This is a genomic window from Peribacillus psychrosaccharolyticus ATCC 23296 (assembly GCF_000305495.1).
Lineage (GTDB): Bacteria > Bacillota > Bacilli > Bacillales > DSM-1321 > Peribacillus > Peribacillus psychrosaccharolyticus.
In genome coordinates this window covers 1-57,671 of sequence record NZ_AJTN02000204.1, presented here as the reverse complement: position 1 = coordinate 57,671, position 57,671 = coordinate 1, and the positions used below count along the sequence as shown (strand labels likewise).

Below are 57,671 nucleotides of genomic sequence, written 5' to 3'. Positions count from 1 at the left end.
CTGACTTTCCTGAACGCGCGGTGAGGATAAGGGAACTGAATAGAAGTAAGTAATTAAAAACCCGGCCGAAGTTTGGCCGGGTCTTTGTCGTAAAGAGAAAATGGTTATTGTTTTTTTCTATGGATTGGCTAAAACGGGACTGGACTTTATTTTTTTACGGTCACGATGAAGTACGAATCCGGCAATAAAACCAATGCCGCCAATCATTAAAATGAGTCCCACGAGAAATTGCAGCCAGAGAAAGGGGTAAGGGGCAAGCTTTATACCAAATACCATATCTCTCATTATTTTGATTCCATATGCCGCAAACGCTCCGGGAATGAAGAGGATTAAAAATGCCATCAGCCGTCTCATATTTGTTTCCCTTCTGAAAAAGAATTCCTTCTCAAAATGATAAGGTATATTAAAAATTTGTCAAGCTGTCTATAGTTGTTTAAGATGAAGAGAAATAAGAAATTTTTTGCATATTATCCGGGATGTTTAACACGGCAGGGAGGAAGTTGATTGCAGAAAGTCATGATTATTGGTGCTGGAAAAAGGGGAAGTGCCATTTTAAATCTCTTGCTTGAAAGCGGCAAATTCACTGTTTCTTGGGTCATTGATTCGCAAATTACGGCAGAAGGGATCCAACTAGCCGAAAAATTAGGAATACCTACAAAAATGGACTGGCAAGGCATAGACCCATCATCCGTAGATGTGATCATTGAGGCGACAAAAAATAAAGTGGTTTTTAAAGAGATTGTGAAGGTTTTCAGTGGAAAGGCGCTCATCATACCAGGTAGTCTTGCTTATCTTATTGCACAGTTATTTAATGAAAAGAGAGCATTAATACATAGGCTTGAAAATGAAGCAACGAAGCACGAATTAATTTTTAATACGACAAATGATGGTATGATTGTTATAGATCGACAGGGAAATATTATTCTTTTCAATGGCAGTGCGGAACGAATGACAGGCGAGAGAAGAATCGAAGTCCTGGGTAAACCGATTCAGACGATTATTCCTGATACCAGGCTTCCTGTAGTTTTACAATCAAAGCGCAGGGAAATCAATCAAGAGCATCTGTTAAAAAACGGCATGAAAATTATTACCACAAGAATTCCCTTGCTTGATGAGTCGAATGAGGCAATCGGGGCAATTGCGGTTTTTAAAGATATTACGGAGGTTGTTGATTTAGCGGAACAGATTACTGACTTGAAGGAAATCCAAACGATGCTTGAAGCGATTATTCAATCAAGTGATGATGCCATTTCAGTCGTGGACGAGCAAGGACGAGGGATGCTGATTAATCGGGCATATACGAGGCTGACGGGGCTGACGAGTGAAGAAGTGATTGGGAAACCTGCTGATGCAGATATTTATCAAGGGGATAGTATGCATATGCAAGTTCTCCAAACAAGAAGAGCAGTACGGGGAACGAATATGAAAATCGGCCAAAAACGTAAAGAAGTGATTGTAAACGTTGCACCAATCATTGTTGATGGACAAGTCAAAGGCAGTGTGGGAGTCATTCATGATGTTTCTGAAATTCGTCAATTGAATCAGGAATTAAATCGGGCTCGGCAGATTATTCGAACGCTTGAAGCGAAATATACCTTCGAAGATATCATTGGTCAATCTGAAGAAATGCAGCTGCCGATTGAACAGGCAAAGCTAAGTGCACGAACACCTGTAACGGTTTTGCTCCGGGGCGAGTCAGGAACAGGTAAAGAATTATTTGCTCACGCCATACACAATGCCAGTGAGCGGAAATTTAATAAATTTGTCCGAGTGAATTGTGCTGCTATATCCGAATCCTTACTTGAAAGTGAATTATTTGGTTACGATGAGGGGGCCTTTTCTGGAGCTAAGCGCGGAGGGAAAAAAGGGCTTTTTGAAGAAGCGGATAATGGCAGTATCTTCCTTGATGAAATTGGGGAATTGACGCCTTCTCTACAAGCAAAGCTGTTAAGAGTACTCCAAGAATCAGAAATTGTCCGGGTTGGCGGCACGAAACCTATATCGATCAATGTTCGTGTCATCGCAGCAACGAACAGTAATCTAGAAAAAGCGATAGCAAGCGGCGGATTTCGTGAAGACTTATATTTTCGCTTAAATCGCATGCCAATCTATATTGCTCCTCTTCGAAAACGGAAGGTAGATATTAAAGAATTGGCGATGCACCTTATCCAAAAAATCAATTTGGAATATGGACGGAATATTGAAGGGATTACAGAAGGTGCTCTTTCTCGATTAAAACATTCTGAATGGCCGGGCAATGTGCGGGAGCTTGAGAATATATTAGGTCGGGCGATTATTTTTATGAAACAAAGCGAAGTAATAATGGATGAGAAGTACATACCAGACTTCTTAGACTCATCGGATCCCATAAATGAGGATGATTTTGAAATAAGGAAGACAAGCGCCCCATTAGTTTCTAAGTTGGAGCGTTATGAATGCGGGCTAATTAAAGAGGCGCTGCAGAAAAATAAGCAAAATAAAACGAAAACGGCTGAATTTCTGGGAATTTCAATTCGAAACCTGTATTATAAAATGGAAAAATATAATCTTGAAAAAACTGGCATGCAATAAATTGCACAGTATGCTAATTGTTGCATGCCAACATGTGGTTTACATCCACTAAAAGGAGAAAAGTATGCTGGCATGGTATTTGCATACTATATTTAGCACGCGAAAAGCCATAAAACAGGCATGACCCTGCTATTAGTGGTCATACCACTAATAGGTGGTTTTATCTAATCACAATTAATTGTCATGACATTAGAGGAGGATTTATCAATGGAGATTTTCACTTATATGGAGAAATATGATTACGAACAACTTTTATTCTGTCAGGATAAACAATCAGGCTTAAAGGCGATTGTCGCCATTCACGATACAACACTTGGACCAGCTCTTGGGGGAACAAGAATGTGGACCTACGAATCAGAGGATGCAGCGATTGAGGATGCTCTTCGTCTTGCAAAAGGTATGACATATAAAAATGCTGCAGCAGGCTTGAATTTAGGCGGCGGTAAGACGGTTATTATCGGTGACCCCCGTAAGGATAAAAATGAAGAAATGTTCCGTGCTTTTGGACGGTATATCCAAGGTTTAAATGGCAGATATATTACGGCTGAAGATGTTGGGACAACTGTTGCAGATATGGATCTTATTCATGAAGAAACTGACTTTGTAACGGGTATATCACCAGCATTCGGTTCTTCAGGTAATCCTTCACCAGTCACTGCTTATGGGGTTTATAGAGGAATGAAGGCAGCCGCTAAAGCTGCGTTTGGTACAGATTCTCTTGAAGGCAAGACAGTAGCCGTTCAAGGAGTAGGCAATGTTGCTTATAATTTATTGCGTCACCTGCATGAAGAAGGAGCTAAGCTTGTTGTGACAGACATTAACAAGGAAGCCGTTCAACGAGCAGTTGATGAGTTTGGTGCAAAGGCTGTGGATCCAAATGATATCTATGATGTTGATTGTGATATCTATGCTCCTTGTGCGCTTGGCGCAGTGATTAATGACCAAACGATTTCTAGAATTAAAGCGAAGGTTATTGCAGGAGCAGCAAATAATCAGCTGAAGGATCCTATCCATGGTGATCAAATTCATGAAATGGGCATTGTGTATGCACCGGATTACGTGATTAACGCGGGCGGCGTCATTAATGTAGCCGATGAATTATACGGTTATAATCGTGAGCGTGCACTTAAAAAGGTTGAAGGGGTATATGCAAGTATTGAAAAGGTAATTAATATTGCTAAACGTGACGGAATTCCAACGTACAAAGCAGCGGACCGAATGGTCGAAGAACGCATTGAACGGATGAGAAACTCGCGCAGTCAATTTTTACAAAATGAAAAGCATATTCTGAATCGCCGTAAATAAGGACTCTTTGATTAAAAGAAAAAATCGTCTTTAATGGACACGTTAGTAAATGTAGGAGGTTCTATCATGGCTGAAGAATATGATTTAGTGATACTTGGGGGCGGAACGGGTGGTTATGTAGCTGCTATCCGTGCGTCACAGCTTGGATTAAAAACGGCAATTGTTGAAAAAGGAAAACTTGGCGGCACTTGCTTACATAAGGGCTGTATCCCATCAAAGGCGTTGTTACGCAGCGCTGAAGTTTATCATACATCAATGAAAAGTGAAGAATATGGCGTCATTCTTGGTGACGTGAAACTTGATTTCCCTAAAGTTCAACAGCGGAAAGAAAAAATTGTCACCCAGCTTTATACCGGTGTACAGCATTTAATGAAGCAGGGGAAAATTGATATTTTCGAGGGGATAGGCAGAATTCTTGGACCCTCCATTTTTTCTCCACTGCCAGGTACCATATCAGTTGAAATGAATAACGGAAATGAAAACGAAATGCTGATTCCTAAAAACGTCATTATTGCTACTGGATCCAGACCGCGAACACTTGAGGGGCTTGAAATCGACGGAGTTTCTGTTGTAACCTCCGAGGAAGCGTTAGAGTTTGCTGCACTGCCAAAGTCGATTATCATTGTCGGCGGGGGTGTAATTGGAATTGAGTGGGCTTCTATGCTTAGTGATTTTGGAGCAGAGGTTACGGTGCTGGAATATGCTGACCGCATTATTCCAACGGAGGATCATGAGGTTTCAAAAGAAATGGAAAAACTTCTTAAGAAAAAAGGCATTACCATTCATACGAATGCGAAAGTTTTATCTGAAACTCTTCAACATCATGGTGAACATGTCTCGATTTCCGCAGAGATTAATCATACGAATGAAGAATTCACAGCGGACAAGATTCTTGTTTCTGTGGGCAGGCAAGCAAATGTTGAGGGAATTGGCTTAACCAACACTGAGGCAGTAGTAGAAAAAGGATTTATCTCAGTCAATGATTATTACCAAACAAAAGAATCACATATATACGCAATAGGAGATTGTATTGGCGGATTGCAGCTAGCTCACGCGGCGAGTCATGAAGGTATTACCGCTGTCGAGCACATTGCCGGATTAAAGCCGCATGCTATTGATTATTCACTCGTTTCAAAATGTATTTATTCGAGCCCAGAAGCGGCCAGCGTCGGATATACCGAAATGGAAGCCAAAGAAAAAGGCTTCGAACTGAAGATTGGGAAGTTTCCTTTCAAGGCTGTAGGAAAGGCGCTTGTGTATGGAGAATCAGATGGTTTTGTTAAAATAATAGCTGATGCTAAAACAAATGATATTTTAGGTGTTCATATGATCGGACCACATGTAACGGACATGATCTCGGAGGCAGGCCTAGCAAGAGTACTCGATGCTACGCCATGGGAGATTTCACAGACCATTCATCCTCATCCAAGCCTTTCAGAAGCGATCGGTGAAGCAGCACTGGCTGTTGATGGCCTAGCCATTCATATGTAAACATATTTATTTAACTCAAGGAGGGATAGCTATGGTTAAAAATCGACATGAGGATTTAGGACTTAGTAACGAGAAAGTGATTGAGATATATAAAACCATGTTAATGGCACGAAGAATTGATGAGCGGATGTGGCTGTTAAATCGTTCCGGCAAAATTCCCTTTGTGATTTCCTGCCAAGGTCAAGAAGCTGCACAGGTTGGTGCTGCCTTCGCATTAGACAATACTAAAGATTATGTTCTTCCGTATTATCGGGATGTAGGTGTAGTGTTGACGTTTGGAATGACGGCCAAGGATTTGATGCTTTCAGGATTTGCAAAAGCAGAGGATCCAAACTCTGCAGGCAGACAAATGCCAGGGCATTTTGGACAGAGAAGCAACCGTATTGTAACAGGTTCTTCACCTGTCACCACACAGGTACCACATGCTGTTGGGATAGCGTTAGCTGGGAAAATGAATCAGGAAGATCTTGTTGCTTTTGTGACCTTTGGAGAAGGATCTTCTAATCAGGGTGATTTTCATGAAGGCGCAAACTTTGCAGGTGTCCACAAGCTGCCAGTAATTTTTATGTGTGAAAATAATAAATATGCGATTTCGGTTCCAATTGAAAAACAGTTAGCTTGTGAAAATGTGTCAGACCGTGCAATAGGTTATGGGATGCCGGGTGTGACTGTGGATGGAAATGACCCGCTAGCCGTCTATCAAGCAGTGAAAGAAGCTGCAGACCGGGGTCGTCGCGGTGAAGGACCAACGTTGGTAGAAACGATTTCTTATCGACTTACACCGCATTCGAGCGATGATGATGATCGCAGCTATAGAGCACCTTCAGAGGTGGCAGAAGCAAAGACTCAAGATCCAATTATAACGTTTGGTGCGTATCTAAAGGAAACAGGCGTTATGGATGATGCTCTCGAGAAAGAGCTGAATGATCAGGTTATGGCCATTGTAAATGAAGCGACTGATTATGCAGAGAGCGCTCCATATGCTGATGCAGAAAGTGCACTGCAGTATGTTTATGCAGAGAAATAAGGGGGAATAGCAATGCCAGTAATTTCTTATATAGATGCAGTGACGATGGCTATACGGGAGGAAATGGAACGAGATTCCCAGGTCTTTGTCCTAGGAGAGGATGTTGGCAAAAAGGGCGGTGTATTTAAAGCGACACATGGTTTATATGACCAATTTGGCGAACACCGTGTGATTGATACACCGCTTGCTGAATCAGCGATTGCAGGCGTCGGCGTTGGAGCAGCCATGTATGGAATGCGGCCCATTGCAGAAATGCAGTTCGCTGACTTTATCATGCCGGCAATCAATCAAATCATTTCTGAAGCTGCAAAAGTCAGGTATCGTTCGAATAATGATTGGAGCTGTCCGATGGTCATCCGAGCTCCTTATGGCGGCGGTGTGCATGGAGCTCTGTATCATTCACAATCCGTAGAAGCGATATTCGCTAATCAGCCAGGCTTGAAAATTGTGATGCCTTCAACGCCTTATGATGTAAAGGGCTTGCTGAAGGCAGCCATCCGGGATGATGATCCTGTGTTGTTCTTTGAACATAAGCGGGCATATCGTCTAATTAAAGGGGAAGTTCCAGCTGATGATTATGTTCTGCCAATCGGAAAAGCAGATGTAAAACGTCAAGGTGAAGATATTACGGTGATTACATATGGTTTATGTGTCCATTTCGCCCTTCAAGCTGCAGAAAAATTAGCGAGTGATGGTATTTCTGCTCATGTATTAGACTTACGAACTGTCTATCCATTAGATAAAGAGGCAATTGTGGAAGCAGCATCGAAGACAGGAAAAGTATTACTGATTACAGAGGATACAAAGGAAGGCAGTATTATTGGGGAAGTAGCAGCGATTATAGCAGAAAACTGCTTGTTTGATCTCGATGCGCCGATAATGAGACTCGCAGGTCCTGACATCCCAGCTATGCCGTATGCACCAACGATGGAGAAATATTTCATGGTTAATCCAGATAAAGTTGAAAAAGCAATGCGGGAGCTGGCTGAGTACTAATAGGGAAACAGGGGTGTTTAAATGACAATCGAACAGATGAAAATGCCGCAGCTTGGTGAAAGCGTCACGGAAGGAACAATCAGCAGCTGGCTGGTTAAACCAGGCGATGTGGTTAATAAATACGATTCAATTGCTGAGGTCATGACAGACAAAGTAAATGCTGAAGTACCTTCTTCTTTTTCCGGCACTATTAAGGAATTAAAAGCAGAAGAGGGCGAAACACTGGCTGTTGGTGAAGTGATTTGTGTGATTGAAACAGAAACTGGCTCAAGCACAACTATAGAAAATGAAGATCTTCGTGGGGATGAACCTGAGCAGGCAATAGAAGATGCGTATAATGCTTCAGAAGGAAATTCCATGAAGAGCCGGTATTCTCCAGCCGTATTAAAACTCTCACAGGAGAATGGTATTGATTTAACTACCATTCAGGGTACTGGACGCGAGGGGAGAATTACTCGTAAAGATCTTTTGAAGCAGATTGAAATGAAAGACCTTCCTCAAGAGACAGCACAACCAAAAGTGAAAACCGAAGAGCAAACTCAACCAAAACCAAAAGTCGAGCAAACATCTCCAATAGGAACTGCTCCCGTTCATAAAGGAGATATTGAAGTACCTGTAAGTGGTGTTCGTAAGGCGATTGCAGCTAATATGCTTCGCAGTAAACAGGAAGTGCCGCATGCTTGGACCATGGTTGAAGTAGATGCAACAAACCTGGTTAACTATCGGGATTCGCTTAAAGGGGAATTTAAACAAAAGGAAGGGTATAACCTAACCTATTTCGCCTTTTTTGTGAAAGCAATTGCTCAGAGCTTGAAAGAGTTCCCAGAGGTGAATTCGATGTGGGCAGGAGATAAAATTATCCAAAAGAAGGATATTAATATCTCGATTGCGGTAGCAACGGATAAAGCGCTCTACGTTCCCGTAATCAAACATGCAGATGAAAAAACCATTAAAGGCATTGCCCGTGAAATTACTGAACTTGCAGACAAGGTGAGAACAGGTAAAATTAAATCAGATGAAATGCAGGGTGGAACATTTACCGTTAATAATACTGGGTCATTTGGTTCCATTCAATCTATGGGCATCATTAACTATCCGCAGGCAGCAATTCTGCAAGTAGAATCGATTGTTAAACGTCCTGTTATTGTGAATGATATGATTGCAGTACGCAGCATGGTTAATCTTTGTCTATCGTTGGATCATCGGGTACTTGATGGTCTAGTTTGCGGAAAATTTCTTGCCAGAGTGAAAGAAATAATTGAAGATATGTCGAAGGAAAATACACCGATTTATTAATAAAGAATGTCTCGAAATTTCGTTTTAACGACTTTTCGAGGCATTTTTATTTTTGCCTTAAGGAAACTTTTTGTCATTACCACATAATATAAAAAGAAAGGAGCAAAGAACATGAATACCTCAAAACGAATTCAGAAGAAAATTATTCATTTTTCCTATATCAGCAAACTAGTCGGGATTCTTAGTGAGAAGGAATACCAAACGATAATGGAGAAATTTCTTTCGGATACAGAGAAAATGTCTGATAGGTACATGAATGAGTAAATAATGAACGTGAACTAGAAAAAGTTGAATCGACTTTTAAAATGGTCTGGTTTAGATATCCAAAGAGGAAGGGAGAAATGGGAAAACCGATAATAGTAGCTTTCTATTTAGAATTTAGATATGTTAGAATGTTACTATAATTCAAAAAAGTGTGAAGGGGGACAGCTTTCTTATTCGTACTGACTGAGCGTTCGCTCTACAGCGCTTTATCAGGTTTCTCCATATAGAAATAAGAAAGCGATTACATGAATATTGATAACGTTAAAGACCTTTCCTTTCCTAAATCTGATTATGATCAATGGCGTTCAGCTGCTGAGGCTGCTTTACGGGAGAAAACCATAGATAAACTTAAAACACCTACTTATGAAGGGATTACACTAAATCCGCTTTATACGGACGATAACGTCTCCCTTACTGACACAGAAAACCCCGGTGAGTTTCCCTATACGAGAGGGATCTATACCAATGGCTATCATGACGAGCCGTGGGCAGTCTGCCAACCTGTTGGAGGTACTGATTGCAAAGAAGCCAATCGCAAAATGAAATCAGCTCTCTTACGTGGTCAAAATGCAATTGTTTTCCCTGCGGACTTACTTGTAAACGGTGACCTTACAGAATTACTTGATGGGCTGCCGCTTAATCAGCTGCCATTGTATATCGATGCCAGAGGATTACAAAAAAACTTGCTGCCGCAGTTAGGAAAGCTGACCAGTTCGCTTACTGGCGTATTAGCAGAAGATCCAGTTGCTGAATGGTGTGTGGATGGACAGATTCCTAGAGAACCAGAATCCTTTTTTGAAAGCTGGTTTCATACATTGAGAGAGATGGACAGCCATGCTCCGCAAGTTAAAAGTATCCTAATAAAGTCAGTGAGCTATCATAATGCCGGAGCTTCCGCTATTCAGGAACTTGCGTATGCTCTTGCAACAGCTGCATTATATTTAGCAGAAGGGCAGAAAAATGGTTTTACGGTAGAAGATCTTGTAGATAAAATGATATTTTCGTTCGCAGTGGATTCAGATTATTTTATGAATATTGCAAAATTGCGGGCAGCTCGACGTCTATGGGCTCAATTTGCCGATGCTTATCATGCAGATGCTGATCATTTTAAAATGGTGATTCATGCTGTTACATCAGAGCGGTCAGAAACGCTTTATGACGAGCATGTGAATATTCTCCGCACAGCGAATCAAGCTTTTGCCTCGGCCATTGGGGGTATTCAATACCTTGAGGTTCATCCGTTTAATCATACGTCATCTAAAGAAAATCAGGCAGCCGACAGAATTGCGCGAAATATTCATCTCATTCTAAAAGAAGAGACACATATTACTGAAGTGGCAGACCCCGCGGGCGGCTCTTGGTATGTGGAACAACTTACGGATGAAATAGCGGTCAAAGCGTGGGAAAAATTCTTTGATATACATACTTCAGGAGGAATCCTGCCCTTACTTCAAGAAGGAAAAATTCAAGACGAAATAAGGGATGTCTTCAAGAAGAGAGAACATGATTTAGCATCGCGCAAGGTAAGTATTATTGGGACAAATGTCTACCCAAATCCCGCTGATATAGGGTCAGACAGATCAGCGGTAAAAGAAATAACTAGTTACTATACATTACCTGATCCACAGTCTATTCCAGCTATTAAGCTAAAAAGGCTCGCAGAACCATTCGAAGAGTTAAGGCAGCGCAGTGCGGCACATCGTAAGGTAAGCGGTGAAGCCCCTCAAATTGGGCTGCTCACATTCGGAGAACTTAAGAATTATAAACCTCATGCTGATTTTATGAAGGCGTTGGCAGCAGCGGGAGGAATTGAGGTTGTCGAAGGCTCCGGAGTAGATGCAATTGATTTTATCAAAAAAACCAGCGTACATACGCTTTGTCTATGTGGAAGTGATGAAGATTATAAGGTACAGGTTGTAAAAGACATCAAGAAGGAACTGCCGCAGGTTCGATTATATCTTGCAGGGAAACAAAAAGAAGAAGTCGAGGCCGAGTTTAAAGAAGCGGGAATCCAAGATGTTCTTCATAGTAAAACCAATGCCGTCGAGCTTCTGAGGGAATGGCATAAACAGCTGGGGGTGAAGGCATGAGGCAGCCGGATTTTACAAAAGTTGAGCCTACTAAAAAGTCAAACCAAGAATCGATTCAGAGTAGCAAGGTAAACCAAATGGTTCAGGATTCAATTGAAGAAGTACTTTTTGAAAGTAATGAACAAATCATGATTAAGTCACTATATACGAAGAAAGATCGTGAAAATTTAGAACATATGGATAGTGTTCCGGGAATTGCTCCTTATACAAGAGGACCTTATCCGTCCATGTATGTCAATCGACCATGGACAGTTAGACAATATGCAGGTTTCTCCACTGCTGAAGAATCGAATGCTTTTTATCGGCGGAATTTAGCGATGGGTCAAAAAGGGCTTTCTGTTGCTTTTGATCTTCCAACGCACCGTGGTTACGACTCTGATCATCCGCGTGTGACGGGTGATGTGGGTAAGGCAGGTGTGGCTATTGATTCGATTCTGGACATGAAGCGCTTATTCGATGGAATTCCACTGGATCAAATGTCGGTGTCTATGACGATGAACGGAGCAGTACTGCCTATCATGGCTTTCTATATAGTGACAGCTGAGGAACAAGGAGTAACTCAAGATAAGCTGTCAGGTACCATTCAAAATGATATCTTAAAAGAATATATGGTTCGTAATACTTATATTTATCCTCCCGAAATGTCTATGAAGATCATTGCTGATATTTTTGAATATACATCCACATATATGCCGAAATTTAACAGCATCAGCATATCGGGCTATCACATGCAGGAAGCTGGGGCACCAGCTGATATCGAACTTGCTTATACACTTGCGGATGGACTTGAATATGTTCGTACGGGACTCGAAGCTGGCATTGATATCGATAAATTTGCACCGCGGTTATCTTTTTTCTGGGGTATTGGAATGAATTATTTCATGGAAATTGCCAAAATGAGAGCTGGACGGTTTATTTGGGCAAAATTGATGAAACAATTTGCACCGGCAAGTCCAAAAGCCATGGCACTCCGCACCCATTCACAAACTTCTGGATGGAGTTTATCTGAGCAAGACCCATTTAATAATGTGGTCCGAACTTTACTCGAAGCACATGCAGCAGCACTTGGACATACTCAGTCTCTTCATACAAATGCTTTAGATGAAGCCATAGCCTTGCCGACAGATTTCTCTGCACGAATTGCAAGAAATACGCAGCTGTATCTTCAAGAAGAAACAGGGATTACGAAAGTGATTGATCCATGGGCAGGCTCCTATTATGTTGAATCATTAACGAAGGCTTTAATTGATCGTGCTTGGGAGCATATTGAAGAAATCGAAAACCTAGGCGGCATGGCAAGAGCCATTGAAACAGGCCTTCCGAAAATGAGGATTGAGGAAGCAGCAGCTAAACGACAGGCCAAAATTGATTCGCAGGAAGAAACGATTGTCGGGGTCAACAAATACCGCCTTGAAATAGAAGATCCAATTGATATTCTGGAAATAGACAATACCGCTGTTCGGGAAAGTCAGCTGCAAAAGCTTCGTGAACTAAAAGAAATGCGTGACGATGTATCTGTCAAAAAAGCTCTTAAAGCACTTGAACAAGGGGCTGCAACAGGGACTGGAAATCTGCTCGAACTAGCTGTTCAGGCTGCTCGAGCACGTGCAACGCTTGGAGAAATTTCTGATGTGATTGAAAAAACAGCGGGCAGACATAAAGCTGTTATACGATCAATAAGCGGTGTGTATAGTTCGTCCTATGCAAATGATAGCGATATAGAAGAAGTGATAGCTATGACAGAAGAATTCCTAGCACAAGAAGGCAGAAGACCGAGAATTTTAATGGCAAAAATGGGTCAAGATGGTCATGACCGCGGGGCGAAAGTGGTGGCTACCGCATTTGCTGATTTAGGATATGACGTCGATATAGGTCCACTGTTTCAAACAGCAGAAGAAACGGCCCTTCAAGCGGTTGAAAATGACGTTCATGCGATCGGGATGAGTTCACTTGCAGCAGGACATAAAACGCTGCTTCCGCAATTGACAGCCGAATTAAAGAAACTTGGCAGAGAGGATATTGTCGTCATTGTCGGCGGAGTGATTCCTGCTCAAGATTATGAATTCCTGCTTCAAAATGGTGCATCCGCTATATTCGGACCAGGAACCGTGATCCCTGAGAGTGCTAAAAGGGTACTTCATGAAATATACCGCCGTCTTGGATATGAGGAAGTGACTGAATAATGAGCGGCAAAAAGCCGGAATGGGCAGAAGAAAACGAAGATGGATTTACTTCCTCTGTGCAGGAGGGTGTCAAGCGTTCCGTCAGCTCAGATACAAAGGTACGTAAATTCGTTAAGAAACAAGAACGTCCACAAGATATCGAAGAACTAAAGCAGGGCGTTCTTCTCGGCGAACGGGCTAGGCTTGCCCGAGCAATCACGCTGATTGAAAGCAATTCACCCCAGCATTTTGAATATGCCCAAAGTCTGCTCCAATCCATCATGACGCATACTGGTAAATCGATTAGAATCGGAATTTCTGGTGTTCCTGGAGCAGGAAAAAGTACATTTATTGAGGCATTTGGGACCTTTCTTTGTCAGGCTGGTCATAAAGTCGCTGTGCTTGCAGTTGATCCCAGTTCTTCCATTAATGGCGGAAGTATTCTTGGAGATAAAACGAGGATGGAGGAGTTAGCGCGAAATCCACGGGCGTTTATTCGTCCTTCGCCTTCAGAAGGCACGCTTGGCGGTGTTCATCGCAAGACCCGTGAAACGATGCTTTTGTGTGAAGCCGCTGGTTTTGATGTGATTCTTGTAGAAACCGTCGGTGTCGGGCAGAGTGAAGCAATTGTCCGTGGTATGGTTGACTTTTTTCTCTTACTGGCTTTAACCGGAGCAGGGGATGAACTGCAAGGGATGAAAAAGGGGATTCTTGAGCTTGTTGATATGATTGTTGTCAATAAAGCGGACGGTTCGAACAAAACGGCTGCATTGAGAACGAAATCTGAGTATAGCCGCATTCTTCATTTTCTTAAGTCGCCTACAAAAGGCTGGCAAGCGAAGTCGTTGACTTGTTCATCATTGAATGGAGAAGGAATACCTGCCCTATGGGAGGTCATTGGAGACTTCACTGAATTGACGAAGCAATCAGGTGTATTTGAAGAACGTCGGAGGATGCAAGCAAAGGAATGGCTGTATTCACTTGTGAATGAGCAGCTCCAAACGCTCTTCTTTCAAAATGAACGAATAAAACGGATGCTTCCCCAATTAGAAAATGAAGTCATTGCCGGCAAAAAAACCGTGACACAGGCGGTACATGAAGCCTTTATCAACTTTTATAAATAACAAAAAAGAAGGATAGCAGAATTTCTGCTATCCATTTGTGATTATATAATTTAGGGGTATTTATGTTTTACCCGAGTCCAACTATTCTAAACCTATTTTTCACTTATTATTGTTGTAGGTAAAAAGATTGATTGAAAGGAAACATCTTGATATGATGTTAGGGAACAATAGAAGAAAGATGGAAGGAGCACTCACATGAATATGGATTTTAATTTTTTAATGAATGATGTGGTTAAAAATGCCCGTGAGGAAATCAAAACGGCTGGATATACAGAGCTTACAACACCAGAAGATGTTGATTCAGCCTTTGCTCAAAAAGGTACAACACTTGTCATGATTAATTCCGTATGCGGATGTGCCGGAGGAATTGCAAGACCTGCAGCTGCACATTCCATTCATTATGATAAACGTCCTGATCATCTTGTCACTGTTTTTGCCGGACAAGATAAAGAAGCTACTGAAAAGGCTCGTGATTATTTTGAAGGATATCCGCCTTCATCTCCATCATTCGCAATTTTAAAAGATGGACAGTTCTTAACTATGGTAGAGCGGCACGAAATTGAAGGTCATGATCCAATGTCAGTAGTCAATAAACTACAAACTTACTTTGAACAATATTGTGAAGAAATTTAAGCCTGGTACACCGGGCTTTTTTTTTGCTTTTTTTATACATCGTTTGTTCCTATAAGTATATTATGTATATGTAAAATATACCAAAAATCCATTAAACTCAGTAGTCAATACGATTTATTTCTGTTTTACTATTTTTATTTATAAATAATATTGAATAAATATAGAAATATGTTAAAATAATTTTAGCGAATGGATAGGACAAAAATATCTTGAAAATAATAATGATATTGATCTAATAATTTTTTAATTGGAGGAAAGACAGCATGAAATTGAAGAGAAGATTTGGCCTTGTGTTTACTTCTGTTATCTTAGCAGGAGTACTTACAGCATGTGGAACATCTGATGATAAGGATGAATCATCAACTGGCAGCAGCAATGATACAGATAAGAACGTATTGATTATGGGAACTTCAGCGGATTACCCGCCATTTGAATTTGTTGAAACAGCTACAGGAGAAGAAATTAAGGGATTTGATGTAGATTTAGCGAAGGCCTTAGGGAAAAAGCTAGGCTATGAAGTAAAACCGAAGGATATTGATTTTAACGGCTTAATTCCAGCTCTAGAAAATGGACAAGCAGATTTAGTACTAGCAGGAATGACACCCACTCCTGAAAGGATCAAAACAGTAGATTTTAGTGATACCTATTATACTTCTAGAAACATGATTATTACGAAAAAAGGCAGTGACATTAAAACACCCGCTGACCTAGAAGGCAAAACAGTAGGTGTACAATTGGCTTCTATTCAAGAAGGGCTTGTTACAGACTTAGTGAAAGAAGAAAAGTTAGATATTAAAGTGGAAAAGCTAAATCGTATTCCTGAGATTGTACAGCAAATCATTTCTGGCCGTTACGATGCAGCTGTAATTGAAGATACTGTTTCAAAAGGCTATCTTGCAGACAATAAAGAATTAGTTGGTTCATTAATTGAAGACGGCAGCGAAGAGGCAGGTTCCGCAATCGCCTTTAAAAAAGATAGTAAGCTTAAAGATGAATTTAATGAAAAACTGAAAGAAATGAAAGAAAATGGCGAAGTAGAGAAATTAGTTCTAAAATGGTTCGGAGACGGAGCAGCAAAATAAGCAGTATAGAAGAGTGGGGAGACGTTCAAAAGGCCGGCCTTTTGAACGTTTTTCCATGAGGCCTTATAATCTGTATTATCAGAAAGTAGAAGCTGAGGGAGGAAGAGAGTTTTGAATTTAGATTTTGAAAGAATCATGCCTTCGATTCCTTATATTTTGGAAGGAATTCCAATTACCTTACAGGTTGTAGGAATTGCAGCTGTGATTGGGTTTGTTTTAGGGATTTTGCTATCCTTAATGAAAATAAGCAAATTAAAACCATTAAACTGGATCGCTGATTTTTATACCTCGATCTTTCGCGGGACACCGCTTGTTTTACAATTAATGCTGATTTATTTTGGTTCACCGCAGCTATTCGGTGTGCAAATAGATGCCTTCGAGGCAGCCTTCTTATCCTTCGGGTTAAATTCAGCTGCTTACATATCTGAAGTAATCCGCGGTGGAATTATGGCTGTGGATAAAGGTCAGATGGAAGCAGCGCAAGCTTTGGGTGTTCCATATAAAAGCAGTATGCTGAACATCATTTTACCACAGGCGTTTAAAAATATTTTACCAGCATTAATGAATGAACTAATTACCCTTACTAAGGAATCAGCCGTTGTGACCATCATCGGTCTCGGAGATATTATGCGTCGTTCATACATTGTTGGTGGAGAGACATATAAATTCTTCGAACCCATCTTAATTGCCGGCTTGATTTATTATGTCATGGTTATGATCCTGACTATTATCGGCAAGGTCATTGAAGGGAGAATGAGACGTAGTGATTAAAATAGAGAACCTCCATAAAAGCTTTGGTAAGCTGGATGTATTAAAAGGAATTCATACATCCATTAAAGAGGGCGAAGTCGTCGCCATTATCGGGCCGTCTGGTTCGGGTAAATCGACTTTCCTTCGTTGTTTGAACCTGCTGGAAACACCAACAAAAGGTCAAATTTGGATCAAAGATAAGGAAATCACCACAAAGGGGATAGACATTTCAAAGGTACGTGAAAATGTAGGAATGGTGTTCCAACATTTTAATTTGTTCCCACATAAGACAGTGCTAGGTAACATCATCTATGCTCCGATGAAGGTCAAAGGTATCTCAAAGGCTGACGCAGAAAAACAAGGCCGGGAGCTTTTAGAAATGGTTGGACTTGCTGCAAAAGAAAATCAATATCCAAATAAATTATCCGGTGGTCAAAAGCAGCGTGTTGCGATTGCAAGAGCACTGGCTATGAAGCCTGAAGTTATGCTCTTTGATGAACCAACCTCAGCACTAGATCCAGAAATGGTTAAAGAAGTACTGGCCGTTATGAAATCACTTGCGGATTCAGGCATGACAATGGCGATTGTTACACACGAAATGGGCTTTGCCCGCGAGGTTGCGGATCGAATTCTTTTCCTTGATGGCGGGAATCTAATTGAAGATGCATCCCCAGAAGAATTCTTCTCCACACCGAAAAGTCAACGTGCCCAAGATTTTCTCGAAAAAGTATTATAAAAAGCGTAAGCCTCACTGTACAGGATATCCTGATACAGTGAGGCTTATTTTTTATGCGCGTTTGACTAGTAAAAGATGATTGATAAACCAATTGCTGGTACTATTAGGATAACACTAATGAATCAGGGTGATACAGCATGACATTTAAGATTGGTTATCGAACAATTAAAACGGCAGTCGGAGTTACAGCAGCTATTTTTCTTGCCCAGCTTCTTGGGTTGAATAGTTTTTCTGGGGCAGGAATTATTACGATTCTTTGTATTCAAGTATCAAAAAAGAAATCCTTAAGGGCGTCCGTTTCACGGTTAATCGCTTGTATGATTGCCATCGTTTTTTCGGCTGTTTTATTTCAAGTCTTAGGCTTTAATGCTTGGGTTATCGGATTGATGTTGCTGCTGTTTATTCCTACAACCGTTGCTTTAAAAGTTAATGAGGGGATTGTAACGAGCAGCGTCATCATCCTGCATCTATATACAGCTGGGGAAATCACCTGGAAGCTGCTTCTTAATGAGGCAGCGTTGATTAGTATAGGGATAGGTGTAGCGCTTTTGGTTAACTGGTATATGCCGAGTCTCGATAATAAGTTAATTGTTTTTCAGGAAAAGATTGAAGAGAATTTTTCCAAAATCCTTAAAGAAGTCTCCCTTTATTTAAGGAATGAGGATAGTGAATGGGACGGCAGGGAAATTACGGAAACAGGGAAATTATTAGCTGAAGCTAAGACCTTGGCTTTCCGTGACGTTGAAAACCATTTCTTACGTGAGGAAGATATTTATTATCATTATTTTAAGATGAGAGAAAAACAATTTTCCATCATTGAACGGATTCTTCCATTGGTTGCGAACTTACCCTTACGTGTCAAACAGAGCGGGATGCTGGCCGAATTTATAGCCGAACTTGGTGAAAATGTGCACCCGCAAAATACAGCAATTGTTTATTTGGGAAAGTTAAAAGAAATGGATGCTGTTTTTAAAGAAATGAAACTTCCAAGCACGCGGCAGGAATTTGAATCTAGAGCAGCCCTATTGCAGCTGATGAAAGAAATAGAAGAGTACCTGCTGATTAAACGAAACTTTAAAGGACTTCCCGTTAAACAAACCATGCATCAAAAGAGAAGGACAGGCCTAAACTAAGCAAAAACGATAAGGATGTTTACTATGAAATTATTTTTATCGATTGTCTTGACTGCTATGCTTTTTCCTGTGCTTCATGACGTGCCCGCCGTGGCACCTGGTGAACCGTTTGTCATCGTTAATAAGGCGTTGAACAAAGTTGCATTTATTAATGGGAACAAAGTTCAGGAGGTATTTTCAGCAGGTACCGGAAAAAGCAAGGAGCTGACTCCTGAGGGATTATTTACGGTAACGGTTAAAGCGGTTAATCCATATTATCGTAAAAAAAATATCCCTGGCGGTGATCCGCGGAATCCGCTTGGTTCAAGATGGATTGGGTTTGATGCGTTAAATACAGATGGCCGCATTTATGGAATTCATGGCACCAATCAACCCGAATCCATCGGGAAATACATTTCCAATGGCTGTGTCCGGCTTTCAAAAGAGAATATCGAAAAACTATATGAGCAAGTGCCTATCGGAACCCAAGTGCTGATCACCAGTTCCTCAAAAGATTTCAAGACCCTTGCTAAGGAACAGGGAGCCATTAAATAAAGATTTATCACACAAAGCAGAGGATTTCATATTAGAAATCTGACTGCTTTTTTTTCAGGAGGGATAGGATGAAGAACCAGAGAAAAATTGTATTGTTTATTGCCCAAAGCTTGGATGGGTATATTGCGGCAAAAGGCGACTCATTAGAGTGGTTATTTAGGGTTGAAGGGGAAGGAGATAATGGCTTTTCTGAATTCTTCGAAACGGTGGATACGGTCATAATGGGTAAACGAACGTATGATTGGATAATGAATCAGGAAAATGGTCAATTTCCTTATCAAACGAAGGATTGTTATGTTTTTTCTAGGTCAGACTTGCATGATACAGATCATGTTAAATTTGTTAATGAAGACAGCGTTACGTTTACTGATCACTTGAAAAAGGAAGAAGGGAAAAATATTTGGATGGTTGGAGGCGGTGATTTATTACATACGTTTTTAAAAGAAAAATTAGTTGATGAACTAATCTTGACTGTTGCCCCAACAATTATAGGAGAAGGAATTCCTTTATTTAAAACAGGGGATTATGAGCTGGAACTTTCTTTAAAAGGTACTAGAACCTTTAATCAATTTGTGGAATTACATTACGTTGTCAAGAGAAGGTAAGTGAAAGAGGCTGTCCCAGAAGGGCAGCCTCTTTCACGTTTTTTTATAAGAAAACGGCGATTCCGGAAAACAGTGTAGTCAGAAGCATGCAAGCGAGCATTAAATAAACAACAATTTTTCTGTTTTTTTTATTGTTCATGGACATCTCCTCTTTCGGAAGTGATTATATTTATTTTAACGTGTATAAAAAAGATAAACAAGCAGAAGTTCTAGGGGTTTTAACAATTATTACTGGTGTTATTTCGTCAGAATAGATAGAATATTGTTATAGTTACATAATGGTAGAAGGGGAGAGGTAAAGATGATACAGAAAATTGATCATATCGGAATTGCCGTTCATTCAATAAATGACGCGCTTCCGCTGTATACAGAGGTCTTTGGGATGAAGTTAGAAGCAATTGAGACTGTAGAAAACCAAGGGGTTAAGGTAGCGTTCTTGTTTGCGGGGAATATAAGACTAGAATTATTGGAAGCGTTATCAGAAGAAAGTCCAATTGCTGGATACTTAGCAAAACGCGGAGAAGGGATCCATCACATTGCATTAGGGGTAGAGGGAATCGAAAGTAGAATTGAGGAGTTGAAAGAGAAGGGAATTACGATGATTGATGATACATCACGCCTGGGTGCGCATGAGGCTAAAGTGGCTTTTATCCATCCAAAATCAACAGCACGCGTATTATTCGAACTATGTGAACAGCAAAATTAAGGGGGAGTAAACATGACGGATATCTATGAAACAATAAATGATTTATACGATAGAAGAAGAGAAGTGGAAAATGGGGGCGGAGACGACCGAATTGCTAAACAGCATGAGAAAGGAAAGTTAACGGCACGAGAAAGAATTGAGCTTTTAGTTGATCCTGGAACTTTTGTTGAGTTAAATCCTTTCATTGAACATCGAAGTGTTGATTTTGGTCTCGATCAGGTCAAAGGGCCTGGTGATGGGGTCGTTACGGGGTATGGAAAAGTGAATGGGCGGCCTATTTATTTGTTTTCTCAGGATTTCACAGTCTTTGGCGGTGCATTAGGGGAGATGCATGCGAAGAAAATATCGAATGTAATGGACCTTGCCGCAAAAAATGGCGCACCGTTCGTCGGGTTAAATGATTCAGGCGGGGCCAGGATACAAGAAGGTGTCGTCTCACTGGATGGATATGGTCATATTTTTTATCGTAATGCCATTTATTCAGGAGTTATTCCGCAAATATCAGTGATTATGGGACCTTGTGCAGGCGGAGCGGTGTATTCACCAGCAATTACTGATTTTGTATTCATGGTCGAGAAAACAAGCCAAATGTTCATTACAGGACCAAAGGTTATTGAAACGGTTACGGGAGAAAAAATTAGTTCTGAGGATTTAGGCGGTGCAGGAGTACATAATAGTATTAGCGGCAATGCTCATTTTCAAGGGGAAACGGAAGAGGAAGTTCTTTCTCAAGTCAGAGCATTATTAAGTTATTTACCACAGAATAATGAAGAAAAACCTCCACGGCTTGAAGCGGATTTAGAGGAAGACTACCGTCCTGATTTAACAGATGTTATTCCATTCGATGGTTTAAGACCGTATGATGTCCGGAAAGTAATCGATCAAGTTGTCGATCTAAATAGTTTTATGGAGGTTCAAAAGGACTTTGCAAAGAATATTGTAATCGGACTAGCACGGATTAAGGGTGAAGTCGTTGGACTAATCTGCAATCAGCCGAAGGTTCTTGCTGGAGGACTGGATATTAACTCCTCGGATAAAGCCGCACGATTTATCCGTTTCTGTGATTCATTCAATATTCCGTTGATTACGTTTGAAGATGTTTCTGGTTTCTTCCCAGGGGTTAAACAAGAGCATGGGGGAATTATCCGCCATGGGGCAAAAATTCTTTATGCTTATTCAGAAGCAACGGTACCGAAAATGACAGTGATTCTCCGTAAGGCATATGGAGGCGCTTATGTAGCCCTTAACAGTAAGTCAATTGGTGCTGATATGGTCTTTGCTTGGCCAAACGCTGAAATCGCAGTAATGGGCCCTCAAGGAGCAGCCAACATTATCTTTGCCCGTGACATTCAAAATAGTGAAAATCCAGAAGAGACGCGTGCACAAAAAATAGAAGAATATCGCGAAAAATTTGCGAATCCATATGTGGCAGCCAAACAGGGGATGGTTGATGATGTTATTGATCCACGCGAAACAAGGATTAAACTCATCCAGTCACTTGACATGCTGCGTAATAAAAAAGATAGCCGTCCATATAAAAAACATGGCAATATCCCTCTATAAGGCTGCAAGATTTGCTGGTTTTCAACATTAGACGTATACTTAATTGGAGATAATTATTGGAGGTTAGACGAGTATGATTAATCAAGAACGCTTAGTAAGTGAATTTTTTGAATTAGTACAAATCGATTCTGAAACAAAACATGAAGCTGACATTGCTAAAGTCTTAAAAGAAAAGTTTGCTTCCCTTGGAGTAGACGTTTTTGAAGATGATACAACAAGTCAGACTGGACATGGAGCAGGAAATCTTGTCTGCACGTTAAAAGGAAATAAAGAAGGCGTAGATACCATCTATTTCACATCACACATGGATACAGTTGTACCAGGAAAAGGCATCAAGCCTTCCATAAAAGACGGCTATATCGTTTCTGATGGAACAACAATTTTGGGTGCTGATGATAAAGCTGGTTTAGCTGTTATGCTTGAAACTTTGCGTGTTATAAAAGAAGAAAATATCGCCCATGGGACGATTGAATTTATTATAACGGTTGGTGAAGAATCAGGACTTGTGGGTGCTAAAGTACTGGATCGTTCACTTGTAACGGCTAAATTCGGCTATGCACTTGATAGTGATGGAAAAGTTGGTGAAATTGTTGTGGCTGCTCCAACACAGGCAAAAGTAGGCGCACGTATTTACGGTAAAACGGCTCATGCTGGTGTAGCACCGGAAAAAGGAATTTCTGCTATCACAATTGCTTCTAAAGCCATTTCAAAAATGCCGCTTGGTCGTATTGATGAAGAAACAACTGCAAATATTGGTCGCTTTGAGGGCGGACAACAGACGAATATTGTTTGTGATTATGTAGAGATTTTAGCTGAGGCACGTTCACTTGTTCCGGAAAAAATGGAACAACAAGTTCAGAAAATGAAGGATGCCTTCGAATCAGCTGCAGCAGAGCTTGGCGGCAAAGCAGAAGTCGAAGTAAAAGTTATGTATCCTGGTTTTAAATATGGAGCAGGTGATCATGTTGTTGAGGTAGCTAAAAAAGCGGCAGCTAAAATCGGCCGTCCTGGAACACTTCAGAAGAGCGGCGGCGGCAGTGATGCTAACGTTATTGCAGGCTTCGGTATTCCAACGGTTAACCTGGCTGTAGGTTATGAAGAGATTCATACAACAAATGAAAAAATTCCTGTTGAAGAACTAAGCAAGCTTGCTGAAATGGTTCTTGCCATTATAGCTGAAACTGCGGGCGAATAAAGGGGAAATGGGGATTTTCATTCGTAGAAAATCCCCGTTTTTTTAAGATAGCGAGGTCGAATGGATGAGCAAGATAACGAAAGTAGTAGTGTTCATGGTTGGAGGTGCGGAATATGCCCTGCCGATTGAATGTGTACAATCAATTGAGAATCCAGGAGAGATAACGGCTGCCCAAGCTCCTGATTACGTAGCTGGAATGTGTGTAGTAAGAGGGGAAATCCTTCCCTTGGTTCATACACAAAGACTATTTGATTCCTCTAAAGGAAGCAGTGACGGTCAGCTCAAATGGATCATTTTAAGTATGGATCAGCAGCAAATGGGGTTAATCGTTGAGGAGGCCAAAGAAATTTTGGATCTGTCAGGCGTCGCGGTTAAACAATTAGGAATGCTAGGACTTGCTAACCGGAATTATTTTCTTGGTGTAGCGAATGTGAATGGCCGTTTAATTACGATTATGGATCCCCAAAAGTTATTTATGCTGAATGGAGTAGAAAACCTAAACCTGCACAGTCATCCTTAACAGGAAGGCTGTTTTTTTAAAAGGCAACAGCTAGACCAAGGATGTGACAATAATGAATCAGATGTATCCGAAAAATGGCAGAGTCATTCTTCATGTTGATATGAATAGCTTTTATGCATCAGTTGAAATGGCTCATAATCCCATGTTAAAGGGAAAACCGTTGGCAGTAGCAGGCAATGTAGAGGAACGACGGGGAATTATTGTGACTTGCAGCTATGAGGCACGAAAATTCGGCGTTAAAACAACGATGCCGCTTTGGGAAGCTAAAAAGCTTTGTCCTAGTCTAGTTGTGATGAAGCCTAATTTCGAACGGTATCGAACGGCTTCATCTGGGATTTTTGATCTTCTACGATCTTTTACTGAACAGGTTGAGCCGGTATCGATTGATGAAGGGTACCTTGATATTAGTGATTGTGCGGAGATGGGTACGCCGATTGAGATTGCCGAAACAATCCAAAACCGCATCCTTCAAACCATGGATCTGCCTTGCAGTATTGGAATTGCACCTAATAAATTTCTAGCTAAAACGGCTTCTGATATGAAAAAACCGCTTGGGATAACCATTTTAAGGAAAAGGGATGTACCTAAAATTCTGTGGCCATATGAAGTGGGCGAGATGCATGGAATCGGGAATAAGACAGCGGAAAAGTTTAACGCTGTGGGGATTCGGACGATCGGTGATCTGGCACATGCTCCTGATGGTCTCATGAAGCAGCTGCTTGGTATAAATGGGACAAGATTGAAAAACCGGGCTATGGGTATAGATGATCGGCCGGTGGACCCAGAATCGATTTATGAACATAAGAGCATCGGTAATTCGACTACGCTCCCAAAGGATACAAATAGTCAAAAGGAGCTGACAGCTGTTCTGGGCAGACTTTCATTAAAAGTTGCACAACGGTTGAAGAATAAAAGTTTGGTCGGGCATAAGATAGGTGTTACTATTCGTTATAAGGACCGCCGTACGGTGACACGGAGCAGATTAGTCGCCAATGCTTTTTCAGAGAGTGAAGAAATTCATGCACTAGCTATCGAGTTATTCACCAAACATTGGAATGGTGAAGACGTCCGGCTTCTTGGTGTCACAGCTTTCGAGGTAATCGAAAAGGAATCAGCTTATAAACAGCTGGATTTATTTTCTTATGAAAAGGAAGCTGTTAAGGAACCGTTGTATAATGTAATGCAGCAGCTGCAGAGCAAATACGGCAAGGGAATAATAAAAAAAGGACTTCCTCCCGTTCGTAAAACCGGGCAGGCAGATACAAGCTTTAGTAAAGATTTTCTTGATTAAATGAAGAGATTTATTCCAATATTCAAGGGTTTTTCGTTTGTTTTTCTCACGTAACGTGTAAAATAGAAGGGGTAAGTACTCTTCTAGATAAATCAAGACAAGAATGGAGTAGATGACGTTGACTAAACAGCAAATTGGTGTAATTTTAATATTGAAAGCAGAGGATACTCTATATCCGTTTATAATCGTTCAAAAGAAAAAACGGAAGATATGATGAAAGAAGCAGAAGGAAAAAACGTTTATCCTGCTTATACGATGGAAGACTTTGTGGCGTCCCTTGAAAAACCACGTAAGATTTTACTTATGGTTAAGGCGGGTGGACCGACTGATGCGACCATCGAACAGTTAAAACCACTTCTAGATAAAGGCGACATTGTGATTGATGGCGGGAATACGTTCTTTAGAGATACACAGCGCCGTAACGACGAGTTAAGCAAACTTGGTATCCATTTCATTGGAACGGGTGTTTCAGGCGGAGAAGAGGGTGCATTAACCGGTCCTTCTATCATGCCTGGCGGCCAACTAGAAGCATATGAACTTGTGGCGCCGATTTTAAAAGCCATTTCTGCCAAAGTTGATGGAGATGCATGCTGCACGTATATCGGACCAGATGGTGCCGGTCATTATGTGAAAATGGTACATAACGGAATTGAATATGGAGATATGCAGTTGATCTCTGAAGTCTATTTCCTTTTAAAACATGTTGTCGGTCTTTCAGCAGAGGAATTACATGAAGTATTTGCTGAGTGGAATAAAGGTGAACTAGACAGCTACTTAATTGAGATTACGGCAGACATCTTCAAGAAATATGATGAAGAAACTGGTAAGCCGATGGTAGATGTCATTCTTGATAAAGCAGGACAAAAGGGCACTGGTAAATGGACAAGTCAGAGCGCTCTTGACCTTGGTGTGCCGCTTCCAATTATTACGGAATCTGTATTTGCCCGCTATATTTCAAGTCTTAAAGACGAACGTACAGCAGCAAGCAAGCTGTTAAGCGGTCCAACTATTTCTGCGTTTGACGGAGACAAAGCCGTCTATATCGAAAGTGTTCGGAAGGCTCTTTACATGAGTAAGATTTGTTCATATGCTCAAGGATTTGCCCAAATGAAAGCAGCTTCAGAAGAGTATAACTGGAATTTAAGTTATGGTGAAATCGCCATGATCTTCCGCGGTGGATGTATTATCCGTGCACAATTCTTACAAAAAATTAAAGATGCATTCGATCGTGATGCAAATCTTAATAACCTGCTTCTTGATCCGTACTTTAAGAATATAGCGGAAGGCTACCAAGGGGCGCTTAGAGAAGTCGTTTCTTCTGCTGTACTAAACGGAATTCCTGTTCCAGGATTATCTGCTGCACTATCTTACTTTGACAGCTACCGGACAGAAACGCTGCCGGCAAACCTGATTCAGGCCCAACGTGATTACTTTGGTGCTCATACGTACCAACGTGTTGATAAAGAAGGAACATTCCATACAGAATGGATGGAAAAATAATTATAAACGTCACCAATTGGTGGCGTTTTTTTGTTGAGCAGAATGTAATATAAAAACGATAATATTAGGAGGAGACATGGGAATATTCGATGTTTTTACGACTAAATGCGGGATATGTAAGAGGAAAATCAAACCATTGCGAGCCTATACAAATGATCAAGGCAAAGTGATGAAAGTTTGTCTGCCATGTTCAGAATATGCTGAACGAAGAGCTTATCGATTACTATAGGAGCTATTTGATTTGGTTATGTATAAATTTGGCGCCGTATTACCAGATTTGACCGATGGAAACATAGGGAAAGCCGTTAAAGGTCGAAACTTAGAGGAGCCAATGGCTCCCCCTAGTTTTAGCTATTAACGGCGGTGCTCTACCAAGTCAATCACACCGAGAACGACATGTGCCAGGCCGAAGCCAAAGATGGTATTTGCGATCATTTTATTTGAACCCCGCGTTTGTTTCATTGCATAACCAGCCGCGGTTACAGCTGTTCCAAGTGCAGCAGGAATTGCGCCTTCACGAATATCCATCGTTAGTTCCCTCCCAAATGGTATTTGGACCTGATGCGTGTTCATGCATCCCCATTAGTTTGACCTTTGGACAGCGAATTAATCCTAGCTGCATTTTCTAATTAAGGGAGGTGGTACCAAGCAAAGCAGGATTAGTCAGGCCGAACGAAGACGGAAATTCAGTAAAAAAAGAGCCAACTCAAGCAAAAACACAGTAGGGAAGAATCAGCTGGAGTTGGGGCAGAATGATGGCTCAAACGGGGAGAATAAATCGGAGTTGGGGCAGAATGATTGGCAGTTGGGGAAGAATGGATAGATTAGTCAGGCTGAACGATGATCGAAAACCAGACAAAAGAGCCAACTCAAGCAGAAAAGCAGTTAGAAGGAATCAGTTGGGGCAGAATGATGGCTCAAACGGGGAGAATAAATCGGGGTTGGAGCAGAATGATGGGCAGAGTTTAAGCGATAGTTCCTTCGGGTAGTAGAGTATCATCATTTTCCTTCATGGCTAAATGTTTAGTGCATATACTTTTCTTGAGAGACGGCGCAATGTAAGTAAAGGAGAGGTTGATTCATGCAGGTTGTTTGGCTGGCAGTTGTTTTTTTCCTACTAATGATTTTGTTTGAAACGAGTATTTCTTTTTGGTTAAATTTTGGTTCGGTAAAGAACATAACTGAGGAGAAGAAAGTAAGAAGCAAAGAAAAACATGGTTTGTTTAAGGGTAAACTTCAAAAAAAGGATGTGTCCTAAAATAAAAAGCAGACACCCTCATAGGTGTCTGCTTGTGTTAAGTATTAACAATTAGGTTCGAATTTATCAATATGCCACCAGAAGTTTCCATCTTCTTCTAGAAGTTGATCAGCACTTTTTGGACCCGTGCTGCCGGCTGGATAATTCGGGAAGCTTGTTTCTTTTGTGTTTTCCCATACTTCAGAAATTGTATCGACAAATTTCCAAGATAGGGCTACTTCATCCCAGTGAGTGAAGTTAGTTGCATCGCCGCGCATACTGTCAAATAACAGTTTTTCATAGGCTTCGGGGGTGTTGATCCGGTCGACTTTACTGCTGGAGTAAGCCAATTGAACAGGCTGTGTTTCAATATTTTTACCGGATTTTTTCGCGTTAAGGTGAAGCGTGATTCCTTCCTCTGGTTGAATGTGGATCACAAGCAGATTCGGGTTTAACGTTTCATTAGGCTTGTAATACAAATTCATAGGAATATCTTTAAATTGAACAACAATTCTTGTTGATTTAGCTTCCATTCTTTTTCCTGTACGGATGTAAAAAGGAACGCCAGCCCAACGGAAATTGTCAATCATCAGCTTACCGGCTACAAATGTTTCCGTGTTTGAATTAGGATCTACCATATGCTCATTACGATAAGCAGGTAATGTTTCTCCATCTACGACACCTTCGTCGTACTGTCCGCGGACAAAGTATTGACCAACCTCATCTTTTTTGAGCGGACGAAGCGAACGAAGAGCACGTACTTTTTCACTCCGGATTTCTTCTGTCTCTAAGCGGATTGGCGGTTCCATTGCAAGAAGCGCAACCATTTGCATTAAATGGTTTTGCACCATATCACGGAGTGCACCGCTTGTTTCGTAATACCGGCCGCGTTCTTCTACGCCAAGTACTTCACTAGATGTGACTTGGATGTTAGAAATGTAACGGCTGTTCCATAGTGGTTCAAATAAGGCATTAGAGAAACGAATAACTTCTATATTTTGGACCATTTCTTTACCAAGATAATGATCGATTCGATAAATTTCATCCTCTGAAAAAGCAGTCCGGATTTTATCGTTTAATATTTGAGCTGAATCGAAGCTTGTGCCAAATGGTTTTTCGATAACCAGACGTTTATAACCCTTTGTTTCGGTCAAGTTTTGGGCTTTTAATTGCTCAGCAATTGTTCCGAAAAATTCAGGAGCCATCGCTAGGTAAAAAATACGATTACCTGATAATTCATACTGCTCATCTAAACTTTCAGCCATTTCCCGAAGTTTTATGTAGGATGCTTCATTGGTAACATCATGAGAATGATAATAGAAATGGGAAGCAAACTCATCGATGTTTTCTGTAGCTCCTGCGAATGTTGTTACAGAATCTTTCACATTTGCTTGGAACTCTTCTTCGGTTAATGGTCTTCTTGCTACACCAACGACAGCAAAGTTACCCATTTTCTCTTTTTGGAACAACCGATAGATGGAAGGAAATAATTTCCGCTTCGCTAAATCACCAGTAGCACCGAAGATGACGATTAATGCAGTCGGTTTATTCGCTGTTGTCACAATAAAAAACCTCTCTTTTCTATAAAATACATGTGTACTATCAACTACATCATTTTAATGATTGTTTCGCTTTAACGCAATCAATTGGACCTAAACTTCTAAATTTTATAAAGGCTAGCCTTTATTGTCCCCTTAATGCTGCTAATTTATGTTCCCGTTGGTTTATGATATATTTAACGGTAAGAATAATTGTTTTAATCGGAGGGTGTATTGTGGATTTTGTTTTTTTAGGAACTGGTGCAGGAATACCGGCTAAAGCGAGAAATGTATCTGCCATTGCCCTAGAACTGCTTGAAGAACGGGGTGCAGTTTGGTTATTTGATTGCGGAGAGGCTACTCAGCATCAGATATTAAGAACTCCAGTAAAACCGAGACGAATTGAAAAGATTTTCATTACTCATCTGCACGGCGATCATATATTCGGTCTGCCAGGATTTTTAAGCAGCCGTTCGTTTCAAGGCGGGACAGAGGAATTAATCATATATGGACCAGCAGGAATTGAAGAATTCGTGTTAACAAGCCTAAGGGTTAGTGGAACCCATGTTTTGTATCCTTTGCAATTTGTAGAGGTTACAGAAGGGGTTGTGTTTGAAGATGAAACGTTTATCGTAACTGCTATGCCGCTTGATCATGGTATATTCTGTCTTGGCTATCGAATCGTTGAAAAAGACCGGCCAGGTGTGCTGCTTGTGGATAAATTACGATCAGAAGGAATAAAGCCCGGACCATTATTTAAGCGTTTGAAAAATGGCGAGGATGTACAGCTCGAGGATGGGAGAATTCTGAGTGGAAAGAATTATTTGGGAGAACCGCAAAAGGGAAGAGTGATCACCATTTTAGGTGACACGAGACCATGTGAGGCGGTAGATATCTTAGCTGAAAATGCGGATTACCTTGTACATGAAGCGACTTTTTCTGAAAAAGATGTGAAGATTGCACATGATTATTATCATTCTACTACCGTCCAGGCAGCTGAAGCTGCCAGTCGTGCTAGAGTTAAACAGTTAATCTTGACGCATATTAGTTCACGGTATCTAGCAGACGATATCATCCAGCTGCGGAATGAAGCCGCTGCTGTTTTTCCTGAAACAATGATTGCTGAAGATCTATTGTCAGTGAAGATCCCCTTAAATTAAAGGGAAAGAACTAGAGCTGAATAGTTAAAAAGGCTATACTATAATCATAGATCGAAATGCTATTAAAAGGAGCTATTAATATGAGCAAGGATACACTACATACTAAGGCGATTGATTTCTTATTGAAGACGAGCAGGACATTCTTTATCCCAATCAGCCACCTTCCAGGTGAACTGCAAGATACAGTGGGGGCTGCTTACCTTTGTATGAGAGCTATAGATGAGATTGAAGATCATCCTGAACTTCCTTCTGAGGTGAAAATCAAGCTATTGACTGAATTAAGCAAGCTGCTCCAGGAAGACGTATCAAAAGAATCAATTGAGACGTTATTTGAGCCATACCACTCTTTACTTCCAGAAGTGACTCTCCTTCTGCATGACTGGATTAGTCTCTGTCCTGATTCGATTCATGAAAAAGTTCTTGAATCAACAGCGATTATGGCAGGTGGAATGGCTAAATGGACGGAGAAAAACTGGGAAATTAAAAGTGTAGAGGATCTTGATGAGTACACCTATTATGTTGCAGGACTTGTAGGTGTGATGCTCACAGATATCTGGAAGTGGTATGACGAAACCGAAGCAGATAAAGAGCTGGCTGTAGCATTCGGACGCGGCCTGCAGGCAGTTAATATTCTTCGCAACAAAGGGGAAGATTCTGAACGCGGTGTTAACTTTTATCCGAAAGGCTGGGGATTTGAGGAAATGCTTGCTTACACCCAGAAGAATTTAAGCTTAGCTGATACCTACTTAACAGAAATTAAGTCTCAGGTGGTTCGTGATTTCTGTAATATTCCGTTAGCCCTTGCACACGGAACATTAAAGGCTTTACTTGAAGGACGGGAAAAAATTAATCGGACTGAGGTAAACGAAATCGTAGATAACGCTATTAATAAGTAATGAAGAAACCATAAAAACCCGGCTCTCCTAATGAGAGTCGGTTTTATGGTTTAAATAGTTAGAATATTTTAAAAATATAAAAAATAGATTGTAAAAGTTTGTCCGATATGACTATAATTTTATACATAATAAAAAGGGATGTAGGGGGATAAGTGATGAAAAAGAACTGGTTGAAAACAGGTGCATCACTCATATTGGCTGGTGTCTTGCTTTCAGGGTGCAATGACACAGCTGAAAATGATGATTCGTCGGGGAAAAAACAAGAAAAGGTGACAATTGGCGTTACTCAGATTGTGCAGCATGCTTCGCTGGATGAAGCCTTTAAAGGCTTTAAAAAAGCTTTAGAAGATCAAAAGATAGATGCAGAGTTCGATGAACAGAACGCACAAGGTGACCAAAATAACAGCCAGACAATCGCGACAAATTTTGTGAATGATAAAGTGGACTTAATTTTTGCAAACTCAACTCCTAGTGCGTTAAGTGCATTGAATGCCACGAAGGATATTCCGATTGTGTTCACTTCTGTAACAGACCCTGTTGTGACCAAATTGGTTCAATCAATGGAGTCTCCCGGTGGTAACGTGACAGGAACAACGGACTATCATCCAGAAGCCATCCCTAAATCTATTGCCTTCCTTGCGGATGAACTTAGTGCAAAGAAAATCGGGACCATTTACAACGCAGGCGAACAAAATTCTGTTGTTCAGGTCGATGCATTAAAGGAAGAAGCTAAAAAGGCCGGTGTTGAAATCGTCGAAGCCTCTGTCTCTACTTCAGCAGAAGTTAAACAAGCGACAGAGTCACTGATTGGTAAAGTAGATGCCTTCTATATTATCACGGATAATACAGTTGTCTCTGCTCTTGAATCGGTAGTTATGGTCGCTAATGATAAAGACATTCCACTATTCGTAGGTGAATTAGATTCTGTCGGGCGCGGCGGGTTTGCAGCTTTCGGCTTCAGTTACTATGATATTGGCTATGAAGCTGGAGAAAAGGCAGCCGAGATTCTGAAGGATGGCAAGAAACCTTCAGAACTGGCTGTTCAATATCCGCAAAAACTAAAACTAGTTATCAATGAAACAGCTGCAAAAGAAATGGGAATTGAAATTAAGGAAGAATGGAAATCAGAAGCAGAGCTTGTAAAATAAATGACCTCATAACGAGAGCGCAAACCTTTCTGAATACTGTCTAGTGTTCTAGAGCGGTTTGTGCTTTGTAATAGAAAGGATGACTACGATGTTCCCTGCATTATTTAGTTCGGTTGAATCCGGAATGATCTATGCGATTATGGCTCTTGGAGTTTATTTGACGTTTCGTATTCTCGATTTTCCGGACTTAACAGTGGATGGCAGCTTTGTGACTGGAGCATCATTATCCGCGATTATGATTATCAATGGATATTCACCGCTCATAGCTACAGCAGCAGCTTTGTTAGCGGGATTTGCAGCAGGTACCATTACGGGACTGCTGCATACAAGAGGGAATATTAATCCTCTTTTATCAGGCATTCTTATGATGATTGCGCTTTACTCCATTAATTTGCGGATTATGGGAAAGTCCAATATTCCCCTGCTGTCTGAGCCAACCTTAATGACATCTATTCAAGAAATGTGGTCAAAAACGAATGTAGATGAAGTACTGAACAATGGACTGACCCTGATTGGATTAGGTGACAGCCTGCCAAAAACATGGTCAATTTTAATCATTATGTTTTTCCTGGCTGTACTGATTAAAGTAATTATGTCGAATTTTTTAAAAACAGAGGTGGGCCTTGCACTCCGGGCGACTGGTGATAATGAAGCGATGGTAACAAGTTTTTCAGCCAATACAAAAAATATGAAGGTACTTGGATTAGCAATAGGAAACGGGCTGGTGGCATTTTCAGGGGCACTTGTTGCTCAATACAATGGCTTTAGTGATATTGGAATGGGAATTGGCATTATTGTTATTGGGCTCGCATCTGTTATTATTGGCGAAGCTCTGTTCGGTTCGAATACTATTAGCCGGGCAACCCTAGCCGTTATAGGGGGAGCAGTAGTCTACCGCCTTGTAGTGACGCTGGCTTTGCAGGTGAAATTCCTTCAAACGGGTGATGTTAAACTAATTACAGCGATCATCGTTATCCTGGCTCTTATTGTGCCGCAGTTCCGTGACCATCGGAAAGAAAAAGGACGTAAGAGAAAACGATTAAAAGAATTACAGTTGATTCATTTAAATACTTCTGAAAGGGAGAGTGAAGCGGATGCTTCGATTAAACCAACTTTATAAGGTGTTTAATGAAGGAACCCCTGATGAGAAGCTGGCTTTGCAAAATCTACAGCTTGAATTAAAAAAAGGAGAGTTTTTTAACGGTCATCGGCAGCAATGGGGCCGGTAAATCGACCCTGATGAATATGGTTGCTGGCAAGTTACTTCCTGATGCTGGTGAAGTAGAAATTGATGGGCAGAATGTGTCAAACATGACAATAGAAGAAAATCTAGCGATTGCATTTGGCAGGACCAATACACGAGGGTTTGGCTTTGGGGTGACGAAAAAGAGAAAGGGATTCTTCAAAGAAAAGCTCGAATCCCTGCATCTCGGACTTGAAGACCGAATGAACGCAAAGGTAGGGATGCTTTCTGGAGGGGAGCGGCAGGCATTATCCCTGTTAATGGCCACGTTTACTGAACCCAAGATCTTGCTGCTTGATGAACATACAGCAGCACTTGATCCCTCCAGAGCGGAGCTGGTTACCCAGTTAACGAAGAAGATTGTTGGACAATACCAGCTTACGACTTTGATGGTCACTCATAATATGCAGCAGGCTCTCGATCTGGGAGATTCCTTAATTATGATGGACAAAGGGAAAATTATATTTGAAGCAGGCGGGGTCAATAAACAAAAACTGACTGTCGAGAAGCTTCTTCAAGAATTCCAACGCATTAAAGGTGAAAAAATGAATAATGATCGTGCTGTTCTCATTTAAAATCCCTCAGCAAGAGGGATTTTTTTGTTCCTTCTTATTAAAGCCAAACACCGATTGGAAAATTCGTCCTTTTTTATTTTTAGGTGGATTCCCATTAAAAGCTGTCAGACTGTCACTTTTTCGGTTTTCAATTTCACTATTTTCAAGCTTTTGGATCCGTTTTTCAAGTTTTTTAATTAAGTCTTGCAGCTCTTCCATATCACTTCGGTGCTGGAGAAGTTGATAAGACACAACGCTATCGGCCTTTTCATCTAGCTTGCGTTCTATTTCAGTGACGACAGCTTGAATTTCTTCAGAACGCTGTGCTGGAAGGGTACCCTTCCTCACTTTTTTTTCACGTGGTTCCTGGGAGGCACTGCTGTTATTTAATTCCTTCTTCATTTGCCGAAGGGCTTCAAGGTTAGCTTCTGAAAAGACATAATGTCCATGCTGATTTCGTTCAACTAGTATATTTCCCCCGCTTACCCATCGTTGGACGGTACTCTGCGAAATACCGAGCTCCTTTGCCACTGTACTTGTATTCATCTTAGTCCCCTCCTTAAGAACAAGGATTCTTCGTTTTCTTTAAATCTCCTTCTGAGGTGACAAAACTAGTTTCATTTCTACAAATAAAGTGGTTTTCTTCTTTAAATGGAAACTTATAGGATAAAAAATACTGAGAGGATAATACTAAATGGGTAAAACGTAATCAAAAAGCAAGGAGGAATGAAATTTGTATTTTTATAAAGAAGACTTAATTAATATGATCGTTCCTGACAAACCCGATCCGGGAGCTGCTAAGGTACTTCAAGAAACCTTGGGCGGTCAATTCGGGGAAATGCGGACGATGATGCAGTATTCTTTTCAAAGTGCGAACTTTCGGGGGAATAAGAAACAATATCGTGATCTAATCCGTGGTGTGTTTCTTGAAGAAATCAGCCATGTAGAGTTGGTTCAAACAACCATTAATCAGCTTTTAAATGAGTCCGGGGAGGATGCTGTTGGGAATGGAGGAACCAATGGAGCCCCTCTTGAAGTAGCAACTATGAGTGCCAATCCTCATCACTATATTATGGCCGCTCAGAGTTCACTGCCTGTTGACGCTGGAGGAAATCCCTGGACTGGTTCGTGGGTATACAGTCACGGAAACCTAGCGGCAGATTTACTTAATGATGTTATTCTGGAATCAACTGGGGTCCTGCAGAAATCAAGAATCTATGAGATGAGTTCGAACAAAACCTTCCGTGAGACGTTAGCTTTTTTAATGGTCCGAGATAATGCCCATCAAAATGCGTTTGCGAAAGCGTTAGAAACATTAGGCGTTTCTTGGGGGAAACTATTCCCTATCCCAAATTATGATTTAAATAAATATCCGGAATGTCGTAAATATGTAGATCTCGGTTTTCATAATGCTCAATTTAATTTCCGACTAGATGATACGATGATTGGACAGGTTTTCCAAGGGGTAACTCCAAGTCGAAATGGAGGGGACTTATCCGTAACGCCGCCGCCAAATGGATATGCAGTACCTGATTTGCCAGAAATGCCAAATGAACATAGTCCAGGCTTAAGTGATCTGAATTCTTGAATCGAGTAAGCGGGTGTCCTGATTAAGGGACACTCGCTTTTTTTGAATAAAAAAACCTGCAGACTAATTCTAAAAGTCTGCAGGCATCACGGGTCTTACCAGCCTCGTTCATATTGCTTAGGAGCTGTGATTTCATAATTCAGTTCTTTTGCAGCGGTTCTAGGCCAATAAGGATCACGAAGTAATTCGCGGCCTAGGAGGATAAGATCTGCACGATCGTTTTGGATAATTTCATCCGCTTGAGCCGGAGAAAGAATTAAACCAACGGCGCCAGTAGGAATGTCAGCACCATGCTTAATGGTATCGCTAAATGGAACTTGGTAGCCCGGGAAGGCTTTAATCCGAGCGGGAGCTACGGCCCCTGAGCTGACATCAATTAAGTCGACACCATCTTGTTTCATCCAACGGGTCAATTCAATATATTGTTCTGGGTCCATGCCGCCTTCTAAATAATCATTGGCAGAAATTCGAACGAATAATGGTCCTTCCCAGACTTCTTTAACAGCTGTAATCGTTTCTTTGAGGAATCGGTAGCGGTTTTCAGCAGATCCGCCATATTCATCGGTACGTTTATTCGTAATGGGTGAAAGAAATTCATTTAGCAGGTATCCGTGTGCCCCATGTAGTTCGATGATATCGAAACCGGCCTGTTTAGCTCGAATGGCACCCTGACGAAAAGCTTCAACAGTTTCTTTTATATCTTCAACGCTCATTTCTTTTGGTTGTTTATATGTTTCATCAAAAGCAATCGGGGACGGTGCTAGAATATCGCCGTCAACCACTGCTTTGCGGCCGGCATGAGCCAACTGAATGCCAGTTTTAGTGTCTTCCTCTTTCATTAGTGATACAAGTTCACGTAAACCAGCGATGTGCTCATCATCCCAGATTCCGAGATCACGGTCTGAAATTCGTCCTTGCGGCGTAACGGCAGTTGCTTCGACAATCAATAACCCTGCTCCACCAATGGCTCTGCTTGTATAATGTGTCTTATGAAAGTTTTGTACTTTCCCGTCTTTCTCGTGACTCGAATACATGCACATAGGAGACATTACAATCCGGTTTTTTAAGGTTACGTCTTTCAGTGTATATGAAGTAAAAAGTTTTGTTGCCATACTTATCCACTCCTTAGATACTAAGATGTTAGTAGTATAGCAATCAAATGTAAATTCAAGCCAAGAATCTGCTTATAATGAATTACTTTTTCAAAAGTGATACTTCTATTTCCTCGCTGATTTGCTGTCCCATCCGTTTTGATTGCATGGCAGCCTCTTGAATACAATTCACAAATGCTTCTTGTACTTGGTGTGCTGCCAGCACCTTTAGCCCCGCCTCTGTTGTACCTCCTGGTGAAGTCACTTCTTTTCGAAGCTGATAGGCTGTTTTTGATGATTGGTTCACCATTTCCGCTGCACCGATTAGAGTCTGGATAATCAGCTGCTTAGCGGTATCGGTATCAAGGCCAATCGCTTCTGCAGATTTCTCCATCGCCTCCACTAAGTAATAAATGTAGGCTGGACCGCTTCCAGAAAGACCGGTCACGGCATCTAATTGGGATTCCTCTACAAGGGATACAGTACCAATCGCTTTAAATAATGCAATCGCATCAGCTAGATTTTTTTCTTTCGTCTGTTTGTTGGCAGCAATGGCTGTTGCAGATTTTCCCACAGCTGCAGATGTATTCGGCATGGCCCGAATAATCGATACTTTTTTAGAAATAATCCCCTCAAGACTGGCTATATCAACTCCTGCGGCAACGGATATAACCATCATTTCTTCTGTTATGTAGGGCCTTGCTGCGGACAAGACAGTAAGCACGTCCTTTGGCTTGACGGTAAGGACGACAATGTCAGCACCTGTTAAGAGCTTCTCAAGTGATTGACATCCAGTCACACCATATTGCTCTTGAAGCTCATCTAATCGAGCCGTATTCGTTCGATTACTCGTATAAATCGTTGATGGATCCACTCCGCCTCTTGAAATCATTCCTGAAAAAATTGCCTCAGCCATTGAGCCTGCTCCAATAAAAGCCGTTTTGCTCATGATTATTCACTTCCTTATGCTTGTGTTTTTGTAATATAGAAAAAAGGCCTCTCATCCTAAAAGAGGAAGAAAGACCTTCCACGGGACACCATTCGAAACATAAAACGAATGTGGTTTTGGCAGCCGTATCTTTTTTAGTTACTGTGATTATCGACGATAGTCAGCGCCTCTGTCAATACCGAATGAGTCTCTTTATGGGAGGTAATACTAGTAGTAAACTATGCGAAAATAATGACAATTCTGCATGTCAGAGGTAAAATTAAGGATGAATGCATGAAATAATTAAAGTAGTTTATATCGTTTGCTTGTAAATAGAATTTAACCATAATGTTTAAGGGGATAGGCTATGACTAGTTGGCAAGGGAATATAGCAAAAATCACATTACCAACTTCTTTTGCAGTGGGTGATGTAAATGTTTATGTAATAAAAGGAGAGGCCTTGACTATGATTGATTCTGGTGTCAGAACGGATCAGTCAAGGGAAGTCCTTGAACAGGAGCTGAACACTCTTGGTCTACAATTAAGTGATATTGAACAGGTTGTGTTAACCCATCATCATCCTGACCATGCTGGAGGTTTAGAATTTGTTAGTGATCAGTGCCAAATTTATGGTCATCCAACGAACCAGCGCTGGCTGGATATGCCGGAATCCTTTGTCGGACAATTAACTCAATTTTTCACTCAACTAGCGAGAGAACTTGGCGTACCAGAGGAATACTATTCTAAATTAATTGATTACCGCGGACCAGGATCAGTGATTACTACGAGAGGGTTGAGTGCATGCGTAGGGGAAGGTGATGTAGTGCCAGGGCTGCCAGAATGGAGAGTCATTGAAACACTCGGACATGCGCAAAGTCATATTTCTCTTTTTCGCGAAAAGGATGGAGTATTGATTGGTGGAGACCATTTATTAGCCAAGATTTCACCCAATCCAATATTAGAGCCTGCTCTTGAACCGGGAGCGGAACGGCCTAAGCCTCTGCTGCAATATAATGAAGCTCTGAAGAAACTGCTAAAGATTCCAGTGTCCCTTGTTTACTCAGGACATGGTGCTGAAATTACTCAGATTCCCGAATTAATTCAGTCACAGTTAAATCGTCAGCACAACCGGGCTATGCAGGTAAAAGAAATGCTGGCACAATCACCTTTAACAGGGCTTCAAGTTTGTATGCAGTTATTTCCAAAGGTATATAAAAAGCAGTTTGGTCTGACTCTGTCTGAAAGTGTTGGTCAATTGGATTATTTAGAAGATTTAGGTGAAATAAAACATGAAACTCATTCAGGCGTCATATATTATTCAGTTCGCTAATGAAATGATGAGGTGTATTAATGGGGAATTTACAAGATAAATGTGTAGTCATTACTGGGGCCTCTGGTGGAATTGGAATGGAAATTGACTCGTCGTGCGGCAGCGAGAGGCGCCAATGTAGTCTTGCTTGCTAGAAGCTTGGAGAAGCTAGAACAGCTAAAGCAAGAACTTAGTACTCAATATACGCAGCAGGATTTTTATGCGTACAAACTTGATGTAGGTAAACCAAAAGATATTGAAGTGGTTTTCACAAAAATTTTTCAAGATGCAGGCAAAGTGGATGTTCTCGTCAATAATGCAGGATTTGGTACATTTAAACAGGCGGTTGATACGGAAATTCAAGAAGCCGAAGCGATGTTTAATGTAAATGTCATTGGTTTAATGGCCTGTACGAAAATGGTTCTTCCATCCATGCTGCAAAGAAATCAAGGACATATCATTAATATTGCGTCACAGGCAGGAAAAATGGCAACGCCAAAATCGTCTTTGTATTCAGCAACAAAATTTGCTGTACTCGGCTATTCAAATGCTCTGCGTATGGAAATGATGGACACGAATATTCATGTAACGACCGTTAATCCAGGTCCAATCGAAACTAATTTCTTTGAGATTGCGGATGAGACGGGTTCGTATGTGAAAAATATAGCTAAATTTATGCTTAAGCCCGGGGATGTAGCAGAAATAATTGTTGCGGCTATGCTTACTTCCAAACGTGAAATCAATCTACCAGGTTATATGAATGCTGCCAGTAAATTTTATAACCTCTTTCCTAGAACAGCTGAGACACTGGGGAAAGGTGCATTTTTTAAAAAATAACGGTATCAGTCTGGTAAGAACTTAATGTTTTGTTTGTCCCTCTCTTTTGATAAATGTGATATATTGGTAATAAAGTGATATCCAGGTTCAAAAGAAGAGAGGGGGACGAAAGTGAAACAAGGAATACTTCTTTTGATATCGATTTGCTTACTTCTACTTTCTGGCTGCCAGCCCTTTACATCTGAACAAAGTGCGGAAGCGATTGGTAAGGGTGAAGACGGGTTTATCACCAACATAGATCCAGAAGCAAAGACGTTATTAATTAACAGTACCTATTACAAAATTACCGATCAAGCGCAAATAAAGGATTTGAATGGCGAAATTTTGGATTGGACTGACGTGCAAATTGGCATGAAAGTGAAGACATGGTATACCGGGGAATTGGATAAAGCATTTCCCAACAAGGGACAAGCAAGGCTTGTACTTGTGCTGACTGACGAATCAAGTCTCCGTGAAAGGGAAGCGGTTACCTCTGCTATCGATTATGTCAAAAAAAGTGAAAGTCAGCAGTTTATGGTGCTGAAGCTGACTCATATTCCAGAAGAAGATATCTATGATATTGAATTGATGAAGCGTTCAAATCTTGATGAATCGTTCACGGTTATGGTTGATGGCGAGACAAAGGAAATACTAGATCAGCATTAGAAACTTCCTCGAAGTAGGAAGTTTTTTTTTCTGTTCTTTAAAACTTTTCTCTCCTGCCGATGTCTAATGTGTATAGAGAAAAAGGGGGAAGTTTTATGAAGGACTTGGTTATGCGTGCAGTCAACGGGGATGATGCAGCATTTACCGAACTGATGGATCGTCATAAAATCCAATTATATAAAATGGCTTATTCGTATTTACGAAATGAAGATGATGCGGTAGAGGCGCTTCAAGAAGTTACCTTTAGGGCCTATCGTGCGTTGAAAAAAGTAAAAAATCCGGATTTCTTTTCTACGTGGCTGATCCGAATTCTGTTGAATTACTGTATGGACGTCCAAAAAACCAAAAAACGAATGGTCGTTGATGCAGGCAAAATTGAACAGGCAGCTGTTTATCAGAATCATGAAAGTATAGAAATTGAGCAGGCGATGAAAGAGATGGAGACAAAACAGCGGGAACTACTTGAATTAAAATATTTTCATGAGTTGAAGATAACGGAAATTGCTGAGCTTTGGCAATGTCCAGAAGGTACGGTCAAAACACGACTGTACAAAGCATTGAAAATACTAAAAGGTAAGCTTGAAGCGAAGGGGGATGCACCGCATGTATGAAAAGGAAGAAAAGAAATTACGTACGATAAAACAGAATTATGATGAACTGGACATCCCTGTCGAGCGCCTCGATAATGCGATTCAACTCGGAATGACGAAAGCAAGGCAGACAGCCCGTCATAAATGGAAGCCTTGGCTTATTTCTGTATCTATGGCAGCCATTCTTATTTTGTCACTTTTAACAGCTATTCGGGTTTCTCCTGCAGTTGCCAGCTATGTGTCTATCCTGCCTGGGATGGAGAAAATTATCGAGCGGATTTCCACTGACAAAGGCCTGATTGATGCGGTTAATCATAATTATATCCAAGAAGTTGGGGTTACAGATGAATATGAAGGACTTAAGGTTACAGTTGATTCGTTGATTGTTGATGAGCAGCAAATGAAGGTTTTTTATTCTGTTGAGGGAACACCAAAAAAGGATGAGTTCCAAATCATTCCGTCACTTCAAACACTGGATGGAAATGATCTTGAAGCATCGACAACGTTTGCTGATGCTAATTTAGAGGGTGGTAAAGCTGAATTAGAAGCCACTTTTTATTTTAATGAACCTCATCGTGAAAAAGAGTTAAAGCTATTATTGACGCTAAATCCTCAAAAACATACCTTCATGTTTCCTCTAAAGCTCGATCCGGTTGCTTACGAAAAACAAAAGAAAAGCTATCCGGTTAATAAAACAGTAGAAGTGGAAGGACAAAAAATTACGTTTAAGAACATAACCACCTATCCTCTTCGTACGGTGATTGAAGTCGAATTTGATCCTGATAATACGAAGAAGCTGTTTACTTTTGAAGATTTGCGGATTGTTAATGAACAGGGTGCAGTCTGGAGTGGAATTAAAAACGGAATAACGGCACTTGGAGAGAACGATAAGAGGACTTTTTATCTTGAGAGCAATTACTTTCAGGAGCCGGAACATTTATATCTCACGTTCACTACTATTCGGGCGCTAGACAAAGACCAGCTGCTGATTAAAATTGATCCGAAAACAGGGGAGCTGCTTCAGGGACCACGAGATCATGTGATATATGATGTGAGGGTGAACAAGTCTGAGGTTATTTATAAAGTGAACATGGATAGTGAACTTCGCTACGAGCTTACTTCGAGAATTCAAAATGCTAAGGGTGAAGATATCTATGGCGGCTCGACGAGTACGCACTATTCTGAGGTACAAGAGGTATTTGTCCGCTATGACCGTAAAAAGCTTGTACCGGGCCCGGTTATTCTCGAAATTTCTGATTACCCGACAGTTATTAAGAAAAATGTAAAATTTAAAATTAAATAAAAGAAGGCTGCCGAGGCCTTTCAGACTGTAGACAAACTCGATTAAATCAAGTTTGTCTACAGTCTTCTTTTTTTAGTTTTTAAAATGGAGCTGTTGATTTCCGTTCCAGGCGCTTCGCTTTCCGCGGGCGGGCGGGACAGGTGAGCCTCCTTACGGGGTCTCACCTGTCCCGCTATTCCCGCAGGAGTCTTCACGCCCTCATCTCCAATCAACCGTCTTTCTAAAGTTAATCTGGATGTAAAACCTAGCGATTGAAAGGAAACACGTACTATCCTAGAACAAATTCAGGAGGACACAAGTGATCTAAAAAGCAGAAATAATATAACAGTACGCCTATTAAAAGCCATGAGCTGCCTCGATAAGCAGGAAAACATCCATGAAATGTGTTCAAAATACCAAAAGAGGTACGGAATGAAATCATTCCGTACCTCTTTTGTCTACTAACTGAAAGGCTGCCGAGGATTCTCAACAGCCTTTTGGTTGAACTTATAGGGTTTTTGCACCTACATAGGCTGCTTTCCAATAAGAATTGTTCATTTTTGCAATGCTGACTCCTTTTGAAGAAGCGGCACTGATAAATTCTCCGTTCCCAATAAAAATACCAACATGAGAGACGCCGGTTTTTTTGGAAGAAGTATCAAAGAATACAAGGTCACCAACTGATGGAGAGGATACCTTTAATCCTGTGTCTTTATAAAGCGATGCTGATGTGCGTGGCAGTGTGATTCCTTGTTTCTTGTACACATAATAAATCAGCCCAGAGCAATCAAATCCTGATGTCGTTGTACCGCCCCATTTATATGGTGTACCAATCAGTGATTTCGCATTTTTAATCAGGGTTGTATTGTTAACGTTGTATACGCCAAGTGCTTTAAAAGTTGCTGGACCCGCAATTCCATCTGCAGTAAGTCCTTTTGCTTTTTGGAATTTCTTCACGGCTGATACTGTGTAGCTCCCATAATAGGTTGTGAATGAACCGCTGTATGTAAAGTAACCTTTTATTTTCAACAGCTCTTGAAGCTGGCGATTATCGTTGCTTGTTGTAGCCGGTTTAAGTGTTTTATCTCCGATATTTGCAAAAGCTTGAATTGGTGTAAGCATTAAAGCAGAAGCAATGGCAGCTGAGGCTATCCATTTTTTCATGTTGTATTGTCCCCCTCGAGATCTCTATTTCTATTTAACTATGACTTTACTATATTACAATATTTTAATGGATAAATTGGTTACATTTTCATTACAAATAATAGGTAAAAGGACCAAGGTAATAAGTTCCTGTATTTTAGATATTTTGGGCTTATAACCAAGATTTTTGCTTGTGCATCCGTCAAATCTACTTGATTAAAAAATACTGTTGGAAGATGAAGAAAATTTTACCTATATAATATTATTTAAGAAGTTATCCGCAAATTGTTGAAGATTGTTATAAAATTTCCATTGAATACGAACGCATATTCGCTTAAGATAAGGATAGAATAAAAAGGCGAACGTATATTCTTGTTGAGGTGGAAAAAATGGTGGATTATGAAAAGATGCCAAAGCAGTCGATTATGTGCATTGATATGAAAAGCTTTTATGCTAGTTGTACGGCTGTCATGCTCGGGATTGATCCCTTGGATTGTCATTTGGCGATTGTGGGAGATAAGCAGCGTACGGGCAGTGTGGTGCTGGCTGCTTCCCCAAGAATGAAAAAGGATTTCGGAATTAAGACGGGTTCACGGATGTTTGAGATCCCAAATGATCCGCGGATTTTGGTAGAAGAGCCTAAAATGGCGACCTATATGCGGATATCAACCGAAATTACCCGCTTGTTTCACCGGTATGTTCCAATGGAAGCCATTCATGTCTACAGTGTAGATGAAAGCTTTATTCGAGTTGACGGAGCTACTTCGCTATGGGGAGATGCTCGTACGATTGCTGCGAAGATTAAAGATGAGATTGAACGGGAATTTCAACTTTCCTGTGCAATCGGCATTGGACCAAATATGTTATTGGCAAAGCTATGTCTAGATTTGGATGCTAAGCATACAGGGATTGCCGAATGGACGTACGAGGATGTACCGTCAAAGCTTTGGCCTGTCTCACCCCTTAATAAAATGTGGGGGATTGGCAGCAGGCTCCAGAAAACCCTAAATGGGATGGGAATCTTCACGGTCAAACAGCTTGCGCACTATAGCTTGGAAATGCTTGAAAAAAAATTCGGCGTCATGGGAAATCAACTTTATTACCATGCTTGGGGAATTGATCTCTCAGAAATAGGAGCGCCCATTATGGAAGGGCAGGTCAGTTTTGGCAAGAGTCAAATTTTACTGCGGGATTATAAGGAAGAGAAGGAAATCAAACAGGTGATTCTCGAAATATGTGAGGAAGTGGCGAGACGGGCGCGTACACACTCAAAAGCCGGGCGAACGATCAGTCTGGGGATTGGGTATAGTCAAGATGAATTCGGCGGCGGTTTTCAGCGCTCGAGATCCATTGATGATCCGACAAATATTACCATGGATTTATATAGGGTCTGCCTGCAGCTGTTTAAAGAAAATTACTGTGGTAAAACGGTACGGAGTATTGCAGTTACGCTTTCTAGTATCGTTGATGATAATGAAATGCAGCTTAGTTTATTTGATAAATCGCGCTGGAAAAAACGTGAACTAGGCTATACGGTTGACCGAATTCGTACGAGATATGGCTCAAAAGCGTTACTGCGGGCTGTGTCATATACAGATGCAGGAACGGCTGTATACCGAAGTAAACTGCTCGGCGGGCATAAGGCATAAAATGAGGAGGGTACACCATGCTGAAAGATCGTGGACGAATGAAATGGACAGCAATGATGCTGCCAGAACACGTTACAATGCTCCGGGAATGGGCACATGAAGACTCCTATGAAAGTGAACGGCTGCTTGACGAACAACAGCTCGAAGAAATGAATATGACAATGGGAGAAGCAATGGAAACGGGAAAGACCGTGACCATTACGTATTATGAGCAGCGGCGTTATCAGCTGCTGATCGGCACTATCCACTACTATAATGAAATCCAGCAAAAACTGCATGTCATCGACCGTTTTGAGCAGCCCCACTACATTGCTCTCAACAGGATGGTTGATATTCGGTTTACGGATTAGCTGGAGCAGGCTGAAAAGTTAACAGTGAGGAATACTTCCTTTATACTTAAGAAATTACAGGAGGTATTCATATGAAAATAGAGTGGACAGAATCAGCTATTGAAAAGATAACAGAGAAGATTGCCGATAGAGAAGGTTATCTTCTGTTGAAATATGATACAGAGGGTAACGGATGTGTAATGAACGGAGTAACAGCATTATGGCTCATGGATGAACTTGATGAAAAGGAAGACGTTGAAATCTCAACGAATCTCATGCCGGTGTATGTCGAAAAATCGAAGATGATATTTATGGATGACGAGTTGAAAATTGATTTCGTACCATCAGTTAACAGCTTTCAGCTTAAAAGCCCTAATCAAATGTTGAATCCACGGTTAAGCTTTATGAATCGTACAAAATAATGTCAAAGAGCGCCGGCCAAGAATTAGGCACGGCGCTTTATTACAATACATACTGATCAATAAATTGCGTAACAACCTTTTCGTACTCCTCCGTGTTTTCAATATAGGACTGGGCATGTGCACCACGGGGAGCGAGATAGAGCTGCTTAGGTCCTAGCTTTAGCTTGTACAATTCCTTTGTCATGGATGGTGGAATAAAGGTATCCGGTTCACTGTGAATAAAGAGAACTGGTTTTTTTATCTTTTGGATATGCTGTTGCGGTGAGACTTCACTAGTCCAGTAGCTGTCACGCAGCCGGATGAAGAATCGGCCAATAGGAAGAACGGTCCTGTGTGGAAACGGGATTTTTTCTTGAAGCTGATAAGTCAACAATTCTTCAAAATCGGAGAACGGACAGTCGGCAATGTAAAAATCAGCGCTGTCTTCAATCATTCCTGCATAAAGCAGCATGCTGACGGCTCCCATTGATTCTCCGTGAATGCCAAGAATAAGATTTTCTCCTTTTTGTTTCTTCAATTCATCAATAACGGCTTTGAGGTCATCCTTCTCGTAATGACCATAGGAGCTAGTCTTTCCGCCTGATTCTCCATGACGGCGATGGTCATAAATGATCGCATTGAATCCTAATTTTATAAAAAGGTTCATATATTTAATGGAATTGGTTTTATTTTCAGTCACTCCGTGGCAAATAATGACCCATTTATTATGTTGGTAGGGTTCAACAAAAATGGCTTTTACCAGATAGCCTGCTGGAGAAAAGATAAGGTGCTCTGTTTGCGGCAACCTTGTAAAAGCAGCTAGATCAAGTCTCTTTGCCATGATTTCACGGTTTTTAATAAAGTCATCTTCCTTTTTCTTCATGTACATAATTTGATTTGAAAAATAAACACCAATACCGACTGCATAAGCAGCAGTAAGCCCAGCAGCCGCTATCCACCATTTTTTCATGATGATCCTCCTGAAAAAGTTATTTTACCTTATCCTACCATCTTAGAAATGAAACTCCAAATCGAGAAAAAGTGGTGAATTGTCTTACTGCTGCCATGATATAATAAAAGAATAGAAGGCAAGGAGGGGCAAAATATGAAGAAAAAACAACAACGGATGCCACAAAAAAAACAGGAAGATACGTCTCCAAAACTCGGTGATATGATTAATTCAGATATCCTAGCAAAACTTCGTGAAACACAAAAAGAACTATCGCAGGCAGAACAAGTAAAAAAAGAAGCTGAAGAAGAAAAAAAACGAGAAGAGCGTAGATTGCGCGAGAAAAACAAATCGTTTGAAGAGCTGCTTGGAGAGAGTAATTTAGACTGGAAAAAATATAAATAATCCTAAAATTGTAGAGAATTTTCTCTGCAATTTTTTTGTTGTGGGGGAAAGTGTTAGTAACTCTGGGACCTGCGCTTCGGACTTTTTTTGTACGGAAGGGAAGCGTAAAGGTAAATTTCTGTTTAAATAAGGCTGTCGAGGTTTCTCGACAGCCTGAGGGTGGTCAGTCTAATGTGTATTATTCCCTGTGTGAGGTATAGACGTTTTCTTTTGTCAGCTTTTTAAGAGCAGCAAGTTCTTCCTCCGTAAGCGGAAGACCGCGGACAGCTTGGCAGTTTTCTCGAAGTTGTTCAACGGAGCTGGCTCCAGCAACTACGGTTGCGACCGATGGATTGGCAAGTACATATTGCAGGGCGGTTTCCGTAAGCGGCCGCGGCAGAGTTTCTTGAATAGTAGGAAGCAAGGCAGCCAATTCCTCATAGCTGTAATCAAGATAGCCCTTTTCTTTGACATTGTTGGATGCTTTCGTCAACATTTTTTTGCTGAGAAGGCCTTTAGCAACTGGGCCTCTGGCAATGATACTGATTTGGTTCTCTTCAAGCAGGTGCTGCCATTCCTCTGGCCGGCGATCAAGGAGACTATACTGCATCATGACTGCTTGAATAGCAGAATCAGCTGCATATTTCTTGATCACATTGGGACGAATGGAAGAGATTCCGTAATAGCGAATCAAGCCTTCTTTTTTTAATTCCTCAAAAGCCGAAATACTTTCTTCTATATTATCTTCAATCATTCCGCCATGAAGCTGGTAAAAATCAATATAATCCGTACCGAGACGATTTAAACTGTCCTTTACTGCGCTTTTGATGTAAGCAGCTGAGGCATCCCACTTCACGTTATCCTGCGCTTCATTCCAGCGGTTTCCAACCTTCGTGGCAATGATGACTTCGTCTCGAACGTGTTTCAAAGCCTGACCTACGATTTTTTCATTGACGCCAAAGTCATAGAGATCGGCCGTGTCAAAATAGTTGATGCCTTCTTCGAGAGCAGCAGAGATAATTGTTTCCGCGTGTGCAGCGTCCTTACCAAGTGACATACAGCCGAGTCCAATTTCTGATACTTGAAGACTTGAATTTCCTAACTGACGTTTTTTCACAAACACTCACTCCTTTAGTATGTATATATACATTCATTGTAAAGGAGTTTAGCGATACACTCAAAGAATTTGCCATAGATCAAGAAGGTAAATCGTGAATTTTATATATATTCAGAAAAATATAGAACAATCTATCAATAATAGTGCATTGATAGGAATGGAGAAGATAGATAAGATAAAAATAATTAGGGGAAAGGAGATTAGAAATGAAAAAATTACTCATGTTAATCGTATTCAGCCTCTTATTTACCTTCACACCGCTTGTACCACCTGCAGGTGCAGAAACAAATCCAGGGAAAGGAAAAGAGACTATCCCAGTGAATATTATGTCTTATAATATTCACCATGGCGTAGGAACAGATGGTCAGCTTGATTTAGGGCGAATTGCTAATGTGATCAAAGAGAATGGGGCAGAAATCATTGGCTTACAGGAAGTTGATAAACATTATGGTGCGCGGAGCAACTTCGAGGACCAAACAAAAAAATCGCGAAATTACTTGGCTACAATCACTATGTATATGGAGCGAATTTAAATTTGGAGCCGAATATTGGGGATACAAAGCGAAGAGAATATGGGACAGCTATCATAAGTAAATACCCAATTATTAAAGCAACGAATACATTTCTCACTAGTGTAGGTGAACAGCGCGGACTGCTGCATGCGACAGTCAATGTAAAAGGCTACCATGTTCAAGTCTACAATACACATTTAGGCTTGGATGAAGCGAGCAGAACCACCCAGATTGAAGAGATTATCACAGAGAGCAATAAATTTGAAGGACCATCTGTTTTAATGGGAGATTTTAATACAACACCCGAAACGGCTGAAATCCAGAAGCTCTTAACTGGATCAAAATTTATCGATAGTTTTTCTGGAATAGAAGCCCCCTATACGTTTCCAGTCCCAAACCCGATTAAGCAAATTGACTATATTTTCACCAGTGATTTTATAAACATTGCTAATCAACGAGTATTATTCACAGAAGCCTCCGATCACCTGCCAATTATTACAACAATTGAATTGAGTAAAGTTAAAACGGTTTCCTACCAAGGAACCGTTTTTTACTTATTTTGGATGATATAATTAGTAGAACGTCATAGAAAAGGTGATATCCATGTATGCGAAATTTATGAATCTATCCTTTCAAACGAGGTTAATGATTTTTTTTATTATTTCAGCTTTAGTACCTCTTATCGTATTAGGTGTGTTCACCTACCAAAAGTCTTCTGAAATTTCTAAAGAACAAGTCAGTCAACAGGTGCTCGAGGGAATGACTCAAATTAATCGCAATCTTACATTTTTTAATCAAGATATCCAGCAGCTGAGTCATTTTATTTACCGCAGTGAAATTGTTCAGAATGCGTTGCAAAAACCCAAAACGAGAAGTGAGAAAGAAAAATATCAAGATTTTATACAAGTCAGAGAGCTGCTGAGTACGTTAACGGATTCGAAGAATTGGGATCTGGATATTTATTTAATTGGTTTAAATGATGATAGATATTTCACTGGTGAATATTTGTCCAAACAGTATGATCAGTATATGGAGAATTGGGGGATTTTCCGTAAAGTAAAAGCAGCCAATGGAGCATTGGTTTGGGAAACGAATTACACGATTCGGAAAGTTGATGCCAATGAAGTGGTACTTAGTGCGGGACAACTGTTAAAGGAGCCTTCAACAGGCAAGCCTCTTGGCTATTTAATCATCGATATAACAGAATCAGATATTTCTAGAATCTACCAACAGGAAGAGAGCCAGTTTTCGCAAAATATGTTTTTATTAGATGAAGGAGGATACGTAATTTCAAGTTATCCAAGTAAATCAACAGTTGGGCTGAAATTTCAACATTCGTCCACAGAAACAGTTCTTGCCAATGAAAAGGGGTATACCAAAACAACTTTTCAAGACGAACCATCTATTATGGTTTACGATACGGGGCTGGAAACCCAATATAAAATGGTAACCTTTATCCCGGAAAATGAAGTGATTGAAAAAAATAAAATATTTGGATATGTAACGATTAGTTTACTTATAATTGGCTTAATAATTGGCCTTTGGCTGGCCTATTTTTTTGCAAAAACGCTGACTAATCCGATAAATAAATTAATTCATTTAATGGAAAAGGTAGAGAAGGGCGATCTGTCTGTTCGCTTTCATTTTAAATACTCAGATGAAATCGGGAATTTAGGGAATCGCTTTAATCATATGCTGACACAAATGAATACCTTGATACATGAAAGCGTTGAAAAACAGACTAGGTTAACAGAGGCGGAGTTACATACTTTACGAGCACAAATCAATCCTCACTTTTTATACAATACTCTCGAAACAATCAGCACAATTTCTAAATTAAGAGGCGTAAAAATTGTCAGTGATATTTCTCTAGCATTAGGAAAAATTTTTCGTTTTTCAATAAATAAGGATAAGGAGTTTGTCAGATTAGAAGAAGAGCTTGAACTACTAAGACATTATTTGTTTATTCAGGAAGTTCGTTTTGAGGATAAGATAATCGTTACGATTGATGTGGAAGAAGAGGCAGGGAATTGTATGATTCCAGTTCTTTTAATTCAGCCGTTGGTGGAGAACGCTCTTTCTCATGGACTGGAATTAAAAGAAACACAGGGACATCTACAGATTAACATCTATTGTATTCGGAAAACGCTCTGGATAAAAATACAAGATGACGGGTTAGGTATGTCAGAGGAAAGAATTCGAGAAGTTCTGAATGAGAAGGAGACAATCCAAAATCAAAGATCAGGCGTGGGATTAGCTAATGTTAGGAAGAGGCTGAACCTGTACTTTGGTGCCGAATATGGGCTCACCATTAAAAGTCAAGAAAATAGAGGAACCATCATTACCTTAAAGCTGCCTGAAATCAAAGAAGGAGAGTGGATTCGTGATTAAATTAGTCATTGCTGATGATGAAAGGCTTATAAGAGAAGGAATCAGGTATGGAATTGATTGGAACATGCTCGGAATCGAAATTGTAGGAGAAGCAGCTACTGGAAGAGAAGCTCTGGAAATGATAGAGAAACATCAGCCGCATCTATTATTTACTGATATCAGAATGCCAGGTTTGAATGGACTAGAATTAATAAAGCAAGCAAATCAAGCAAAAAAGAATATCAAAACGGTTATCCTATCTGGCTACAATGATTTTTCATATGCCCAGGATGCAATCAAATTAGGAGTTAAGGATTTTTTATTAAAGCCATTAGATGATCAGGAGTTATACCTAACGTTTAAAAGAGTCATAGAAGAAATTAACGAGGAACAAATTGCGGGTCTAGAAAAAGAAAAAAGAAAAATTGATGAGTTTGTTAAAGACATATCGAACGAGATTCCGCTGTCTTTAGAAAACTTACTGAAAAAATATTCTCGTTATTTTTTAGTGGTGTGGGAATCCGCCAGGGGGATGACTCCTGAAAAAATTCTTATGGGTAACGGCTTTCAAAATGTGTATGGACAAAATGAAAAAAACTTCGGTTATTTTATTGCCTGTGAAGAGCGGGAGGGAGCTAGTATTGAGTCCATTCATCAACAATTCAAAAAGTCGTCCTTTATTGGAGGTGCCAGCGACTATTCTTCCGACTTTTCAATTATATCTAAGCTCTATGCTCAAGCACTGCTAGCGAAAGATCATTATAAATCACTCGGCAAAGAGGGCTGTTTAAAATTCAGCGAATTAGCAGGCAATATCGATTTAACGGAAATTATTCAGTATATTACCCATCATTACCATGAGGCGCTTACTCTTCATGATTTAGCATCAAGTATCTACATATCGGACAGCTATTTCAGCCGGATTTTTAAAGAGAAAACCGGGAAGAAGTTTATTGATTACCTAACTGAAATACGAATCTACAAAGCCAAGCAATTGCTAGAGCATACCGATTTAAAAACAAATGAAGTGAGTATTAGCGTTGGTTATCCAAATGCAAGGTACTTCAGTCAAATTTTCAAAAGGTATACAGGATATGTTCCCTCGGAATTTAAAAAGAAGAGCTTGAAGCACGAAAATATTTAAACATTTCGGAAATTTTGGTTTATTGTTATTTAGCCCCGTTTTTATATACTGAAAATAGATTTTAAAGGGGGATTGACTATGAAAAAACATATCCTGTTAACTTGGGTAATAGCGCTCGTTTTTATACTAGCTGCCTGCTCGGAGGACACAAGCAGTAATGACGATGGAACGAAATCGACAAGCAAGAAAGTAACGGTGTATTCTCCTCATGAAACCGATTTGATTAATCCAATTATTAAAGAGTTTCAAGAAGTAACAGGGATAACGGTTGAGCTGGTTACTGGCGGAAGCGGTGAACTTCTCAATCGAATTAAAGCTGAATCAGGTAAGCCCTTAGGAGATGTACTATGGGGGGGCGGTGCTGAATCTTTAGAAGCTTTTAAAGCGAATTTTGAACCATTTGAAGTGAGTGAAAGCGAGAATATATTAGATGTGTATAAGAGTTCTGATAATAGTTGGACAGGTTTTTCAGCGTTGCCGATGGTCATTATGTATAACAAAGATATGGTAAAAGAAAATGAAGTGCCAGATTCCTGGGAATCCTTATTGGATCCTAAGTGGAAAGGGAAAATTGCGTATGCGGATCCCGCTAAATCAGGCTCATCATTTACTCAATTGGTCACCATCCTTAAAGCAAAAGGGGACGCAGGAGAAGAAGGCTGGAGCTTTGTTAAAAAACTACAAAAAAATATGGACGGCAAAGTTTTAAGCAGCTCTAGTATGGCTCCAAAAGGTGTAGCGGATGGAGAATTCCCAATTGGCCTTACGCACGAACAAGGGGCATATCAATACATTTCGGGTGGAGCGAATGTAGGCGTATCGTATCCAACAGAAGGAACTTCAGCAGTACCGGATGGGATGGCGATTATCAAGGGAGCAAAAAACGTAGACAATGCACAGAAACTACTGAACTTCCTTGCCGGAAAAGATGTACAGGATATGCTGGTAAAAGAATTTAATCGTCGTTCAGTAAGAACAGATGTTGAACCGCCTGAGGGACTGATTAAAACAACAGATATTAAATTGGTCGATTATGATCTTGAGTGGGCATCTAGTAATCAAGCAGATATTTTAGGGAAATTCCAGGATATTTTAATTGGAAAGTAATTAAAGAGTGATGCTTGACTACGGAGTATTAAACAGAGGGGAAACCTTCTATTTAATACTTCTATTCACTTCATAAAAGGATGTGTCAAAATGACAAAAGTGAGAATAGAAAACGTGTCTAAGTACTTTGGTGAAGTAAAAGGAGTAGACAATGCAGATCTTACGATAGAAGATGGAGAGTTTTTCACCTTGCTCGGTCCAAGCGGCTGCGGCAAAACAACCTTGCTGCGAACCTTAGCAGGATTTTATCAACAAGAAGAAGGAAACGTCTATTTCGGCGATCAATGTATAAATGACCTGCCAACCTACAAGAGAAATATCGGGATGGTTTTCCAAAGTTATTCGATTTTCCCCCACTTAACGGTTTTTGAAAACGTTGCTTATGGGCTGAAGGCTCGGAAGGTAAATAAAATTCAAATAAAAGAAAGAGTCCTAGAGGCGTTAAGAATGGTTGAGCTTGAGGATTATCAAGATCGCCAGCCTGCTTTATTAAGCGGCGGGCAGCAGCAGCGGATTGCCTTAGCAAGAGCGGTTGTTATCCATCCAGGAATACTCCTTATGGATGAACCTCTATCTAATTTGGATGCAAAGCTTCGTTTGAAGATGAGAGCGGACATTCGTGATCTGCAAAAGAAACTAAATATTACAATGATTTACGTTACGCATGATCAAGAAGAGGCATTAGCCGTTTCAGATCGAATTGCCGTTCTGAAAAAGGGGAGAATTCAACAAATCGGCAAGCCTCATGAAATCTATTTAAGTCCTGTTAACCAGTTTGTTGCCAACTTTATTGGTTCAACCAACTTTCTAACGGCCATGATTAGTGAAGATGTAAACAAAGGATCCATTGTTACCGTTGCCAATAAAGAATATCCGATTGTGTTAAAGAAACCATACAGCGGTCCTGCTGTTTATTCGGTGAGACCGGAGCAAATTAAAATAAAGCGAACTAGCAGCGATGGACCCTTTGTAAAAGGAGTCATTGTTGAGGCAACCTTTTTAGGGGAAAAAGTTGAGTACAACGTTCAACTAAATCATACGACAGAAATCATTCAGGTAAATGAACACGCGGTTCATTATGATTTATTAATGAATAAAGGAGAGCATGTAGAGCTGTATTTGAATCCAGAAGAAGCTGTTTTGTTTAGTAAAGATGGGGAGGAGGTTTTAAACATCCATGACAACTACTCGAGCACTGTCTACGAGCCGGTTTAAACTTAGATGGAATTCCTGGGATATTATCACGATTATAGCGTTTATTTTTATTATTCTTTTTATGGTGTACCCATTATTCAATATTTTTCTCAACAGTTTTTTCTACGAAGGATCGTTTAATTTCTCTCATTATAAAGATTTTTTTACGTTAAAGTATTATTACAGCTCATTAACCAATAGTTTACTAGTCTGTGGACTAGCGACAATCTTTGCTATCTGTATTGGTTTCCCAATGGCCTATATATTAACTAGATTTGATCTTCCATTTAAAAAGATTATCCATATTTTAATTATATTGACGTTACTGTCACCACCTTTTATTGGCGCTTATTCTTGGATTTTAATCCTCGGGAATAATGGGTTTCTTACGAATTTTTTACATAGTATCGGCTTAAATACGCCGTCGATTTATGGATTGCATGGTATGATTTGGGTATTTACTGTTCAATTTTATCCGCATATTTATTTATACGTTTCAGGAGCTTTAAAGACAATGGACAGCTCTCTTGAAGAAGCTTCGGAAAGTTTAGGGAGCAATAAGCTGAGAAAACTGCGCACGGTTACGCTCCCGTTGATTTTCCCCACCTTATCTACAGGAGCCTTAATGGTGTTTATGGCCTCCTTTGCAGATTTCGGAACACCCATGTTATTGGGACAAGGAATCAAGTTGCTGCCCATTCTCGCTTATGAACAATTTATCAATGAAATGGGTTCAAATCCTGCGATGGCTAGTACATTAAGTATGATTCTGTTGTCTGTCAGCACGGGTATCCTGTTTTTACAGCGCTATCTCGTAACGAGAAAATCCTATTCGATGAGTTCGATGCGTCCACCAAAGGTAATTAAATTAAAGCCTCTTCAAAAATTCTTTGCCATGCTGTTTGTCTGGCTTGTATTGGCAGTGTCTTTAATTCCGCAAATCACTGTTATTACAACCTCTTTCCTGAAGACAAACGGTCCAGTGTTTACGAATCAATTTAGTTTAGACAGTTATCGAGAAGTGCTGTTTAGAGTCCCACAAGCGATTATCAATACATTTAGCTATTCGGCATTAGCCATTGTTTTTATGGTAGTCGCTGGACTGCTCTTATCCTATATCGTGGTAAGAAGAAGCTCAAAAATCAGTGCGCTGTTAGATACGCTGATCATGATTCCATACGTTATACCAGGTACAGTTTTAGGTATTAGTTTTATCGTAGCATTTAATAAACCGCCGATTGAAATAACAGGAACATGGATTATTTTAGTCATTGCTTATAGTATAAGAAAGCTGCCATATACGATGAGGTCCAGTACCGCCATCCTTTATCAAATTGACCGCAGTGTGGAAGAAGCGTCGATAAGCTTAGGCGTACCTCCAATGAAGACGTTCTTTAAAACTACCGCGATACTCATGCTGCCTGGTGTTTTGTCTGGAGCGATTCTTAGCTGGGTGACGACTATTAATGAACTGAGTTCAACGATTGTTCTTTATACAGGAGCCACTTCAACCATTACGGTTGCGATCTATTCACAAGTTTTTACGTCAAGCTACGGTACTGCAGCAGCGCTTGCTTCTATTTTGTCACTCAGTACAATTGCTTCATTAATTATTGTGACGATTATTTCTGGAAAAAAGGGGATTCCGATCTAATAACCAGAAGGGAAGACCTCTATGAAGAGAGCGTTATTTATTAGCAGCATCATTGTGATTTTCTTAATAGGGATCTATCTATTCGGATTAAAACCCAAACCAGCCATACAAACGCAAGAGAATGGGAGCAGCACATTTACCATCTGGGTGTATTCTTCCAAGTTGGTTAACAGTGTTGAAGCGTATAAAAAGGAAAATCCTGAGGTTGTTATTTTTATGAAAAAAATGAAATCTGCTGAACATTTAGTAGAAGAGCTTAAACTAGCGAACTCATCAGGGAATACACCGGATATGGCCGAAATTCCTTCCTTATATGGAATCTTTCCATTAGTTGAGAACGTATCTCTTATACCTGTTAATGAATATGTAGAAGAGGAGTTCTCCGCAAGTTTAATAGAGGTGATCGAGGCCCGTTTTTCGATTAATGAAAACTTGTACGCCATTCCACTTGGATATGAAGTCCCCATTCTGTACGTTAATAGTAATAAGTATAATGATAAGCTGAACATACAGACACTGCAGGATCTATGGGAGTTGTCGGATTCAAAAACCCCTATCTTAGCGGACGCCATGTATCCTTGGTATAAGTTGAACATGCTCCCTCCTGATTTCACTGAAGAGGATCAAGTAAACGGAGAAAAGCTTTTTTTTCCGGAATACTCATCAATGATGGCTTTAACCGATTTTGTGAATGGACATGCAGGCGTGTTGATTAGTTCTTCAAGTAAACTGCATTTACTGGAAAAGTTGATAGGCAGCACATTTAAATGGGAGCCTATGGCGTTTCCTAGTTCCTCAGAACAGTTACTGGTCAATGGAAGCGGACTTTCGGTATTTCAAAACAGGGATGCGTCAAAAGAAACAATACAAAGCTTCTTCTCCTATATGCAAGAAAAGGATGTCATATTTAAAATGTCAGTGGAAGAAACTCAAATTCCTCCAATAAAGACTGTCGCTGAATCGGATCGATATATCAATCACTTTCGGCAATATCCAGCTTATCAACTTAGCATCAAACAAAGCTTAGTTAAACAGGGCTTTGATTTATCATCTGAGGACGAAATGAGATGGAATCAAGTTACTGATGAATGAAGAGGT

Annotated in this window: 58 protein-coding genes and 2 pseudogenes (1 of these 60 running past the window's edge); 50 read left to right on the top strand and 10 right to left on the bottom strand. The window is 40.5% G+C overall.

Translation table 11 applies throughout. The features are described 5' to 3' along the window. Positions 1-53, top strand: partial view of a glycerophosphodiester phosphodiesterase gene (locus WYK_RS13805; protein WP_040375064.1) — the 3' end only. It extends 682 nt beyond the left edge of the window; the window shows 53 of its 735 coding nt (coding positions 683-735); the start codon falls outside the window, past its left edge; its stop codon occupies positions 51-53. A gap of 64 nt (positions 54-117) precedes the next feature. Here the strand turns inward: WYK_RS13805 and WYK_RS13800 are convergent, their stop codons facing one another. After that, a complete protein-coding gene (locus WYK_RS13800) occupies positions 118-354 on the bottom strand; it encodes a DUF2627 domain-containing protein (RefSeq protein WP_040375063.1) in 237 nt (78 codons plus the stop codon). A 150-nt stretch (positions 355-504) separates the two neighbouring features. Between WYK_RS13800 and WYK_RS13795 the strand changes: the two genes are divergently transcribed. The 17 genes from WYK_RS13795 (at position 505) to WYK_RS13720 (ending at position 19,799) form a co-directional block, all read left to right on the top strand. Next, positions 505-2,571, top strand: coding sequence for a sigma-54-dependent Fis family transcriptional regulator (locus tag WYK_RS13795; RefSeq protein ID WP_040375062.1), 2,067 nt, complete (start codon positions 505-507; stop codon positions 2,569-2,571). A gap of 207 nt (positions 2,572-2,778) precedes the next feature. Next, the gene (bcd, locus tag WYK_RS13790) at positions 2,779-3,876 is read left to right on the top strand and encodes a branched-chain amino acid dehydrogenase (RefSeq protein ID WP_040375061.1); all 1,098 of its coding nucleotides are present in this window, start codon (positions 2,779-2,781) and stop codon (positions 3,874-3,876) included. A 66-nt stretch (positions 3,877-3,942) separates the two neighbouring features. Further along, a complete protein-coding gene (lpdA, locus tag WYK_RS13785) occupies positions 3,943-5,367 on the top strand; it encodes a dihydrolipoyl dehydrogenase (protein ID WP_040375060.1) in 1,425 nt (474 codons plus the stop codon). 25 nt (positions 5,368-5,392) lie between these two features. Continuing rightward, positions 5,393-6,394, top strand: coding sequence for a thiamine pyrophosphate-dependent dehydrogenase E1 component subunit alpha (locus WYK_RS13780; RefSeq protein WP_201648259.1), 1,002 nt, complete (start codon positions 5,393-5,395; stop codon positions 6,392-6,394). A 12-nt stretch (positions 6,395-6,406) separates the two neighbouring features. After that, positions 6,407-7,390 (top strand): alpha-ketoacid dehydrogenase subunit beta, encoded by a 984-nt coding sequence (locus WYK_RS13775; protein WP_040375058.1) that lies wholly within the window; start codon positions 6,407-6,409, stop codon positions 7,388-7,390. Between the two features lie 21 nt (positions 7,391-7,411). Then, positions 7,412-8,686: a dihydrolipoamide acetyltransferase family protein gene (locus tag WYK_RS13770; RefSeq protein WP_040375057.1), complete on the top strand. Its 1,275-nt coding sequence runs from the start codon at positions 7,412-7,414 to the stop codon at positions 8,684-8,686. A gap of 111 nt (positions 8,687-8,797) precedes the next feature. After that, complete coding sequence (locus WYK_RS24950) at positions 8,798-8,950, top strand: hypothetical protein (protein ID WP_161629137.1); 153 nt, start codon at positions 8,798-8,800, stop codon at positions 8,948-8,950. A gap of 245 nt (positions 8,951-9,195) precedes the next feature. Continuing rightward, entirely contained in the window at positions 9,196-11,040 is a 1,845-nt protein-coding gene (locus tag WYK_RS13765; protein WP_040375056.1) for a methylmalonyl-CoA mutase family protein, read from the top strand. Next, the gene (scpA, locus tag WYK_RS13760) at positions 11,037-13,223 is read left to right on the top strand and encodes a methylmalonyl-CoA mutase (protein ID WP_040375055.1); all 2,187 of its coding nucleotides are present in this window, start codon (positions 11,037-11,039) and stop codon (positions 13,221-13,223) included. The genes WYK_RS13765 and scpA overlap by 4 nt, the downstream gene beginning before the upstream one ends. After that, positions 13,223-14,326 (top strand): methylmalonyl Co-A mutase-associated GTPase MeaB, encoded by a 1,104-nt coding sequence (gene meaB, locus WYK_RS13755; protein WP_040375054.1) that lies wholly within the window; start codon positions 13,223-13,225, stop codon positions 14,324-14,326. Before scpA ends, meaB begins: the two co-directional genes overlap by 1 nt. Positions 14,327-14,521: 195 nt before the next feature. After that, the gene (locus tag WYK_RS13750; protein ID WP_040375053.1) at positions 14,522-14,959 is read left to right on the top strand and encodes a BrxA/BrxB family bacilliredoxin; all 438 of its coding nucleotides are present in this window, start codon (positions 14,522-14,524) and stop codon (positions 14,957-14,959) included. 269 nt (positions 14,960-15,228) lie between these two features. Beyond that, on the top strand, positions 15,229-16,041 hold the full coding sequence (locus tag WYK_RS13745) for a transporter substrate-binding domain-containing protein (RefSeq protein WP_411838344.1): 813 nt from the start codon (positions 15,229-15,231) through the stop codon (positions 16,039-16,041). A gap of 111 nt (positions 16,042-16,152) precedes the next feature. Continuing rightward, a complete protein-coding gene (locus tag WYK_RS13740; RefSeq protein WP_040375051.1) occupies positions 16,153-16,812 on the top strand; it encodes an amino acid ABC transporter permease in 660 nt (219 codons plus the stop codon). Then, complete coding sequence (locus tag WYK_RS13735; RefSeq protein WP_040375050.1) at positions 16,805-17,527, top strand: amino acid ABC transporter ATP-binding protein; 723 nt, start codon at positions 16,805-16,807, stop codon at positions 17,525-17,527. Before WYK_RS13740 ends, WYK_RS13735 begins: the two co-directional genes overlap by 8 nt. A gap of 137 nt (positions 17,528-17,664) precedes the next feature. Beyond that, positions 17,665-18,660 carry an aromatic acid exporter family protein gene (locus WYK_RS13730; RefSeq protein ID WP_040375049.1) on the top strand — a complete coding sequence of 332 codons (996 nt, stop codon included), beginning with the start codon at positions 17,665-17,667 and terminating at the stop codon, positions 18,658-18,660. A gap of 57 nt (positions 18,661-18,717) precedes the next feature. Then, a complete protein-coding gene (locus tag WYK_RS13725) occupies positions 18,718-19,194 on the top strand; it encodes a L,D-transpeptidase (protein ID WP_040375069.1) in 477 nt (158 codons plus the stop codon). Between the two features lie 68 nt (positions 19,195-19,262). Next, complete coding sequence (locus tag WYK_RS13720) at positions 19,263-19,799, top strand: dihydrofolate reductase family protein (protein ID WP_040375048.1); 537 nt, start codon at positions 19,263-19,265, stop codon at positions 19,797-19,799. A 43-nt stretch (positions 19,800-19,842) separates the two neighbouring features. Here WYK_RS13720 and prli42 read toward each other — a convergent pair whose 3' ends face one another. Then, on the bottom strand, positions 19,843-19,938 hold the full coding sequence (gene prli42 / locus WYK_RS26030) for a stressosome-associated protein Prli42 (RefSeq protein ID WP_152526474.1): 96 nt from the start codon (positions 19,936-19,938) through the stop codon (positions 19,843-19,845). A gap of 162 nt (positions 19,939-20,100) precedes the next feature. Between prli42 and mce the strand changes: the two genes are divergently transcribed. The 7 genes and pseudogenes from mce (at position 20,101) to WYK_RS25145 (ending at position 26,803) form a co-directional block, all read left to right on the top strand. Continuing rightward, complete coding sequence (mce, locus tag WYK_RS13715; protein WP_040375047.1) at positions 20,101-20,505, top strand: methylmalonyl-CoA epimerase; 405 nt, start codon at positions 20,101-20,103, stop codon at positions 20,503-20,505. A gap of 12 nt (positions 20,506-20,517) precedes the next feature. Then, entirely contained in the window at positions 20,518-22,068 is a 1,551-nt protein-coding gene (locus WYK_RS13710; protein WP_040375046.1) for an acyl-CoA carboxylase subunit beta, read from the top strand. 73 nt (positions 22,069-22,141) lie between these two features. Beyond that, positions 22,142-23,263 carry a tripeptidase T gene (locus WYK_RS13705; RefSeq protein ID WP_040375045.1) on the top strand — a complete coding sequence of 374 codons (1,122 nt, stop codon included), beginning with the start codon at positions 22,142-22,144 and terminating at the stop codon, positions 23,261-23,263. A gap of 64 nt (positions 23,264-23,327) precedes the next feature. Further along, complete coding sequence (locus WYK_RS13700; RefSeq protein ID WP_040375044.1) at positions 23,328-23,783, top strand: chemotaxis protein CheW; 456 nt, start codon at positions 23,328-23,330, stop codon at positions 23,781-23,783. A 52-nt stretch (positions 23,784-23,835) separates the two neighbouring features. Continuing rightward, the gene (locus WYK_RS13695) at positions 23,836-25,074 is read left to right on the top strand and encodes a DNA polymerase IV (protein WP_040375043.1); all 1,239 of its coding nucleotides are present in this window, start codon (positions 23,836-23,838) and stop codon (positions 25,072-25,074) included. Positions 25,075-25,218: 144 nt separating this feature from the next. Then, positions 25,219-26,574, top strand: a pseudogene (gndA, locus tag WYK_RS13690) (NADP-dependent phosphogluconate dehydrogenase); the annotation flags it as partial. A 76-nt stretch (positions 26,575-26,650) separates the two neighbouring features. Then, positions 26,651-26,803, top strand: a complete 153-nt coding sequence (locus WYK_RS25145) for a hypothetical protein (RefSeq protein ID WP_169732065.1) — start codon at positions 26,651-26,653, stop codon at positions 26,801-26,803. Positions 26,804-26,928: 125 nt separating this feature from the next. Here the strand turns inward: WYK_RS25145 and WYK_RS13685 are convergent, their stop codons facing one another. Then, the gene (locus WYK_RS13685) at positions 26,929-27,102 is read right to left on the bottom strand and encodes a hypothetical protein (protein WP_040375042.1); all 174 of its coding nucleotides are present in this window, start codon (positions 27,100-27,102) and stop codon (positions 26,929-26,931) included. A 224-nt stretch (positions 27,103-27,326) separates the two neighbouring features. Between WYK_RS13685 and WYK_RS13680 the strand changes: the two genes are divergently transcribed. Both WYK_RS13680 and WYK_RS24945 read left to right on the top strand, forming a co-directional pair. Next, positions 27,327-27,563, top strand: coding sequence for a hypothetical protein (locus tag WYK_RS13680; RefSeq protein WP_040375041.1), 237 nt, complete (start codon positions 27,327-27,329; stop codon positions 27,561-27,563). A gap of 92 nt (positions 27,564-27,655) precedes the next feature. Continuing rightward, entirely contained in the window at positions 27,656-27,832 is a 177-nt protein-coding gene (locus WYK_RS24945; RefSeq protein WP_161629136.1) for a hypothetical protein, read from the top strand. Positions 27,833-27,876: 44 nt separating this feature from the next. Here WYK_RS24945 and zwf read toward each other — a convergent pair whose 3' ends face one another. Continuing rightward, the gene (gene zwf / locus WYK_RS13675) at positions 27,877-29,373 is read right to left on the bottom strand and encodes a glucose-6-phosphate dehydrogenase (RefSeq protein ID WP_040375040.1); all 1,497 of its coding nucleotides are present in this window, start codon (positions 29,371-29,373) and stop codon (positions 27,877-27,879) included. A gap of 212 nt (positions 29,374-29,585) precedes the next feature. On the opposite strand from zwf, the gene rnz reads away from it, so the two are divergent. The 5 genes and pseudogenes from rnz (at position 29,586) to WYK_RS13650 (ending at position 34,371) form a co-directional block, all read left to right on the top strand. Beyond that, the gene (gene rnz, locus WYK_RS13670) at positions 29,586-30,509 is read left to right on the top strand and encodes a ribonuclease Z (RefSeq protein WP_040375039.1); all 924 of its coding nucleotides are present in this window, start codon (positions 29,586-29,588) and stop codon (positions 30,507-30,509) included. A gap of 80 nt (positions 30,510-30,589) precedes the next feature. Then, complete coding sequence (locus WYK_RS13665; RefSeq protein ID WP_040375038.1) at positions 30,590-31,405, top strand: squalene/phytoene synthase family protein; 816 nt, start codon at positions 30,590-30,592, stop codon at positions 31,403-31,405. A gap of 155 nt (positions 31,406-31,560) precedes the next feature. Beyond that, positions 31,561-32,553, top strand: coding sequence for an ABC transporter substrate-binding protein (locus tag WYK_RS13660; RefSeq protein WP_174391509.1), 993 nt, complete (start codon positions 31,561-31,563; stop codon positions 32,551-32,553). A gap of 88 nt (positions 32,554-32,641) precedes the next feature. After that, complete coding sequence (locus tag WYK_RS13655) at positions 32,642-33,673, top strand: ABC transporter permease (protein ID WP_040375036.1); 1,032 nt, start codon at positions 32,642-32,644, stop codon at positions 33,671-33,673. Further along, positions 33,648-34,371: pseudogene (locus WYK_RS13650) on the top strand (ABC transporter ATP-binding protein). The gene WYK_RS13655 and the pseudogene WYK_RS13650 overlap by 26 nt, the downstream one beginning before the upstream one ends. 6 nt (positions 34,372-34,377) lie before the next feature. On the opposite strand, the gene WYK_RS13645 reads toward WYK_RS13650, so the two are convergent. Then, on the bottom strand, positions 34,378-34,923 hold the full coding sequence (locus WYK_RS13645; protein ID WP_152526473.1) for a MerR family transcriptional regulator: 546 nt from the start codon (positions 34,921-34,923) through the stop codon (positions 34,378-34,380). Between the two features lie 160 nt (positions 34,924-35,083). Here WYK_RS13645 and WYK_RS13640 point away from each other — a divergent pair, with 160 nt between their 5' ends. Further along, positions 35,084-35,938 (top strand): manganese catalase family protein, encoded by an 855-nt coding sequence (locus tag WYK_RS13640; protein WP_040375034.1) that lies wholly within the window; start codon positions 35,084-35,086, stop codon positions 35,936-35,938. A gap of 95 nt (positions 35,939-36,033) precedes the next feature. Here the strand turns inward: WYK_RS13640 and namA are convergent, their stop codons facing one another. Both namA and proC read right to left on the bottom strand, forming a co-directional pair. After that, positions 36,034-37,050: an NADPH dehydrogenase NamA gene (namA, locus tag WYK_RS13635; RefSeq protein WP_040375033.1), complete on the bottom strand. Its 1,017-nt coding sequence runs from the start codon at positions 37,048-37,050 to the stop codon at positions 36,034-36,036. Positions 37,051-37,132: 82 nt separating this feature from the next. Further along, positions 37,133-37,978, bottom strand: a complete 846-nt coding sequence (gene proC, locus WYK_RS13630; RefSeq protein WP_040375032.1) for a pyrroline-5-carboxylate reductase — start codon at positions 37,976-37,978, stop codon at positions 37,133-37,135. A gap of 346 nt (positions 37,979-38,324) precedes the next feature. Between proC and WYK_RS13625 the strand changes: the two genes are divergently transcribed. The 5 genes from WYK_RS13625 to WYK_RS13605 all read left to right on the top strand — a co-directional run bounded on the left by WYK_RS13625 (position 38,325) and on the right by WYK_RS13605 (position 42,641). Next, positions 38,325-39,287: an MBL fold metallo-hydrolase gene (locus tag WYK_RS13625; RefSeq protein ID WP_040375031.1), complete on the top strand. Its 963-nt coding sequence runs from the start codon at positions 38,325-38,327 to the stop codon at positions 39,285-39,287. A gap of 66 nt (positions 39,288-39,353) precedes the next feature. After that, positions 39,354-40,103 (top strand): SDR family NAD(P)-dependent oxidoreductase, encoded by a 750-nt coding sequence (locus WYK_RS13620; RefSeq protein ID WP_235782510.1) that lies wholly within the window; start codon positions 39,354-39,356, stop codon positions 40,101-40,103. A 111-nt stretch (positions 40,104-40,214) separates the two neighbouring features. Next, positions 40,215-40,748 carry a hypothetical protein gene (locus WYK_RS13615; protein WP_040375030.1) on the top strand — a complete coding sequence of 178 codons (534 nt, stop codon included), beginning with the start codon at positions 40,215-40,217 and terminating at the stop codon, positions 40,746-40,748. A 95-nt stretch (positions 40,749-40,843) separates the two neighbouring features. After that, complete coding sequence (locus WYK_RS13610; RefSeq protein WP_040375029.1) at positions 40,844-41,359, top strand: sigma-70 family RNA polymerase sigma factor; 516 nt, start codon at positions 40,844-40,846, stop codon at positions 41,357-41,359. Then, positions 41,352-42,641, top strand: a complete 1,290-nt coding sequence (locus WYK_RS13605; protein ID WP_040375028.1) for a DUF4179 domain-containing protein — start codon at positions 41,352-41,354, stop codon at positions 42,639-42,641. Before WYK_RS13610 ends, WYK_RS13605 begins: the two co-directional genes overlap by 8 nt. A 486-nt stretch (positions 42,642-43,127) precedes the next feature. Here the strand turns inward: WYK_RS13605 and WYK_RS26190 are convergent, their stop codons facing one another. Beyond that, complete coding sequence (locus WYK_RS26190) at positions 43,128-43,784, bottom strand: C40 family peptidase (protein ID WP_040375027.1); 657 nt, start codon at positions 43,782-43,784, stop codon at positions 43,128-43,130. Between the two features lie 368 nt (positions 43,785-44,152). Here WYK_RS26190 and WYK_RS13595 point away from each other — a divergent pair, with 368 nt between their 5' ends. The 3 genes from WYK_RS13595 to WYK_RS13585 all read left to right on the top strand — a co-directional run bounded on the left by WYK_RS13595 (position 44,153) and on the right by WYK_RS13585 (position 46,163). Continuing rightward, a complete protein-coding gene (locus tag WYK_RS13595) occupies positions 44,153-45,412 on the top strand; it encodes a Y-family DNA polymerase (protein ID WP_040375026.1) in 1,260 nt (419 codons plus the stop codon). 17 nt (positions 45,413-45,429) lie between these two features. Continuing rightward, positions 45,430-45,762: a YolD-like family protein gene (locus WYK_RS13590; protein WP_040375025.1), complete on the top strand. Its 333-nt coding sequence runs from the start codon at positions 45,430-45,432 to the stop codon at positions 45,760-45,762. A gap of 71 nt (positions 45,763-45,833) precedes the next feature. Continuing rightward, positions 45,834-46,163 carry an iron-sulfur cluster biosynthesis family protein gene (locus tag WYK_RS13585; protein WP_040375024.1) on the top strand — a complete coding sequence of 110 codons (330 nt, stop codon included), beginning with the start codon at positions 45,834-45,836 and terminating at the stop codon, positions 46,161-46,163. A gap of 40 nt (positions 46,164-46,203) precedes the next feature. Here the strand turns inward: WYK_RS13585 and WYK_RS13580 are convergent, their stop codons facing one another. Next, complete coding sequence (locus tag WYK_RS13580) at positions 46,204-47,112, bottom strand: alpha/beta hydrolase (protein WP_040375023.1); 909 nt, start codon at positions 47,110-47,112, stop codon at positions 46,204-46,206. Positions 47,113-47,247: 135 nt separating this feature from the next. On the opposite strand from WYK_RS13580, the gene WYK_RS13575 reads away from it, so the two are divergent. Continuing rightward, positions 47,248-47,496, top strand: a complete 249-nt coding sequence (locus WYK_RS13575) for a YqkE family protein (RefSeq protein ID WP_040375022.1) — start codon at positions 47,248-47,250, stop codon at positions 47,494-47,496. Positions 47,497-47,674: 178 nt separating this feature from the next. Here WYK_RS13575 and WYK_RS13570 read toward each other — a convergent pair whose 3' ends face one another. Further along, positions 47,675-48,592, bottom strand: coding sequence for an aldo/keto reductase (locus WYK_RS13570; protein WP_040375021.1), 918 nt, complete (start codon positions 48,590-48,592; stop codon positions 47,675-47,677). A 206-nt stretch (positions 48,593-48,798) separates the two neighbouring features. Between WYK_RS13570 and WYK_RS25690 the strand changes: the two genes are divergently transcribed. The 8 genes from WYK_RS25690 to WYK_RS13535 all read left to right on the top strand — a co-directional run bounded on the left by WYK_RS25690 (position 48,799) and on the right by WYK_RS13535 (position 57,665). Beyond that, positions 48,799-49,125 (top strand): endonuclease/exonuclease/phosphatase family protein, encoded by a 327-nt coding sequence (locus WYK_RS25690; RefSeq protein WP_235782509.1) that lies wholly within the window; start codon positions 48,799-48,801, stop codon positions 49,123-49,125. Positions 49,126-49,127: 2 nt separating this feature from the next. Continuing rightward, positions 49,128-49,676, top strand: a complete 549-nt coding sequence (locus WYK_RS25685) for an endonuclease/exonuclease/phosphatase family protein (protein ID WP_235782508.1) — start codon at positions 49,128-49,130, stop codon at positions 49,674-49,676. Positions 49,677-49,707: 31 nt separating this feature from the next. Then, on the top strand, positions 49,708-51,495 hold the full coding sequence (locus WYK_RS13560; protein WP_040375020.1) for a cache domain-containing sensor histidine kinase: 1,788 nt from the start codon (positions 49,708-49,710) through the stop codon (positions 51,493-51,495). Continuing rightward, positions 51,488-52,618 (top strand): response regulator transcription factor, encoded by a 1,131-nt coding sequence (locus tag WYK_RS13555; protein WP_040375019.1) that lies wholly within the window; start codon positions 51,488-51,490, stop codon positions 52,616-52,618. The genes WYK_RS13560 and WYK_RS13555 overlap by 8 nt, the downstream gene beginning before the upstream one ends. Positions 52,619-52,696: 78 nt before the next feature. Then, the gene (locus tag WYK_RS13550) at positions 52,697-53,725 is read left to right on the top strand and encodes an ABC transporter substrate-binding protein (RefSeq protein WP_040375018.1); all 1,029 of its coding nucleotides are present in this window, start codon (positions 52,697-52,699) and stop codon (positions 53,723-53,725) included. A 90-nt stretch (positions 53,726-53,815) separates the two neighbouring features. Further along, the gene (locus tag WYK_RS13545) at positions 53,816-54,940 is read left to right on the top strand and encodes an ABC transporter ATP-binding protein (RefSeq protein WP_040375017.1); all 1,125 of its coding nucleotides are present in this window, start codon (positions 53,816-53,818) and stop codon (positions 54,938-54,940) included. After that, positions 54,903-56,573, top strand: coding sequence for an ABC transporter permease (locus WYK_RS13540; protein ID WP_040375016.1), 1,671 nt, complete (start codon positions 54,903-54,905; stop codon positions 56,571-56,573). Before WYK_RS13545 ends, WYK_RS13540 begins: the two co-directional genes overlap by 38 nt. A 21-nt stretch (positions 56,574-56,594) precedes the next feature. Next, positions 56,595-57,665 (top strand): type 2 periplasmic-binding domain-containing protein, encoded by a 1,071-nt coding sequence (locus tag WYK_RS13535; RefSeq protein ID WP_040375015.1) that lies wholly within the window; start codon positions 56,595-56,597, stop codon positions 57,663-57,665. Positions 57,666-57,671: the final 6 nt, after the last annotated feature.

Bases quoted from the DNA above. Each gene is read 5' to 3' on its own strand.
- namA (WP_040375033.1), bottom strand. From the start codon at position 37,050: ATGGCAACAAAACTTTTTACTTCATATACACTGAAAGACGTAACCTTA.
- WYK_RS13665 (WP_040375038.1), top strand. From the start codon at position 30,590: ATGAGCAAGGATACACTACATACTAAGGCGATTGATTTCTTATTGAAG.
- WYK_RS13560 (WP_040375020.1), top strand. From the start codon at position 49,708: ATGTATGCGAAATTTATGAATCTATCCTTTCAAACGAGGTTAATGATT.
- WYK_RS24945 (WP_161629136.1), top strand. From the start codon at position 27,656: ATGCAGGTTGTTTGGCTGGCAGTTGTTTTTTTCCTACTAATGATTTTG.
- scpA (WP_040375055.1), top strand. From the start codon at position 11,037: ATGAGGCAGCCGGATTTTACAAAAGTTGAGCCTACTAAAAAGTCAAAC.
- WYK_RS13595 (WP_040375026.1), top strand. From the start codon at position 44,153: ATGGTGGATTATGAAAAGATGCCAAAGCAGTCGATTATGTGCATTGAT.
- WYK_RS13605 (WP_040375028.1), top strand. From the start codon at position 41,352: ATGTATGAAAAGGAAGAAAAGAAATTACGTACGATAAAACAGAATTAT.
- bcd (WP_040375061.1), top strand. From the start codon at position 2,779: ATGGAGATTTTCACTTATATGGAGAAATATGATTACGAACAACTTTTA.
- WYK_RS13730 (WP_040375049.1), top strand. From the start codon at position 17,665: ATGACATTTAAGATTGGTTATCGAACAATTAAAACGGCAGTCGGAGTT.
- WYK_RS24950 (WP_161629137.1), top strand. From the start codon at position 8,798: ATGAATACCTCAAAACGAATTCAGAAGAAAATTATTCATTTTTCCTAT.
- WYK_RS13770 (WP_040375057.1), top strand. From the start codon at position 7,412: ATGACAATCGAACAGATGAAAATGCCGCAGCTTGGTGAAAGCGTCACG.
- WYK_RS13545 (WP_040375017.1), top strand. From the start codon at position 53,816: ATGACAAAAGTGAGAATAGAAAACGTGTCTAAGTACTTTGGTGAAGTA.
- WYK_RS13585 (WP_040375024.1), top strand. From the start codon at position 45,834: ATGAAAATAGAGTGGACAGAATCAGCTATTGAAAAGATAACAGAGAAG.
- WYK_RS13685 (WP_040375042.1), bottom strand. From the start codon at position 27,102: ATGGATATTCGTGAAGGCGCAATTCCTGCTGCACTTGGAACAGCTGTA.
- WYK_RS13540 (WP_040375016.1), top strand. From the start codon at position 54,903: ATGACAACTACTCGAGCACTGTCTACGAGCCGGTTTAAACTTAGATGG.
- WYK_RS13580 (WP_040375023.1), bottom strand. From the start codon at position 47,112: ATGAAAAAATGGTGGATAGCGGCTGCTGGGCTTACTGCTGCTTATGCA.
- WYK_RS13655 (WP_040375036.1), top strand. From the start codon at position 32,642: ATGTTCCCTGCATTATTTAGTTCGGTTGAATCCGGAATGATCTATGCG.
- WYK_RS25145 (WP_169732065.1), top strand. From the start codon at position 26,651: ATGGGAATATTCGATGTTTTTACGACTAAATGCGGGATATGTAAGAGG.
- WYK_RS13705 (WP_040375045.1), top strand. From the start codon at position 22,142: ATGATTAATCAAGAACGCTTAGTAAGTGAATTTTTTGAATTAGTACAA.
- lpdA (WP_040375060.1), top strand. From the start codon at position 3,943: ATGGCTGAAGAATATGATTTAGTGATACTTGGGGGCGGAACGGGTGGT.
- WYK_RS25690 (WP_235782509.1), top strand. From the start codon at position 48,799: ATGAAAAAATTACTCATGTTAATCGTATTCAGCCTCTTATTTACCTTC.
- WYK_RS13680 (WP_040375041.1), top strand. From the start codon at position 27,327: ATGATGGCTCAAACGGGGAGAATAAATCGGAGTTGGGGCAGAATGATT.
- WYK_RS13775 (WP_040375058.1), top strand. From the start codon at position 6,407: ATGCCAGTAATTTCTTATATAGATGCAGTGACGATGGCTATACGGGAG.
- WYK_RS13590 (WP_040375025.1), top strand. From the start codon at position 45,430: ATGCTGAAAGATCGTGGACGAATGAAATGGACAGCAATGATGCTGCCA.
- proC (WP_040375032.1), bottom strand. From the start codon at position 37,978: ATGAGCAAAACGGCTTTTATTGGAGCAGGCTCAATGGCTGAGGCAATT.
- WYK_RS13610 (WP_040375029.1), top strand. From the start codon at position 40,844: ATGAAGGACTTGGTTATGCGTGCAGTCAACGGGGATGATGCAGCATTT.
- WYK_RS13700 (WP_040375044.1), top strand. From the start codon at position 23,328: ATGAGCAAGATAACGAAAGTAGTAGTGTTCATGGTTGGAGGTGCGGAA.
- WYK_RS13750 (WP_040375053.1), top strand. From the start codon at position 14,522: ATGAATATGGATTTTAATTTTTTAATGAATGATGTGGTTAAAAATGCC.
- mce (WP_040375047.1), top strand. From the start codon at position 20,101: ATGATACAGAAAATTGATCATATCGGAATTGCCGTTCATTCAATAAAT.
- WYK_RS13625 (WP_040375031.1), top strand. From the start codon at position 38,325: ATGACTAGTTGGCAAGGGAATATAGCAAAAATCACATTACCAACTTCT.
- WYK_RS13800 (WP_040375063.1), bottom strand. From the start codon at position 354: ATGAGACGGCTGATGGCATTTTTAATCCTCTTCATTCCCGGAGCGTTT.
- WYK_RS13660 (WP_174391509.1), top strand. From the start codon at position 31,561: ATGAAAAAGAACTGGTTGAAAACAGGTGCATCACTCATATTGGCTGGT.
- WYK_RS13720 (WP_040375048.1), top strand. From the start codon at position 19,263: ATGAAGAACCAGAGAAAAATTGTATTGTTTATTGCCCAAAGCTTGGAT.
- WYK_RS13710 (WP_040375046.1), top strand. From the start codon at position 20,518: ATGACGGATATCTATGAAACAATAAATGATTTATACGATAGAAGAAGA.
- prli42 (WP_152526474.1), bottom strand. From the start codon at position 19,938: ATGAACAATAAAAAAAACAGAAAAATTGTTGTTTATTTAATGCTCGCT.
- WYK_RS13550 (WP_040375018.1), top strand. From the start codon at position 52,697: ATGAAAAAACATATCCTGTTAACTTGGGTAATAGCGCTCGTTTTTATA.
- WYK_RS13695 (WP_040375043.1), top strand. From the start codon at position 23,836: ATGAATCAGATGTATCCGAAAAATGGCAGAGTCATTCTTCATGTTGAT.
- WYK_RS13535 (WP_040375015.1), top strand. From the start codon at position 56,595: ATGAAGAGAGCGTTATTTATTAGCAGCATCATTGTGATTTTCTTAATA.
- WYK_RS26190 (WP_040375027.1), bottom strand. From the start codon at position 43,784: ATGAAAAAATGGATAGCCTCAGCTGCCATTGCTTCTGCTTTAATGCTT.
- WYK_RS13725 (WP_040375069.1), top strand. From the start codon at position 18,718: ATGCTTTTTCCTGTGCTTCATGACGTGCCCGCCGTGGCACCTGGTGAA.
- meaB (WP_040375054.1), top strand. From the start codon at position 13,223: ATGAGCGGCAAAAAGCCGGAATGGGCAGAAGAAAACGAAGATGGATTT.
- WYK_RS13765 (WP_040375056.1), top strand. From the start codon at position 9,196: ATGAATATTGATAACGTTAAAGACCTTTCCTTTCCTAAATCTGATTAT.
- WYK_RS13575 (WP_040375022.1), top strand. From the start codon at position 47,248: ATGAAGAAAAAACAACAACGGATGCCACAAAAAAAACAGGAAGATACG.